56 protein-coding genes and 2 pseudogenes (2 of these 58 cut by a window edge) are annotated in these 54,738 nt (G+C 70.8%); 26 read left to right on the top strand and 32 right to left on the bottom strand.

The genetic code is table 11. The features are described 5' to 3' along the window. Positions 1 to 741 carry the 3' portion of a carbohydrate ABC transporter permease gene (locus ACH4TL_RS21665; RefSeq protein WP_398316350.1) on the top strand. It extends 162 nt beyond the left edge of the window, so 741 of the gene's 903 nt are visible here — the last part of the coding sequence; the start codon falls outside the window, past its left edge; its stop codon occupies positions 739 to 741. Continuing rightward, complete coding sequence (locus ACH4TL_RS21660; RefSeq protein ID WP_398316352.1) at positions 741 to 1,604, top strand: carbohydrate ABC transporter permease; 864 nt, start codon at positions 741 to 743, stop codon at positions 1,602 to 1,604. The genes ACH4TL_RS21665 and ACH4TL_RS21660 overlap by 1 nt, the downstream gene beginning before the upstream one ends. Positions 1,605 to 1,815: 211 nt before the next feature. On the opposite strand, the gene ACH4TL_RS21655 is transcribed toward ACH4TL_RS21660, so the two are convergent. The 3 genes from ACH4TL_RS21655 to ACH4TL_RS21645 form a co-directional block, all read right to left on the bottom strand. After that, on the bottom strand, positions 1,816 to 2,307 hold the full coding sequence (locus ACH4TL_RS21655) for a hypothetical protein (RefSeq protein ID WP_398316354.1): 492 nt from the start codon (positions 2,305 to 2,307) through the stop codon (positions 1,816 to 1,818). Between the two features lie 151 nt (positions 2,308 to 2,458). Further along, complete coding sequence (locus ACH4TL_RS21650; RefSeq protein ID WP_398316356.1) at positions 2,459 to 3,436, bottom strand: helix-turn-helix domain-containing protein; 978 nt, start codon at positions 3,434 to 3,436, stop codon at positions 2,459 to 2,461. A 185-nt stretch (positions 3,437 to 3,621) separates the two neighbouring features. Further along, a complete protein-coding gene (locus ACH4TL_RS21645; protein WP_398316792.1) occupies positions 3,622 to 3,813 on the bottom strand; it encodes a hypothetical protein in 192 nt (63 codons plus the stop codon). On the opposite strand from ACH4TL_RS21645, the pseudogene ACH4TL_RS21640 reads away from it, so the two are divergent. The 3 genes and pseudogenes from ACH4TL_RS21640 to ACH4TL_RS21630 all read left to right on the top strand — a co-directional run bounded on the left by ACH4TL_RS21640 (position 3,724) and on the right by ACH4TL_RS21630 (position 5,728). Then, positions 3,724 to 4,046 (top strand): annotated as a pseudogene (locus ACH4TL_RS21640) (hypothetical protein). The gene ACH4TL_RS21645 and the pseudogene ACH4TL_RS21640 overlap by 90 nt on opposite strands. 69 nt (positions 4,047 to 4,115) lie before the next feature. Further along, entirely contained in the window at positions 4,116 to 4,448 is a 333-nt protein-coding gene (locus ACH4TL_RS21635) for a hypothetical protein (protein WP_398316358.1), read from the top strand. Between the two features lie 126 nt (positions 4,449 to 4,574). After that, positions 4,575 to 5,728, top strand: a pseudogene (locus ACH4TL_RS21630) (MFS transporter). Here the strand turns inward: ACH4TL_RS21630 and ACH4TL_RS21625 are convergent. Further along, the gene (locus ACH4TL_RS21625; RefSeq protein WP_398316362.1) at positions 5,613 to 6,305 is read right to left on the bottom strand and encodes a FadR/GntR family transcriptional regulator; all 693 of its coding nucleotides are present in this window, start codon (positions 6,303 to 6,305) and stop codon (positions 5,613 to 5,615) included. The pseudogene ACH4TL_RS21630 and the gene ACH4TL_RS21625 sit on opposite strands and share 116 nt — an antisense overlap. 181 nt (positions 6,306 to 6,486) lie before the next feature. On the opposite strand from ACH4TL_RS21625, the gene ACH4TL_RS21620 reads away from it, so the two are divergent. Together ACH4TL_RS21620 and ACH4TL_RS21615 are read left to right on the top strand one after the other, a co-directional pair. Next, on the top strand, positions 6,487 to 7,638 hold the full coding sequence (locus ACH4TL_RS21620) for an aminotransferase class V-fold PLP-dependent enzyme (protein ID WP_398316364.1): 1,152 nt from the start codon (positions 6,487 to 6,489) through the stop codon (positions 7,636 to 7,638). Positions 7,639 to 7,664: 26 nt separating this feature from the next. After that, positions 7,665 to 9,161 (top strand): APC family permease, encoded by a 1,497-nt coding sequence (locus ACH4TL_RS21615; protein WP_398316366.1) that lies wholly within the window; start codon positions 7,665 to 7,667, stop codon positions 9,159 to 9,161. On the opposite strand, the gene ACH4TL_RS21610 is transcribed toward ACH4TL_RS21615, so the two are convergent. Both ACH4TL_RS21610 and ppdK read right to left on the bottom strand, forming a co-directional pair. Then, positions 9,142 to 10,215, bottom strand: coding sequence for an ArsR/SmtB family transcription factor (locus ACH4TL_RS21610; protein WP_398316368.1), 1,074 nt, complete (start codon positions 10,213 to 10,215; stop codon positions 9,142 to 9,144). The two genes, ACH4TL_RS21615 and ACH4TL_RS21610, sit on opposite strands and share 20 nt — an antisense overlap. A 406-nt stretch (positions 10,216 to 10,621) precedes the next feature. After that, complete coding sequence (ppdK, locus tag ACH4TL_RS21605; protein WP_398316370.1) at positions 10,622 to 13,348, bottom strand: pyruvate, phosphate dikinase; 2,727 nt, start codon at positions 13,346 to 13,348, stop codon at positions 10,622 to 10,624. A gap of 493 nt (positions 13,349 to 13,841) precedes the next feature. Between ppdK and ACH4TL_RS21600 the strand changes: the two genes are divergently transcribed. Further along, complete coding sequence (locus tag ACH4TL_RS21600; protein WP_398316372.1) at positions 13,842 to 15,167, top strand: MGH1-like glycoside hydrolase domain-containing protein; 1,326 nt, start codon at positions 13,842 to 13,844, stop codon at positions 15,165 to 15,167. Positions 15,168 to 15,185: 18 nt separating this feature from the next. On the opposite strand, the gene dusB is transcribed toward ACH4TL_RS21600, so the two are convergent. Then, positions 15,186 to 16,325, bottom strand: coding sequence for a tRNA dihydrouridine synthase DusB (dusB, locus tag ACH4TL_RS21595; protein WP_398316374.1), 1,140 nt, complete (start codon positions 16,323 to 16,325; stop codon positions 15,186 to 15,188). Between the two features lie 194 nt (positions 16,326 to 16,519). Between dusB and ACH4TL_RS21590 the strand changes: the two genes are divergently transcribed. Further along, complete coding sequence (locus tag ACH4TL_RS21590) at positions 16,520 to 18,019, top strand: MFS transporter (protein WP_398316376.1); 1,500 nt, start codon at positions 16,520 to 16,522, stop codon at positions 18,017 to 18,019. Here the strand turns inward: ACH4TL_RS21590 and ACH4TL_RS21585 are convergent. After that, entirely contained in the window at positions 17,986 to 18,924 is a 939-nt protein-coding gene (locus ACH4TL_RS21585; protein ID WP_398316378.1) for a helix-turn-helix transcriptional regulator, read from the bottom strand. The two genes, ACH4TL_RS21590 and ACH4TL_RS21585, sit on opposite strands and share 34 nt — an antisense overlap. A gap of 102 nt (positions 18,925 to 19,026) precedes the next feature. On the opposite strand from ACH4TL_RS21585, the gene ACH4TL_RS21580 reads away from it, so the two are divergent. The 3 genes from ACH4TL_RS21580 to ACH4TL_RS21570 all read left to right on the top strand — a co-directional run bounded on the left by ACH4TL_RS21580 (position 19,027) and on the right by ACH4TL_RS21570 (position 22,318). Continuing rightward, entirely contained in the window at positions 19,027 to 20,484 is a 1,458-nt protein-coding gene (locus ACH4TL_RS21580; RefSeq protein WP_398316380.1) for an MFS transporter, read from the top strand. 218 nt (positions 20,485 to 20,702) lie between these two features. Continuing rightward, complete coding sequence (locus ACH4TL_RS21575) at positions 20,703 to 21,722, top strand: aldo/keto reductase (RefSeq protein WP_398316382.1); 1,020 nt, start codon at positions 20,703 to 20,705, stop codon at positions 21,720 to 21,722. 8 nt (positions 21,723 to 21,730) lie between these two features. Next, a complete protein-coding gene (locus ACH4TL_RS21570; RefSeq protein ID WP_398316384.1) occupies positions 21,731 to 22,318 on the top strand; it encodes a TetR family transcriptional regulator in 588 nt (195 codons plus the stop codon). 39 nt (positions 22,319 to 22,357) lie between these two features. Here ACH4TL_RS21570 and ACH4TL_RS21565 read toward each other — a convergent pair whose 3' ends face one another. After that, a complete protein-coding gene (locus tag ACH4TL_RS21565) occupies positions 22,358 to 23,002 on the bottom strand; it encodes a response regulator (protein WP_398316386.1) in 645 nt (214 codons plus the stop codon). Continuing rightward, the gene (locus ACH4TL_RS21560) at positions 22,990 to 24,204 is read right to left on the bottom strand and encodes a sensor histidine kinase (RefSeq protein ID WP_398316388.1); all 1,215 of its coding nucleotides are present in this window, start codon (positions 24,202 to 24,204) and stop codon (positions 22,990 to 22,992) included. The genes ACH4TL_RS21565 and ACH4TL_RS21560 overlap by 13 nt, the downstream gene beginning before the upstream one ends. A 172-nt stretch (positions 24,205 to 24,376) precedes the next feature. On the opposite strand from ACH4TL_RS21560, the gene ACH4TL_RS21555 reads away from it, so the two are divergent. Beyond that, a complete protein-coding gene (locus ACH4TL_RS21555; RefSeq protein WP_398316390.1) occupies positions 24,377 to 24,877 on the top strand; it encodes a hypothetical protein in 501 nt (166 codons plus the stop codon). Here ACH4TL_RS21555 and ACH4TL_RS21550 read toward each other — a convergent pair. Together ACH4TL_RS21550 and ACH4TL_RS21545 are read right to left on the bottom strand one after the other, a co-directional pair. Then, positions 24,816 to 25,118, bottom strand: coding sequence for a hypothetical protein (locus tag ACH4TL_RS21550; RefSeq protein ID WP_398316392.1), 303 nt, complete (start codon positions 25,116 to 25,118; stop codon positions 24,816 to 24,818). The two genes, ACH4TL_RS21555 and ACH4TL_RS21550, sit on opposite strands and share 62 nt — an antisense overlap. 133 nt (positions 25,119 to 25,251) lie before the next feature. Next, on the bottom strand, positions 25,252 to 26,634 hold the full coding sequence (locus ACH4TL_RS21545; protein ID WP_398316394.1) for a glycine--tRNA ligase: 1,383 nt from the start codon (positions 26,632 to 26,634) through the stop codon (positions 25,252 to 25,254). Here ACH4TL_RS21545 and ACH4TL_RS21540 point away from each other — a divergent pair. From ACH4TL_RS21540 to ACH4TL_RS21520, 5 genes are all read left to right on the top strand, one after another. Next, positions 26,621 to 26,776 (top strand): hypothetical protein, encoded by a 156-nt coding sequence (locus ACH4TL_RS21540; protein ID WP_398316396.1) that lies wholly within the window; start codon positions 26,621 to 26,623, stop codon positions 26,774 to 26,776. The genes ACH4TL_RS21545 and ACH4TL_RS21540 overlap by 14 nt on opposite strands. An 11-nt stretch (positions 26,777 to 26,787) precedes the next feature. Next, the gene (locus tag ACH4TL_RS21535; RefSeq protein WP_398316398.1) at positions 26,788 to 27,753 is read left to right on the top strand and encodes a metal ABC transporter substrate-binding protein; all 966 of its coding nucleotides are present in this window, start codon (positions 26,788 to 26,790) and stop codon (positions 27,751 to 27,753) included. A 23-nt stretch (positions 27,754 to 27,776) separates the two neighbouring features. Then, positions 27,777 to 28,655 (top strand): metal ABC transporter ATP-binding protein, encoded by an 879-nt coding sequence (locus ACH4TL_RS21530; RefSeq protein WP_398316400.1) that lies wholly within the window; start codon positions 27,777 to 27,779, stop codon positions 28,653 to 28,655. Position 28,656: 1 nt separating this feature from the next. Next, complete coding sequence (locus tag ACH4TL_RS21525; protein ID WP_398316402.1) at positions 28,657 to 29,532, top strand: metal ABC transporter permease; 876 nt, start codon at positions 28,657 to 28,659, stop codon at positions 29,530 to 29,532. 109 nt (positions 29,533 to 29,641) lie between these two features. Further along, positions 29,642 to 30,073: a Fur family transcriptional regulator gene (locus ACH4TL_RS21520; RefSeq protein ID WP_398316404.1), complete on the top strand. Its 432-nt coding sequence runs from the start codon at positions 29,642 to 29,644 to the stop codon at positions 30,071 to 30,073. On the opposite strand, the gene ACH4TL_RS21515 is transcribed toward ACH4TL_RS21520, so the two are convergent. Genes ACH4TL_RS21515 through ACH4TL_RS21505 form a run of 3 tightly spaced genes read right to left on the bottom strand, consistent with a single transcriptional unit; the run spans position 30,070 to position 31,421 of the window. Beyond that, entirely contained in the window at positions 30,070 to 30,528 is a 459-nt protein-coding gene (locus tag ACH4TL_RS21515) for a VOC family protein (RefSeq protein ID WP_398316406.1), read from the bottom strand. The two genes, ACH4TL_RS21520 and ACH4TL_RS21515, sit on opposite strands and share 4 nt — an antisense overlap. Beyond that, positions 30,497 to 30,952 (bottom strand): helix-turn-helix transcriptional regulator, encoded by a 456-nt coding sequence (locus ACH4TL_RS21510; RefSeq protein WP_398316408.1) that lies wholly within the window; start codon positions 30,950 to 30,952, stop codon positions 30,497 to 30,499. The genes ACH4TL_RS21515 and ACH4TL_RS21510 overlap by 32 nt, the downstream gene beginning before the upstream one ends. A gap of 10 nt (positions 30,953 to 30,962) precedes the next feature. Further along, entirely contained in the window at positions 30,963 to 31,421 is a 459-nt protein-coding gene (locus ACH4TL_RS21505) for a hypothetical protein (RefSeq protein ID WP_398316410.1), read from the bottom strand. Between the two features lie 71 nt (positions 31,422 to 31,492). On the opposite strand from ACH4TL_RS21505, the gene ACH4TL_RS21500 reads away from it, so the two are divergent. Beyond that, the gene (locus ACH4TL_RS21500; RefSeq protein WP_398316412.1) at positions 31,493 to 32,170 is read left to right on the top strand and encodes a hypothetical protein; all 678 of its coding nucleotides are present in this window, start codon (positions 31,493 to 31,495) and stop codon (positions 32,168 to 32,170) included. Positions 32,171 to 32,206: 36 nt separating this feature from the next. On the opposite strand, the gene ACH4TL_RS21495 is transcribed toward ACH4TL_RS21500, so the two are convergent. Beyond that, positions 32,207 to 32,647, bottom strand: coding sequence for a DUF2000 family protein (locus tag ACH4TL_RS21495; RefSeq protein ID WP_398316414.1), 441 nt, complete (start codon positions 32,645 to 32,647; stop codon positions 32,207 to 32,209). A gap of 49 nt (positions 32,648 to 32,696) precedes the next feature. Between ACH4TL_RS21495 and ACH4TL_RS21490 the strand changes: the two genes are divergently transcribed. Then, positions 32,697 to 33,512 (top strand): AraC family transcriptional regulator, encoded by an 816-nt coding sequence (locus tag ACH4TL_RS21490; RefSeq protein ID WP_398316416.1) that lies wholly within the window; start codon positions 32,697 to 32,699, stop codon positions 33,510 to 33,512. 72 nt (positions 33,513 to 33,584) lie between these two features. On the opposite strand, the gene ACH4TL_RS21485 is transcribed toward ACH4TL_RS21490, so the two are convergent. From ACH4TL_RS21485 to ACH4TL_RS21435, 11 genes are all read right to left on the bottom strand, one after another. After that, positions 33,585 to 34,082 carry a hypothetical protein gene (locus ACH4TL_RS21485; RefSeq protein ID WP_398316417.1) on the bottom strand — a complete coding sequence of 166 codons (498 nt, stop codon included), beginning with the start codon at positions 34,080 to 34,082 and terminating at the stop codon, positions 33,585 to 33,587. A gap of 296 nt (positions 34,083 to 34,378) precedes the next feature. Beyond that, the gene (locus tag ACH4TL_RS21480) at positions 34,379 to 34,738 is read right to left on the bottom strand and encodes a hypothetical protein (RefSeq protein ID WP_398316419.1); all 360 of its coding nucleotides are present in this window, start codon (positions 34,736 to 34,738) and stop codon (positions 34,379 to 34,381) included. 472 nt (positions 34,739 to 35,210) lie between these two features. Beyond that, positions 35,211 to 36,593, bottom strand: coding sequence for a cytochrome P450 (locus tag ACH4TL_RS21475; RefSeq protein ID WP_398316421.1), 1,383 nt, complete (start codon positions 36,591 to 36,593; stop codon positions 35,211 to 35,213). A gap of 312 nt (positions 36,594 to 36,905) precedes the next feature. Further along, positions 36,906 to 37,451 carry a hypothetical protein gene (locus ACH4TL_RS21470; protein ID WP_398316423.1) on the bottom strand — a complete coding sequence of 182 codons (546 nt, stop codon included), beginning with the start codon at positions 37,449 to 37,451 and terminating at the stop codon, positions 36,906 to 36,908. A gap of 4 nt (positions 37,452 to 37,455) precedes the next feature. After that, positions 37,456 to 41,805: a DUF6531 domain-containing protein gene (locus ACH4TL_RS21465; RefSeq protein ID WP_398316425.1), complete on the bottom strand. Its 4,350-nt coding sequence runs from the start codon at positions 41,803 to 41,805 to the stop codon at positions 37,456 to 37,458. Then, positions 41,802 to 42,392, bottom strand: a complete 591-nt coding sequence (locus ACH4TL_RS21460; protein ID WP_398316427.1) for a hypothetical protein — start codon at positions 42,390 to 42,392, stop codon at positions 41,802 to 41,804. Before ACH4TL_RS21460 ends, ACH4TL_RS21465 begins: the two co-directional genes overlap by 4 nt. Continuing rightward, a complete protein-coding gene (locus ACH4TL_RS21455) occupies positions 42,379 to 42,729 on the bottom strand; it encodes an SseB family protein (protein ID WP_398316429.1) in 351 nt (116 codons plus the stop codon). Before ACH4TL_RS21455 ends, ACH4TL_RS21460 begins: the two co-directional genes overlap by 14 nt. A 127-nt stretch (positions 42,730 to 42,856) precedes the next feature. Beyond that, complete coding sequence (locus ACH4TL_RS21450; RefSeq protein ID WP_398316431.1) at positions 42,857 to 43,384, bottom strand: YcxB family protein; 528 nt, start codon at positions 43,382 to 43,384, stop codon at positions 42,857 to 42,859. Between the two features lie 18 nt (positions 43,385 to 43,402). Continuing rightward, a complete protein-coding gene (locus ACH4TL_RS21445; RefSeq protein ID WP_398316433.1) occupies positions 43,403 to 44,239 on the bottom strand; it encodes an isoprenyl transferase in 837 nt (278 codons plus the stop codon). 37 nt (positions 44,240 to 44,276) lie between these two features. Then, entirely contained in the window at positions 44,277 to 45,023 is a 747-nt protein-coding gene (gene recO / locus ACH4TL_RS21440) for a DNA repair protein RecO (protein ID WP_398316435.1), read from the bottom strand. Positions 45,024 to 45,078: 55 nt separating this feature from the next. Then, positions 45,079 to 46,542 carry an oxidoreductase gene (locus ACH4TL_RS21435; RefSeq protein ID WP_398316437.1) on the bottom strand — a complete coding sequence of 488 codons (1,464 nt, stop codon included), beginning with the start codon at positions 46,540 to 46,542 and terminating at the stop codon, positions 45,079 to 45,081. 49 nt (positions 46,543 to 46,591) lie between these two features. Between ACH4TL_RS21435 and ACH4TL_RS21430 the strand changes: the two genes are divergently transcribed. Further along, entirely contained in the window at positions 46,592 to 47,314 is a 723-nt protein-coding gene (locus ACH4TL_RS21430) for a Clp protease N-terminal domain-containing protein (RefSeq protein ID WP_398316439.1), read from the top strand. 17 nt (positions 47,315 to 47,331) lie between these two features. On the opposite strand, the gene ACH4TL_RS21425 is transcribed toward ACH4TL_RS21430, so the two are convergent. After that, the gene (locus ACH4TL_RS21425; protein WP_398316441.1) at positions 47,332 to 48,072 is read right to left on the bottom strand and encodes a class I SAM-dependent methyltransferase; all 741 of its coding nucleotides are present in this window, start codon (positions 48,070 to 48,072) and stop codon (positions 47,332 to 47,334) included. Positions 48,073 to 48,541: 469 nt separating this feature from the next. Here ACH4TL_RS21425 and ACH4TL_RS21420 point away from each other — a divergent pair, with 469 nt between their 5' ends. After that, positions 48,542 to 48,691, top strand: a complete 150-nt coding sequence (locus ACH4TL_RS21420) for a hypothetical protein (RefSeq protein ID WP_398316443.1) — start codon at positions 48,542 to 48,544, stop codon at positions 48,689 to 48,691. A gap of 11 nt (positions 48,692 to 48,702) precedes the next feature. On the opposite strand, the gene ACH4TL_RS21415 is transcribed toward ACH4TL_RS21420, so the two are convergent. Next, positions 48,703 to 50,010, bottom strand: a complete 1,308-nt coding sequence (locus tag ACH4TL_RS21415; RefSeq protein ID WP_398316445.1) for an amidohydrolase — start codon at positions 50,008 to 50,010, stop codon at positions 48,703 to 48,705. Positions 50,011 to 50,203: 193 nt separating this feature from the next. On the opposite strand from ACH4TL_RS21415, the gene ACH4TL_RS21410 reads away from it, so the two are divergent. After that, positions 50,204 to 51,487: a serine hydrolase domain-containing protein gene (locus ACH4TL_RS21410; RefSeq protein ID WP_398316447.1), complete on the top strand. Its 1,284-nt coding sequence runs from the start codon at positions 50,204 to 50,206 to the stop codon at positions 51,485 to 51,487. Here ACH4TL_RS21410 and ACH4TL_RS21405 read toward each other — a convergent pair. From ACH4TL_RS21405 to ACH4TL_RS21395, 3 genes are all read right to left on the bottom strand, one after another. Further along, positions 51,460 to 51,975: a GNAT family N-acetyltransferase gene (locus tag ACH4TL_RS21405; protein WP_398316449.1), complete on the bottom strand. Its 516-nt coding sequence runs from the start codon at positions 51,973 to 51,975 to the stop codon at positions 51,460 to 51,462. The genes ACH4TL_RS21410 and ACH4TL_RS21405 overlap by 28 nt on opposite strands. Before the next feature lie 71 nt (positions 51,976 to 52,046). Continuing rightward, positions 52,047 to 52,661, bottom strand: a complete 615-nt coding sequence (locus ACH4TL_RS21400; protein WP_398316451.1) for a Clp protease N-terminal domain-containing protein — start codon at positions 52,659 to 52,661, stop codon at positions 52,047 to 52,049. Then, a complete protein-coding gene (locus ACH4TL_RS21395) occupies positions 52,661 to 52,870 on the bottom strand; it encodes a helix-turn-helix domain-containing protein (RefSeq protein WP_030081114.1) in 210 nt (69 codons plus the stop codon). The genes ACH4TL_RS21400 and ACH4TL_RS21395 overlap by 1 nt, the downstream gene beginning before the upstream one ends. A gap of 102 nt (positions 52,871 to 52,972) precedes the next feature. Between ACH4TL_RS21395 and ACH4TL_RS21390 the strand changes: the two genes are divergently transcribed. From ACH4TL_RS21390 to ACH4TL_RS21380, 3 genes are all read left to right on the top strand, one after another. Further along, positions 52,973 to 53,650 (top strand): GNAT family N-acetyltransferase, encoded by a 678-nt coding sequence (locus ACH4TL_RS21390; protein WP_398316454.1) that lies wholly within the window; start codon positions 52,973 to 52,975, stop codon positions 53,648 to 53,650. A gap of 69 nt (positions 53,651 to 53,719) precedes the next feature. Next, a complete protein-coding gene (locus ACH4TL_RS21385; protein ID WP_358617843.1) occupies positions 53,720 to 53,911 on the top strand; it encodes a YegP family protein in 192 nt (63 codons plus the stop codon). An 80-nt stretch (positions 53,912 to 53,991) separates the two neighbouring features. Then, positions 53,992 to 54,738, top strand: the 5' portion of a protein-coding gene (locus ACH4TL_RS21380; RefSeq protein WP_398316456.1) for a hypothetical protein. It continues 360 nt past the right edge of the window; the window shows 747 of its 1,107 coding nt (coding positions 1-747); it begins with the start codon at positions 53,992 to 53,994; its stop codon lies beyond the right edge, outside the window.

Genomic DNA, 54,738 nt, shown 5'->3' with positions numbered 1-54,738 from the left:
AACTACGCGGCGATGCTGCGCGACGACGCGTTCACCGGCAGCCTGGTGACGTTCCTGGTCTTCACGGCGTTCATCGTCCCGGCGACGTACGTCCTCTCGCTCGCCCTCGCGCTGATGGTGAACCGGCTGCCCCGCGCGCAGGCGTTCTTCCGGTCGGTGTTCTTCCTGCCGGTCGCGTGCAGCTATGTGGTGGCGGCGCTGATCTGGAAGATGTCGATCTTCAACGGGGTGCGGTTCGGGCTGGCCAACACGGTGCTCGACTGGTTCGGCGCCGACCAGATCGCCTGGCTGTCGACCACGGACCCGCCCTGGTACTGGCTGGTGATCGTCACCGTGCGGCTCTGGCTCCAGGCGGGCTTCTACATGGTGCTGTTCCTGGCCGGGCTCCAGCGCGTCTCGCCGCGGCTGTACGAGGCGGCCGCCGTGGACGGGGCCCGGCCGGGGTGGCAGGTGTTCCGGCACATCACCTTTCCGCAGCTGCGGGCGACCTCGGTCGCGGTGGTGCTGCTGCTGGTGATCAACGCGTTCCAGGCGTTCGACGAGTTCTACAACCTGCTGGCCGACTCGCGCGGCTATCCGCCGTACGCCCGCCCGCCGCTGGTCTACCTCTACTACACGGCGCTCGGACAGGGGCAGAATCTGGGCCTCGGCAGCGCGGGCGCGGTGATCCTGGCGCTGATCATCGCAGTGGTGACGGTGATCCAGGCACGCTGGTTCGGCCTGTCCCGCAAGGAGGACTGATGCGCCCCCGCCACGACACGCGAGACGTACGGGACGCCCTGGTCGGCGTAGGACGCGCGGTGCGACTCGTCCTGCTGATCGCCCTCGCGCTGCTGTTCCTGATCCCGTTCTATCTCCTCGTCCGCAACGGCCTGTCCAGCGAGGCGGACATCACCTCGCCCGGCTGGACGTTCTTCCCCGAGGAGCTGCACTGGTCGAACGTCACCGAGCTGTTCGACGACCCCAATGTGCCGATGGCGCACGCGCTGCTCAACTCCTCCCTGATCGCCGTCCTCACCACCCTCGGCACCGTGCTGCTCGCGTCGCTGGCCGGGTACGGGCTGGCCCGCATCCCGTACCGCTACTCCGACGCCGTCTTCTACTGGATCCTGGGCACCCTGATGGTCCCGGCCGCGGTCACCTTCGTCCCCAGCTTCGTGCTGGTCAGCTCGCTGGGCTGGATCTCCACGCTGCGTGGTCTCGTCGTACCGACGCTGTTCAGCGCGGTCGCGGCGTTCATCTTCCGCCAGTACTTCCTGGGCTTCCCGAGGGAGCTGGAGGACGCGGCGCGGGTGGACGGGCTCGGCTACTGGCGTACGTACTGGCAGGTCGTGGTGCCGAACGCGCGGCCGGTCTTCGCCGCGGTCGGCACGATCGTCTTCATCGGCGCCTGGAACGCGTTCCTGTGGCCGCTGGTCATCGGCCAGGACCGGGAGGCGTGGACGGTCCAGGTCGCGCTGTCGACGTTCACCACCGCCCAGAGCGTCAATCTGCACGAGCTGTTCGTGGCGGCCGCGGTGTCGATCGTGCCGCTGCTGGTCGTCTTCCTCGTCCTCCAGCGCCACATCGTCGCGGGCGTGGAGCGCACCGGCATCGACGACTGATCAGGATGTCAAGCGGCGAACCCGGCAAGCCGGTCCGCGGTGCCGAACTCGCCCCTGGCATGGCGCCACCGCGAGCGCACTGAGCACACCCTGCACACCCCGGGCCCGCCCGGTGCGCCGAAGTGGGGACCGGATTGCCGGATGCCGCCCTTGCCTCGGCTGCCGAGGTCACGTCCGGCGGGAGTAGCAATGAAGCTTGGATAGCATCTGCTCAGCTGTGCAGGCGCTGATGGAGTAGAGCGCGCGCACGCAATTCGTCGCTGCCGAGGATGACGCCGCAAGGCGAAGTCGGCTGGAACCCCTCAGGCAGAGGCAACAGCGAATCGACGGTGATACCTGGCCGACTAGCGGTCGGCCGAGGCAACAGGACCCGGGTCATCGGGCTGTGGGAGCGCTGGCGGAAGAGCAGGTTGAAGCTGTGCCACCAGGCGACCGGCGTGATGCCCCATCGCGACGTGCGGCAAATCCTTGTTGATCTGCTATCACCGCGGATGTCCTGGCGTCGGCGTTCTGCGTCTTCCCACGCCTGACCCTGTTGTGCCTCTTTCACCAAGCGCCGGTATCCCCTGCGGCGCTTGCGCTTTCCCCTGGCTTCGATGGATTCCTGACGGCTGCGCGCGGAAGGGGTAATGGCTCGGTCGCTGCCGATCAACTTCCCCTGTCCGGGAAACGGCCTATGGGCGGCTATCGAAGTCTGGGGCATGCCTATCAGTTCCTTGCATTCCGAGGAAGCACAGGGAGCCTCGCTGGGCCTGATGACCTGGCCAAGCGATGTGTTGCCGAGCATCCCCAGAATGCCGAGGTGTGGCAGTTGCTGTCGTTAGTACGGAGTCCACACCTCTTTGGCAACGCGTCTACTTCCCGGGGCGGCAGGTTGCATCCCGGTACTCCTTGGGCGGCATGCCATATGCGGTGCGGAAGCTACGGGTGAAGTCGGCTGCACGCGGGAAACCCCACCGCGCGGCAACGACGCCGATGGGCGTGGCGCGCAGCGCCGCATCGGCGAGGTCACGTCGAGCGCGCTCCAAGCGCAGACGACGGATCCACGCCGCGACGGTCTCCTCTTCCTGCTCGAAGAGACGGTGAAGGTAGCTGAGGGAAATGTGGTGCGCTGCCGCGATCACGGACGGCGTCAGCTCCGCATCGTGCAGGTTTCGCTGAACATATGACCGAATCTGCAGGACCAGGGTCCGTCGGCGGGATTCGGGTGGAAGCGAGCTGTCGGTGTCCAGAACGTGAGCGAGAAGCGCGGACAGTAGGTCGGCAGCCACCATTCCCAGCCTGGGACCGTCGGCAGCTCGAAAGGAACCGGGATCGTCGGCTACGCGCGTCACGAACTGCGCGAGCAGAGCACCGACGCCCTCACGGCCGGACAGCTTGTGCAGGATCGCCCGATCAGCTTTGTCCCGGGGCAACGGTACCAACACCTTAGGCACCTCCAGGCCCACCACAGTGGTGATCTGTTCCTGGCTCGCCCGGACCTCAAAGGGCCGCGATGAGTCGCTGGAGTGAAAGTCGTACGGACCATACGTAGCTTCGCTGCCGTTCCGGATAGCTCCGCCGTGCCCATGCAGAATGAGTGAGAGGTGAAAGGTTTCGGGGTCGGACTGTCTGATCAGCTTCGGTGTCCGCCGAAAGACCAGCGGCTGGAAAGTCGCTGGCCAGACCGACACTTCGCCGAGCTCGATGAGTCGCTGCTGCGCCTGGTAGTCCGCCGCGAAGTCGCTGCTCAAGTCCATGGGGGCGTGGGTTCGACTCATCAGCTCACGCCAGTAATCGAAGCGATCCGCAACTGCCAGGTCCTCACTTCGGAACACTTGCTCGATTAGCATTCCCGTCCCCGCCTCCTCTCGAGTTTTCCAACAGCTTGCTCCTCACCGACCATCACCATCGAGCCCATTCGCGACGGTTCAGGGCGCATCGAAGCGCGCGGGGCGCGTGGCTCGTGCGCAACTGCGCGGGCTCGCGATCAGCATGGCCGGACGACCATGCTGCGTTTTTCGGTGCGAGCGCCAGATCAGCCGATGAGCGCTCCCGAGGAGCCATCGGCGAAGGGCCCGGGCCCGGCCAGGTCGACGGCTGCCTTCAGGAGCAGGCGGAGGGCTCCGTCGCTGCCGAGGTGCTGCGGGAGCGGTACGCCCGCAGGCTGCCCGCCCGGCTCGGCGACCTGGCCGGGCGGGCGCACGGCACGGTGCAACTGCCGCTGCACGTGGCTGGTCGGGGCTGACCCGGTTCGATCTCGACCGGCCACGGTCGCGGATGAGCACGTACCGCACCGTGCTGACCGAAGGACAGCACGACGACCTCATCACCCTGCTGGACCGGGACCTCCTGGTCGCCCAGTGGCCCGTGCTGCGCACGCTGATCAGCCGCGCCGTCCGAGACGTATGGGAAGCCGCGTTCGCCGAGCTGGCCGCCGCCCGCCCGGCAGCCGCAGCGTGAACCTCAGCGACCTTCACCGCCGGCTCCTGGCCGACGTCCACCCCGGACGGGGAAGACGGAACCGCGGGAGTGCACCGGCAGACCGACGCCGCCGAGTGGCACGACCCCGCCACCGGCTACCGCCGCCGCCAGATCACCAGTCCGCACTTCCCGGCAGAGGTCGCCGAGATCCATCTGCCCCCTGGGGCGCGCGTGCCGTATCCGGCCGCGGCCTTCGCTTTCATCCGTCAGATCGTCTGGGTCCTCGACGGCCATCTGACCTTCCACGACGGCGACAGCGTCCACGAACTCGACGCCGGAGACACCCTCGAACTCGGCCGGCCCACCGAGCGCGTCTTCGTCAACACCACCGACGCCGAGTGCCGCTACGCCGTCATCCTCACCCGCGGCACGACACCGTGACCCGCGCCCTCCCCCGCGGCGGCACGCTCCTCCTCGCCTGCATAGCCGGAATGGCGATCGCGAACAACTACGCCATACCAGCCGGCGCTCACCGCGGTCGCCGACGGCCTCGGCGTTCCGCTCTCCGTGGCCGGTCTCGTCCCGACCGCCGCGCTCGCGGGCTGCTTGACCGGGTTCGCCCTCCTGCTCCCCCTCACCGACCACATCGCCCCCAACCGCCTGGTCACCGCGCAGCTCATCGCCCTGGCCACCGCCCTCGCGCTCGCCGCGGCGGCACCCGGAGCGATCGCGCTCCTGACCGCCTACCTGCTCATCGGCGCAGCCGCCAGTGTCGCGGCCCAGGCCGGCAGCATCGCGGGCCGCCACGCCCCGCCCGGGCGCCGCGGAGCCGACGTCGCCACCGTGGCCGCCGGAATGTCGGCCGGCATCCTGCTCGGCCGCCTGGCCGGAGGAACCCTGGCCACCACCCTCGGGTGGCGGCGGATGCTCCTCGTCTTCGCCGCCCTCGCCCTGCTCGGCGCGGTCGCCGCCACGGCGATCCTGCCCCGGCAGCGGCCACAGCCCCACCTCGGCTACCGCGCCGCCCTCGCCGCGCTTCCCCGCTGCTGCGCCACCACCCACCGCTTCGCCGCGCGGTGACCACCGGCGGGCTGTGGTACTTCGCCTTCAACCTCATCTGGGTCGCCCTCGCCCTCGCCCTGGCCCGGCCGCCCCACTCCCTCGATCCGGCCGCCATCGGCCTGTACAGCCTGGCCGGACTCCTCGGCCTCGCCACGCTCCCGCTCACCGGGCGCGTCACCGACCGGTACACCCCGCACACCGCGATCACCGTCGGCATGCTGACCGCCGCGGCCGGAACCACCCTCCTGGCCACCGGCCTCGACACCCCGCCGGTCACCGCACTCGGGCTCGCCCTCTTCGACGCCGGTTGCTTCGCCGCCCAAGCCGCCAACCAGAGCCGGGTCATCGCCCTCGGCCCGCAACGCTCGGGCAGCCTCAGCAGCGTCTACCTGGTGCTGTACTTCACGATCGGCGCCATCGGCGCCGCCCTCGCGGCGCCCCTGCTCAACACCCTCGGCTGGCACGGCACCGCCCTCACCGCCCTGGCCGCGCTCCTCGTCGCCACCGCCCTCGGAAACAGCTTCCGCGCCGCGCTACGACGCGTTACACGGCCGCGTCCGGCCGGGGTCCGTAGCGCCGCAGCCAGACCTCGGTCTGCGACAGATGGGCGGTCGCGGCCGCGGCTGCGCCCGACGGGTCGCGTGCGGCAACGGCGTTGATCAGCGCCTCGTGACCGAGGTCGCTGGCCAGCCGGATGGTGTCGGCCTCGGGAGCGCCGTAGATGCTGTAGTGGCTGCCGCGTGCGCGCAGGATGTCGATGAGCGCGGCCAGCGCCTCGTTGCCACCCGCCGCGCAGAGCGTCGCGTGGAACTCCCGGTCCAGCGCGTGCCGTTCGGCCTCGTCGTCGGAGTCCGCCAGCCGCTTCTGCACCTCCCGCAGGCGGGCCACGACCTGCTCGTCGCCGCGGGCCGCGGCGAGTGCGGCGGCCTGGGCCTCCAGGGGGCGGCGCACGTCGAACAGCTCCAGCAGCCCGTCCAGCGGGAGGACGTCGACGGTCGCGGCGAACCCGGCCAGCATCTGCCCGGGGCGCAGCGCCGAGACGAAGGTGCCCGCGCCGTGACGGGACTCCAGCATGCCGAGGGCGGCGAGCGCGCGCACGGCCTCGCGGAGCGAGCCGCGGGAGACGCCGAGCCGGGCGCACAGCTCGGGCTCGGCGGGGAGCTGTGAGCCGGGGGCCAGCTCGCCGCGGGCGATCATGCCGCGCAGTCCGTCGGCCGCCGCGTTGGTCGCCGCCATCAGCCTCACTCTTCCCCTAGTCATCTGATGACTCGATGTCATCACGCGATGCCGTTACTGCCATTTTACGCGTGAGCCCTGTTCATTGCGGATTTCCGCCTCTACGGTTCTCCGCAGCGCAACCGAAGTCATCGGACAACTAGAGACCGATGATTGCGCCGAGGCTCGCTGGAAGGAGCTTATGTCTCGTATGACTGGGCTGTCGCACTGGACCCTGGACCCCTCGGTCCGCCACCTCAACCACGGGTCGTTCGGTGCCGTCCCGCGCGTCGTCCTCGCCCGGCAGCAGGCGCTGCGCGCGGAGATGGAGACCAATCCGGACGCCTGGTTCCGCGTGCTCCCGGAGCGGGTGGGCGAGGCGCGGGCCGCCCTGGCGCGCTGGCTGCGGGTTCCGGCGGAGGCCACCGCGCTGGTGCCGAACGCGAGCGCCGGGGTGAGCACCGTACTGGCCTGCCTCGCCCTGCCCCGCGACAGCGAGGTGCTGGTCACCGACCACGCGTACGGCGCGGTCGCGATGGGCGTGGCCCGGGCCGCCGCCCGGGCCGGAGCCCGGACGCGTACGCTCCACATCCCGCTCACCGCGACCGCCGACGAGATCGCGGCCGTCTTCGCCGCCGCGCTCACCCCGGCCACCTCCCTCGTCGTGGTCGACCAGATCACCTCGGCCACCGCCCGGCTCTTCCCCGTCGCCGAGATCACCCGGCTCGCCCACGCCGCCGGGGCGAAGGTCCTGGTGGACGGCGCGCACGCGCCCGGAATGCTGGCCGATCCGGTCGGCGCGTCGGGGGACGCCGACTTCTGGGTGGGCAATCTGCACAAGTGGTGCTGCGCCCCGCGCGGTACGGCGGCGCTGGTCGCGCGCGGTCCGGACGCCCAGGAGCTGTGGCCGCTCACCGACTCGTGGGGCGCGCCCCATCCGTTCCCGCGCCGCTTCGACGAGCAGGGCACTGTCGACCTCACCGCGTGGCTCGCGGCGCCGAGCGCGCTGGAGTTCATCGAGGAGACGTACGGCTGGGACACGGCCCGGGCCGGGATGACGAAGCTCGCCGAGGTGGCGCAGGGCCTCCTCGCGGACGCCCTGGGCGCGGACCTGTCCGAGGTGGCGGGCGCCCCGGCGCCCGCGATGCGGCTGGTCCCGCTGCCCGCCGGAGTGGCCGCCGACCACGAGGCGTCCCATGCGGTCCAGCGCCACATCGCGGCCGTGACCGGCTGCGAGACCGCCGTCACCTCGTGGGACAGCCGCGGCTTCCTGCGGCTGTCCGCCCACGTCTACAACACCGTCGCCGACTACGAGCACCTGGCCGAACGCCTCCCGGACTGTCTTACGGCCTAGGAGGTGAGCAGAAAGCGAGCACCGCCATGCGCACCAAATCCATCGAGGCGACCATCGAGGACGCCGCGGGCCCGGACACCCGGCTGGCCCGTGCCCTGGGACCGCTCCAGCTGACCCTCATGGGCATCGGCGTCACCATCGGCGCGGGCATCTTCGTCCTGACCGGCACCGCCGCCGCGAACTACGCCGGGCCCAGCATCGCGCTCTCGTACACCATCGGCGCGGTCGCCACGGCGCTGGTCGCGCTGTGCTACATGGAGTTCGCCAGCACCGTCCCGGTCGCGGGCAGCGCCTACACCTTCGCGTACGTCTCGCTGGGCGAGCTGGTGGCCTGGCTCATCGGCTGGGACCTCATCCTCGACATGACGATGGGCGCGGGCGCGGTGGCCAGCGGCTGGTCGCAGTACGTCAGCGACTTCCTGGCCACCTTCGGGATCCACCTCCCCGCGTCGCTCGCCGGTCCGGACGCCACGGTCAACGTGCCCGCGGTGCTCGTCATCCTGGTGCTCACCGCCGTGCTGGCCTCCGGCGTCCGCACCACCTCGCGCATCAACACGGTGATGACGGTGGTGAAGCTGGCGGCCATCCTCGTCTTCCTCGCCATCGGCGTGGCCCACATCGACCCCGCCAACTGGTCGCCGTTCATCCCCGAGGCCAAGCCGGTGGGCGGCGACGGCGACATGTGGCAGCAGCCGCTGCTGGGCTGGGCCGGGCTCGGGGCGGACGCCACGTTCGGCACCGCCGGGATCCTGACCGGCGGCGCGATCGTCTTCGGCGCGTACTCCGGCTTCGACATCATGGCCAGCAACGCCGAGGAGGCCAAGCGCCCGCAGCGCACCCTGCCGATCGCGCTGATGGCCACCGTCGGCGTGTGCGCCGTGCTGTACGTGGCGGTCGCGCTGACCGTGACCGGCATGCAGCACTACACCGGGCTGGACAACGCCGCGCCCATCACCGGCGCGCTCAAGGCGGCCGGGGCCGACTGGGCGGTGCGGATCGTGGGCATCGGCGCGATCTGCGGGCTGACCACGGTGGTGATGATCATGCTGCTGGGGCAGAGCCGGGTGTTCCTCGCGATGAGCCGCGACCGGCTGCTGCCCGCCTGGTTCTCCCATGTCCACCCGGTCACCCGCAGCCCGCGGCGGATCACCTGGACCCTGGGGCTGCTGGTGGCCTTCATGACCGCCGTGCTGCCCATCGGCGACCTCGCCGAACTGGGCAACATCGGCATGCTGACCTCCTTCATCGTCGTCTGCGCGGGCGTCGTCCATCTGCGCCGGTCCCGGCCCGAGCTGCGGCGCGGCTTCCGCACCCCGTGGGTGCCGGTCGTCCCGGCCGTCGCGGTGCTGCTGTGCCTGCTGCTGGTGGGCAGCCTGCCGCTCATCACCTGGGCACGGTTCCTCGGCTGGATGGCAGCCGGGCTGCTGATCTACCTCTGCTGGGGCCGCCGCCACAGCAAGGTGGCCACCGGCGAACTGGCCGCAGGGACGGAACCCGAGCGGGTCACCTCATCCACGCCGTAACGGGCCTCGCCGCCCCGGCCGACCGGCCGCCGTGCGCCCGGTCGGCGGGGGCGCCGCCGCGCAGCAGGGCGGCGCCCAGCGGGGTCAGGGTGTGCAGGACGGCACCGCCCTGGCGCAGCGTATGGACGAGCCCCGCCTCGCGCAGCACGCTCGCATGCTGGCTGGCCGAGGCGAGCGATACGCCGACCCGGCGGGCGAGTTCGCTCGTCGTACAGCCACCGCCGACCTCCAGCAGCACCGCCGAGCGGGTGTGGCCGACGAGCTTGCCGAGCGACTTGGTCTGCCCGGGCGCGGCGGGCGTCGTATCGGCCGGCCGGGGCCTGCTGTTCGGCTGCTGCGGAACACCGCTCCGGGCGTGTTCCACGGGGTAGACCAGGACCGGGGTCAGCTCCGGGTTGAGGTAGGTCACCGGGGTTCTCCGGCAGAAGAACGACGGCAGGAGCAACAGCCCCCGGCCGCGCAGCTCCAGATCCCGGTCGACGGGGTAGTCCACCTCCAGCACGGGCGCCCGCCAGCGCATGGTCGGCGGCAGCGAGGCCAGCAGCCCGTCCGCGCCCCCGTCCAGCAGCGCCCGCCCGCGCGCCGCCCGGTCCGCCTCGATACGGGCCTGTATGTGCGCCCAGTACGGCGCGACGGCGGCCTCGTGATACGAGCGCAACACCCCCACCAACCGGTCCAGCGGCCGCCGTTCGCCCTGCGCCAGCCCCCTTATCCACCCCGGCAGCGCCCGGGACGACGGCAGCCGGTCGACTTCCGCGTGCAGCCGCTCGGCGGGCGTCGCCCGCAGCGCGTCCATCGCTGCGTCACACCCGATTACCCCCTCGGCGGGCGTCAGGAAGTCGGGGAAATAGCCCCGCGACGGAATGAGCGGCGCCAGCAGCCGCCCTTCGCCGTTGAGCCGGTTGCGCGCCTCCGAGCGCCATTCCCCGTATACGGTCTCGGCGCGGTTCTCCCGCAGCCGGTGGAAACTTAGGACGGTCTCCCAGAGCGCATCCGGGCGGATGGCCATCCGCAGCCGGGCCAGATCGAGTTCACTGAAATGAACACGTAGCACCAGACCCTCACAAGTGACATGGTGACCGCCCCCGACCACCGTTGAGTATGCACGGTGGCACGGTCAGTGACCATGCCCTTTTGGCCAGATGTGAAAGGGGCAGCGCTACGAGGTGTCCAAGAGGAAAGCTGTTCTCCGGGAAAACCGGGCGCGCCGGGGAAACGCCACCGACGTCCGTCCGTAATTCAACAGGCGGTGCTCTGGGCCGTATTGCTCGTTCCCGTGGGGGGTGACGAGCGTGCGACGGCGACAGGGCACTTGTTGCCGCCCGATCCGATGCCGGGCGGCAACGGCTCCCGTGGGGGGAGTGAGAGGGGGCGGCACCTCCGCACAAGGTGCCGCCCCCTTTGAGGGCCGGGGTCGCTGCCGGATGAGGGTGGGTGTTCCCGGCGCGACTCCGGTGGCTCTACCGGCCGTTGGCCGCCGCGCGGCCCGACTCCAGGCGGGCCACGGGGATGCGGAACGGGGAGCAGGAGACGTAGTCCAGGCCCACCTCGTGGAAGAAGTGGACGGACTCCGGGTCACCGCCGTGCTCGCCGCAGACGCCCAGCTTGAGATCGGGGCGGGTGGCCCGTCCGGCCTGGGCGGCGGCTCGGACCAGGGAGCCGACGCCGTCCTTGTCGATCGTCTCGAAGGGGCTGACGCCGAAGATGCCCTTCTCCAGGTACGCGGTGAAGAAGCTCCCCTCGACGTCGTCACGGGAGAAGCCCCAGACGGTCTGGGTCAGGTCGTTGGTGCCGAAGGAGAAGAAGTCGGCGGACTCGGCGATCTGCGCGGCGGTCAGCGCGGCCCGGGGCAGCTCGATCATGGTGCCGAGGGAGAGCTTGAGGTCCACGCCGTGGGCCCGCTCGACCTCGGCGATGACCTGCTCGGCCTCCTCGCGGACGATCTCCAGCTCCTGGACGGTGCCGACGAGCGGAATCATGATCTCGGCGCGCGGGTCGCCCTTGGCCTCCCGGCGGGCGGCGGCGGCCTCGGCGATGGCGCGGACCTGCATGGCGAACAGGCCGGGGATGACGAGTCCGAGGCGTACGCCGCGCAGGCCGAGCATCGGGTTCTGCTCGTGCAGCCGGTGGACGGCCTGGAGGAGCCGCAGGTCGTTCTCGTTGTGGTCCTTGCGGGACTCGGCGAGCGCGACGCGCACCGACAGCTCGGTGATGTCGGGCAGGAACTCGTGCAGCGGCGGGTCGAGCAGCCGGACGGTGACGGGCAGCCCGTCCATCGCCTCGAACAGCTCGACGAAGTCCTTCTTCTGGAGGGGCAGCAGCTCGCCGAGGGCGGCGTCGCGCTCCTCGTCGCCGTGGGCGAGGATCAGCCGCTCGACCATCTCGCGGCGCTCGCCGAGGAACATGTGCTCGGTGCGGCACAGCCCGATGCCCTGGGCGCCGAAGCGGCGGGCGCGGGCGGCGTCCTCGGCGTTGTCCGCGTTGGCGCGCACCCGCAGGCGGCGGACCCGGTCCGCGTACGCCATGATCCGGTGCACGGCGCCGATCAGTTCGTCGGCGTCGTCGGCGCCCGCGTGCATCCGGCCCTCGAAGTACTCGACCACCGGGGACGGGACGACGGGGACCTCGCCCAGGTAGACCTTGCCGGAGGAGCCGTCGATCGAGACGACGTCGCCCTCCTCGATGACCAGGTCGTCCTTGCCTTCCGAGCTCGGCACGATCATGCGGCGGCGCTTGGTGTCGACCTCCAGGTCCTCGGCGCCGCACACACAGGTCTTGCCCATGCCGCGGGCGACGACGGCGGCGTGCGAGGTCTTGCCGCCGCGGGAGGTGAGGATGCCCTCGGCGGCGATCATGCCGTCCAGGTCGTCGGGGTTGGTCTCACGGCGGATGAGGATGACCTTCTCACCCGAGCGGGACCACTTGACGGCGGTGTACGAGTCGAAGACGGCCTTGCCGACGGCGGCGCCCGGGGAGGCGGCGATGCCGCGCCCGATCTTCCGTACGGCGTCGCTCGCCGCGGCCTCCTCGTCGAAACGCGGGAACATCAGCTGCGCGAGCTGCGCGCCGTTGACCCGGCGCAGCGCCTCGGCCTCGTCGATCAGCCCCTGGTCGACCAGCTGGGTGGCGATCCGGAAAGCGGCACCTGCGGTGCGCTTGCCGACCCGGGTCTGGAGCATCCACAGCTTGCCGCGCTCGATGGTGAACTCGATGTCGCACAGGTCCTTGTAGTGCGTTTCGAGCGTTTCCATGATCTGCATCAGCTCGTCGTACGAGCGCTTGTCGATCTGCTCCAGGTCCGCGAGCGGAACGGTGTTGCGGATGCCAGCGACGACGTCCTCGCCCTGGGCGTTCTGGAGGTAGTCGCCGTAGACGCCCTGGTGACCGCTGGCCGGGTCACGGGTGAAGGCGACGCCGGTGCCGGAGTCGGGGCCGAGGTTGCCGAAGACCATGGAGCAGATGTTGACCGCGGTGCCCAGGTCGTGCGGGATGCGCTCCTGGCGGCGGTAGAGCTTGGCGCGGTCGCCGTTCCAGGAGTCGAACACGGCGCGGACGGCGAGGTCCATCTGCTCGCGCGGCTCCTGCGGGAAGCTGCGGCCGGTCTCCTGAGAGACGATCGACTTGAACTCGGCGACCAGTTTCTTGAGGTCGGCCGCGTCGAGGTCGATGTCGACGATGACGCCCTTGGCCTGCTTGGCCGCGTCGATGGCCTCCTCGAAGAGGTCACCGTTCACACCCAGCACGGTCTTGCCGAACATCTGGATGAGGCGGCGGTAGGAGTCCCAGGCGAACCGGTCGTCGCCCGCCTGCGCGGCGAGCCCGGCGACGGACTCGTCGGAGAGGCCGATGTTGAGGACGGTGTCCATCATCCCGGGCATCGAGAACTTCGCGCCGGAGCGTACGGATACCAGGAGCGGGTCGTCGGCCTGGCCGAGCTTCTTTCCCATCTTCCCCTCGAGGGCTTCGAGGTGCGCACTCACCTCGTCGCGGAGGGCCACGGGCTCGGAACCGCTGTCGAGGTAGACCTTGCACGCCTCGGTGGTGATGGTGAACCCGGGTGGCACGGGGAGACCGAGATTGGTCATCTCGGCGAGGTTCGCCCCCTTCCCGCCGAGCAGGTCCTTGAGATCCTTGTTGCCCTCGGTGAAGTCGTAAACGAACTTCTGCTGATCTTGTGTTTCCGGCACGGGACTCGATCTCCTCGGCTCGGCTGCCCTGACGGCGGGGAGCGTACCCAGATCGAAGGCTCCTGAGTATGTCCACTCCACCGTCATTCGGCTGTAACCACCCGCCTGCCACGTGTTCGAAAGTGCGCCGCCGAAGGCAGTGACGCGAGCCACCCCTTCAAGAGTCGAACACATGCACACGCCACGCATATGGGCGGACCGGCATTCACTACTTTCCGTTATCGTTGGTTCGAGGGCTCGAACATCGAGAGCGTGGCACTGAGTGCCATTCATTGAGGAGGTGAGCACAGCGGACAACCACCGAACCACCCCCTCATCACCGCTCATCTGAGCGGAGACTTGATCAGAGTGGCGAGAATCACCCCCCTCCAGAGTGCCTCGTCTCACTCTTTGGACACAACGAGAAGGCTCTCGCTCAGATGAGCGATTCGCAGGTGAGCGGCGGTCGCGGGGCCGGTATCGTGCCGCCAGACGCCATGCGAAGGAGGGCTCCGTGACCAGCGCCCGGCGCGCGCTCGCGCAGGTGGTGCCCGGCGCGCGGCGCGTCCTCGACGAGAACTGGACCGGCTCCTCCACGGTCCCCTCCCGTGGCCTCTATCCGCACCAGTGGAGCTGGGATTCGGCGTTCATCGCGATCGGATCGCGTCATCTTTCGGTACGCCGCGCCCAGCGGGAGCTGGAAACCCTGCTCGCGGCCCAGTGGGACGACGGACGCATCCCCCACATCGTCTACAACCCGGCGGTGCCGCCCGGCGCCTACTTCCCGGGCTCCGACTTCTGGCTGCCCTCCACGGGCGGCAGCGGCGCCCCGCCCGGCGTCGCGACCTCCGGGATCGTCCAGCCACCCGTGCACGCGCTCGCCTGTCTGCTGGTGCACCGCACCGACCCGCACGCCTCCGTACGGTCCGGCTTCACGGCCCGCGCGTATCCCCGGCTCGCCGCCTGGCACCGCTATCTCACCGAGCGGCGCGATCTGGGCGGCGGCGGTCTGGTGTCCGTGGTCCACCCCTGGGAGCCGGGCATGGACAACAGCCCCTGCTGGGACGCCCCGCTGGCCCGCGTCGAACCCGCCCCGGCGGAGACGTTCCGCCGCGCCGACCTCGCCCACGGCGCGGCCGCCGACCGTCCGACGGACCTGGACTACGGGCGGTACGTACGGCTCGCGGCGGACTACCGGGACGGGGGCTACGAGGACCGCCCGGGCACGCTCGGTTTCGTGGTCGAGGACCCGGGCGTCAACGCGCTGCTCATCGCGTCCGAACACGCCCTGGCCGAGATCGCCCGGACCCTCGGCGCGGACCCCCGCCCCCACCGCGCCCGGGCCGCCCGCCTGACGGCCGCCCTGCTGGACCGGCTGTGGGACCCGGCGGCCGGGCTGTTCCTGTGCCGTGACGTACGCGGCGGGGGCCTGATCCCCGAGCGGAGCGCGGCGGGCCTGCTGCCGCTGCTCGTCCCGGAGCTGCCCCGCGCCACGGTCGACGCGCTGCTCCGTACGGCCGCGGGCGAGCACTTCGGCCTGGGCACCGCGGTACGTCTGGTGCCCAGCTACGACCTGCTCGGCCACGCCTTCGACCCGTCCCGCTACTGGCGCGGCCCCGCCTGGTTCAACGTCAACTGGCTCCTGGAGCGCGGGCTGCGGCTGCACGGCGCCGTACCCGAGGCGGACGCGCTGCGGGCCGCCGCGCTGGAGGCGGCGGCCGGCTCCGGGTTCGCCGAGTACGTCGACCCGTACACGGAGGAGGCGCGCGGTACGCGGGACTTCAGCTGGACGGCGGCGCTGGCGCTGGACCTGGCGGTGGCGGCGGATCAGGACGTCTGATCGTCGCTGTCGGGTGATTCAGCCGCCCGAAGTGTCCAGCTCCGCGTCCGCCGTGACGCCCGCGCAGTCGTACGGGTCCTCCAGCCAGCCGTCCGGGAGGACCACCCGGTTACGGCCCGAGGTGCGGCCGCGGGGGCCGTCGGCGCCGGGGGGCCACTCCTGGTCAAGGTCCAGCCCGGCCAGCAGGTCGTCCAGCTCGGCCAGGGACGAGGTGATCGCGAGCCGCTTGCGCATCTCGGAGCCGACCGAGAAGCCCTTGGTGTACCAGGCGACGTGCTTACGGAAGTCGATCACGCCGCGCTCCTCGTCCTCCAGCCACTCGGCGAGCAGCTCGGCGTGACGGCGCATCACGGCGGCGACCTCCTTCAGCGTGGGCCGCGCGGGACCGGCACCGCCGCCCGGCTCGAACGCCGCCACCAGGTCGCCGAAGAGCCACGGCCGCCCCAGGCAGCCGCGCCCGACGACCACGCCGTCGCAGCCGGTCCTGGCCATCATGCGCACCGCGTCCTCGGCGGACCAGATGTCGCCGTTGCCCAGCACCGGGATCTCCGGGACGGTCTCCTTCAGCCGCGCGATGGCGTCCCAGTCGGCCGTGCCGCCGTAGTGCTGGGCCGCCGTGCGGCCGTGCAGCGCGATAGCGGTCACGCCCTCCTCGACGGCGATCCGGCCCGCGTCGAGATAGGTGATGTGGTCGTCGTCGATGCCCTTGCGCATCTTCATGGTCACCGGCAGCTCACCGGCGCCCGTCACGGCCTCGCGCAGGATCGCGCGCAGCAGGTGCCGCTTGTACGGGAGCGCCGAGCCGCCTCCCTTGCGGGTCACCTTGGGCACCGGGCAGCCGAAGTTGAGGTCGATGTGGTCGGCCAGGTCCTCGTCCACGATCATCCGTACGGCCTTGCCGACGGTCACCGGGTCGACCCCGTACAGCTGGATGGAGCGCGGCTTCTCGGTGCCGTCGAAGTGGATCAGCCGCATGGTCTTGGCGTCCCGCTCGACCAGCGCCCGAGTCGTGATCATCTCGCTGACGAACAGCCCCTTGCCGCCGCTGAACTCCCGGCACAGGGTGCGGAACGGCGCGTTGGTGATCCCGGCCATCGGTGCGAGCACCACCGGCGGCTGGACCGTATGCGGGCCGATCTTCAGCTGTGTCTGGGTCATGGGGTGAGCTTCCTCGCGGTGCGGGTAGGTGGGTCGTATGGGTGGCCGTGCCGGGACGTCGCACGAAACGTACAGATGGCACGGGTGGTACGGATCGTCGTACGGACCGGACCTCTCATTCTCCCGCACCCGCGCAGGGGATCGGGCGGGCGGTTCATACCGCTGTCCCCACGACATCGTTGTAGCGTTCAACCATGTCTGAGCTCAGCCCCCGGCGGCGCATGTTCGTGCTGGCGATCTGCTGCATGAGCCTGTTGCTCGTCAGCCTCGACAACACCGTGCTGAACGTCGCCCTGCCCTCCATGCGGAGCGATCTGAACGCCTCGGTCTCCGGAATGCAGTGGACGATCGACGCGTACACGCTCGTCCTCGCCGCGCTGCTCATGCTCGCCGGTTCGACGGCCGACCGGGTGGGGCGCAAGCGCATCTTCCAGACCGGGCTGGTGATCTTCACCCTCGGCTCGGCGCTGTGCAGCCTCGCCCCCAACCTGGGGGCGCTGGTCGGCTTCCGCATGGTGCAGGCCATCGGCGGTTCGATGCTCAACCCGGTGGCCATGTCGATCATCACCAACACCTTCACCGAGCCCCGGGAGCGGGCCCGGGCGATCGGGGTGTGGGGCGGGGTCGTCGGCATCAGCATGGCGGCCGGGCCGATCGTCGGCGGGGTGCTGGTGGAGTCGATCGGCTGGCGCTCGATCTTCTGGATAAACCTTCCGGTCGGGCTCGCGGCGATGGCGCTGACCGCCCGCTTCGTACCGGAGTCGCGGGCCCCGAAGCCCCGCAGGCCCGACCCCGTCGGCCAGCTGCTGGTCATCGCCGTCCTCGGCTCCCTGACGTACGCGATCATCGAGGCGCCCGGGTACGGCTGGGGCTCGCCGCTGATCAGCGTCTGCACGGCGGTCGCCGTCGTCGCGCTGATCGCGCTGATCCGCTACGAGCGGCAGCGTGCCGAACCGTTGATCGATGTGCGCTTCTTCCACAGCGCCCCCTTCAGCGGGGCGACGGTCATCGCGGTCAGCGCGTTCGCGGCGCTCGGCGGCTTCCTCTTCATGAACACGCTCTACCTCCAGGACGTCCGCGGGCTCTCCGCCCTCCAGGCCGGACTGTGGATGCTGCCGATGGCGTCCATGTGCTTCATCTGCGCACCGCTGTCCGGGCGGCTGGTGGGCCACGGCGGGCCCCGGCTGCCGCTGCTGCTGGCCGGGGTGACGATAGGAGCCAGCGGGGTGCTGTTCGCCGTCTTCGACGCCGAGTCCACCGATGCGCTGATGCTGACCGGCTATCTGCTGTTCGGCATCGGCTTCGGACTGGTCAACGCGCCCATCACCAATACGGCCGTCTCCGGGATGCCCCGTTCGCAGGCCGGGGTCGCCTCGGCCGTCGCCTCCACCAGCCGTCAGGTCGGCCAGTCGCTCGGAGTCGCGGTGATCGGCGCCGTACTGGCCGCGGGCGCGGCGGCCGGGGTGTCCGGTGCGGCGGCGGGCCACCAGGCATCGGCCGCGGCCACCGCCGCGTTCGTGGACGCCGCCCGCCCCGCCTGGTGGATCATCGCCGGATGCGGTGCCGTCATCCTGCTGCTCGGCGCCCTGACCACCGGCCGCTGGGCGCTGGCCACCACCCGGCACGCCGCCGCGCTGTTCGAGGACGGCGGGCCGACGGGTCAGACCTCGGCCAGTTCGAGCGCCAGGGCGTGAAGCTCGGCCAGGCGCTCATGGCTCTCCGCGTCCACCGGGGTGTACGTGAGCAGCTTGGGCCCCTGGTTGGGTCCGGTCCACAGACTGGTCGAGGACAGCCGCAGCACGCCCACCTCCGACTGCCGGAAGACCTTGATCTTGTCGCCGGGCCGCAGCACCTCATGGCGCGCCCAGATCTCCCGGAACTCAGGTGAGGCCTCCTCCAGCCGCCTCAGCAGCGCCTTCCAGGCGGGCTCGGCGACGTGTTCGGCCATCGCGGCGCGGAACTTGGCGGCCATCAGCCGGATCGTCTCGTCCCGCTCGACCAGGCTCGCGCGCCAGTCGTCGTTGGTGAAGGCCAGCCACAGGCAGTTGCGGTCCTCCGGCGGCAGCGCGTCCAGATCACACATCAGCAGCCGGTAGGAGCGGTTGTAGGCGAGCAGGTCGAACCGGGCGTTCTGCACGCACGCCGGGAACGGCTCCAGCTGCTCCAGCATCACCTGAAGCGACTGCGGCACCCCGGAGCACTCGCTCCCGGGGGTCGGATCGACCGCCCCGGCGAGCGCGAAGAGATGCTCGCGCTCGCTGCGGTCCAGCAGCAGCGCGCGGGCGATGGCATCGAGGACCTGCGCCGAGACATGGATGTCCCGGGCCTGCTCCAGCCACGTGTACCAGGTCACGCCCACCGTGGAGAGCTGGGCGACCTCCTCGCGGCGCAGCCCCGGGGTCCTGCGCCGGCGGCCGCGGGGCAGCCCTACCTGCTCGGGGGTGATCCGCTCCCGGCGGCTGCGCAGAAAGGCCGCCAGCTCGGTCCGCCGGATGGCGGCCCCGCCGCCGTCCGGCCTGCCGCCGTCGCCTCTGCCGCCGTCGCCTCTGCCGCCGTCGGCCCTGGCGGTGGCCGTGGCACCCTGCACCGTGATGGTCATGGCTCCAGGGTGCCGCATGGGCTCAGCCGGTTGCCAGGTACTTCTTGTACCAGGATAAAGACACTCTGGTACCTGGTTGAGTGCGGCGCGATCGTCGTAAGCGTGACCGAAACCGAGATTCCTACCAGAACCGCCATCCCGGCCGCCCGCGCCCGGGACACCGCCGCGACACCGACCAGTGGGACGCTGAGCGGCCCGGGGCTGTTCACCCTGCTGCTCGGGGCGGCCCTTCCCCTGATCGACTTCTTCATCGTCAACGTGGCCCTGCCCACCATGGAACGCGATCTGCACACGGGACCCGCCGTCCTGGAGCTGATCGTCGCGGGCTATGGCGTCGCCTACGCGGTGCTGCTGGTCCTCGGCGGACGGCTGGGCGACTCCTTCGGACGCCGTCGGCTCTTCCTCGCCGGAATGGCGGCCTTCGGGCTGGCCTCGCTGGCGTGCGGGCTCGCGCCGGACGCGTGGAGCCTGGTCGTGGCGCGCGTCGCGCAGGGCGCCGCGGCGGCGCTGATGCTGCCGCAGGTGCTGGCCACCATCCACTCCTCCACCAGCGGCCCGCGCCGCGCCCGCGCGCTCAGCATGTACGGCGCGACGGCCGGTCTCTCCATGGTGGCGGGGCAGATCCTGGGCGGTGTGCTGGTGGCCGCGGACATCGCGGGCACCGGCTGGCGCGCGGTCTTCCTGGTCAACGTCCCGGTCGCGCTGATCGGCCTGGTGCTGGCCCTGCGTACGGTGCCCGGGACCCGCGCGGAGCGGCCCGCGCCGGTGGACGTGCCGGGCACGGTGCTGCTGGCCGTCTCGCTGATCACGCTGATGGTGCCGCTGACCGAGGGGCGGGCGGCGGGCTGGCCGCTGTGGACCTGGCTGCTACTGGGCGCGTTCCCCTTCGCCGCGACGGCGTTCTACGTGATCGAGCGCCGCGCCGACCGGGCCGGGGCGGTTCCGCTGCTGCCGCCGAGCCTGTTCGCGCTGCGCGGGCTGCGGCGCGGGCTGCCGATGGTGGTGCCGTTCTCGATCGGCTTCGGCGGCTTCATGTTCGTCATCGCGGTCGCGCTGCAACAGGGCCTGCGGTACGGGCCGGTCGCGGCCGGACTGGCGCTGGCGCCGATGGCCGCCGCCTTCTTCGTGGCCTCGCTCATGGGACCGCGCCTGGTCGGCAGGTACGGCAGCCGCGTGGTGACCGCGGGCGGACTGCTCCAGGCGGTGGGCCTCGGGCTGCTGATGCTGGCCGTGACGCGCGACTGGCCGGACCTGTCCCTGGCCGGGCTGCTGCCGGGGGTCGCGCTGGCCGGTTTCGGGCAGGGGCTCCAGCTGCCGGTGCTGATCCGGATCGTGCTGGCCGACGTGCCGAACGAGCGGGCCGGGGTGGGCAGCGGCGTGATGGTCACGACCCAGCAGTCCTCGCTGGCGCTGGGCGTCGCCACGCTCGGCACGCTGTTCCTGGCGCTGGTGCCGTCGATGGGTATGGGCGACGCGCTGATGATCACGCTCGCCGCACAGCTCGCGGCGGTGGCGCTGACGGTGCTGCTGAGCCTGCGGCTGCCGCGCGTGGTGGTGTGAGCGGGCGTGTGGGGGTGACGGACAGCGGATGACAGGCGGGCGATCACGAGTAGGCGGTGACGGCTGAGCGATGACAGCCGGGCGATGACGAGTAGGCGATGACAGGCGGGAGATAGCAGATACCAGATGACAAATATTGAAATCTGTCATCACATCTGCCACGCTTGTCAGCGCAACGCACCGTATGGAACCCCCGAGTCCCCGCAAGGAGCACCCCCATGCAGATGCGCCAACTCGGCACCACCGGCCCCCAGGTCTCCGCACTCGGCCTCGGCTGCATGGGCATGTCCGCCCTGTACGGACCCACCGACCGCGCCGAGTCCCTGGCCACCGTCCACGCCGCGCTCGACGCCGGGGTCACCCTGCTGGACACCGGCGACTTCTACGCCATGGGCCATAACGAACTGCTCATCAACGAGGCCCTGCGCACCGCCCCCGCGGCCCACCGCGAAAAGGCGCTGCTCAGCGTGAAGTTCGGCGCCCTGCGTGGCCCCGACGGCAACTGGTCCGGCTACGACGGCCGCCCGGCCGCCGTCAAGAACTTCGCCGCCTACTCGCTCCAGCGCCTCGGCGCCGACCACATCGACGTCTACCGCATCGCCCGCGTCGACCCCGACGTCCCGATCGAGGAGACCGTGGGCGCCATCGCCGAACTGGTCGAGGCCGGTTACGTACGGCACATCGGGCTCTCGGAGGCGGGCGCGGAGACCGTGCGCCGGGCCGCCGCCGTCGCCCCCATCTCCGATCTCCAGATCGAGTACTCCCTGATCTCCCGCGGCATCGAGGAGGAGATCCTGCCGGTCTGCCGTGAGCTGGGCGTCGGCATCACCGCCTACGGCGTGCTCTCCCGCGGGCTGATCAGCGGCCACTGGAGCCGGGACCGCAAGCTCGCCGACACCGACTTCCGCAGCTTCAGCCCGCGTTTCGGCGGCGACAACATCGACCACAACCTCGGCCTGGTCGAGGCCCTGCGCAAGGTCGCCGACGACAAGGGCATCAGCGTCGCGCAGACCGCCATCGCCTGGGTGCTCGCCCAGGGCCCGAAGCACGCCACGGCCATCGTGCCGCTGATCGGTTCCCGTACACGTGCCCAGCTGACGGAGGCGCTCGGCTCGCTGGACGCTACGCTCGACGCCGACGACCTGGCCGCGATCGAGGAGGCCGTTCCGGCCGACGCCGCAGCGGGCGACCGCTATCCGCAGGCCAGGATGCGCGACCTCGACAGCGAGAAGAAGTAAGGGACCCGATGCCGCCGCCCGAGACACCGCTGACCCCCGACCGCGTCCTCGAAGCCACCGAGGACGTGCTGCGCCGCTACGGCCCGGCCAAGGCCACGGTCGTGGACGTCGCCCGCGCGCTCGGGGTCAGCCACGGCAGTGTCTACCGCCACTTCCGTACCAAGGCGGCCCTGCGTGAGGCGGTCACCGAGCGGTGGCTCGACCAGGCGCACGACGAACTGTTCGCCATCGCCCGCGCCAAGGGCCCGGCGGCCGACCGGCTGCGCGAGTGGCTGTCGACCCTCTTCGCCGCCAAGCGGGCCAAGGCGGGCGACGATCCGGAGCTGTTCGCCACCTATCTGTCCCTCGCCGCGGAGAACAGCGGCACCGTGGCCCGGCACATCGAGACGATGATCGGTCACCTCACGAGGATCGTCGAAGGCGGCATCGCGAGCGGCGAGTTCAGGAGGTCCGACGCCCGCAATACGGCCCGGGCCCTGTGGGCCGCGACGGCCCACTTCCACGACCCGGTGTACGCGGAGGAGTGGTCGGCCCCGGACGTGGAGCTGGCCTTCGCCGACCTCTTCGGGCTGCTGCTGAACGGCCTGCGGGCCTGAGGCACGGTTGAGCCCCCGGCCAGGGGCTCAGCCGGGGGCTCAGCTCACGCCTAGGAAACGCAGCACCGCCAGCACCCGGCGGTGGTCCGCGTCGGCGACCGGCAGGTCCAGCTTCACGAAGATGCTGTTGATGTGCTTCGCCACCGCGGACTCGCTGATCACCAGCGCCGCGGCGATCCCCGCGTTCGACCGCCCGCCCGCCATCAGCTCCAGCACGTCCCGCTCCCGCCGCGTCAGCCGGTCCAGCGGATCGCTGTGGCGGCGCACCAGGAGCTGGGAGACGACCTGCGGGTCCAGCGCGGTGCCCCCGCCCGCCACCCGCCGCAGCGCGTCGACGAACTCCTCCACGTCCGCGACGCGTTGCTTCAGCAGATAGCCGATGCCGCTCGTGTGCGCGGTGAGCAGGTCGGCCGCGTACCGTTCCTCCACGTACTGCGAGAGCAGCAGCACCGCCGTGTCCGGCCACTGCCGCCGGATCAGCAGGGCGGCCCGTACGCCCTCGTCCGTGAAGCCCGGCGGCATCCGCACGTCCACCACGGCGATGTCCGGACGGTGCTCCTCCACCGCCGTCAGCAGGCCCTCCGCGTCCGCCGCCTCCGCCGTCACCTCGAAGCCCGCCATCTGGAGCACTTTGACGAGGCCGATCCGCAGCAGGACCGAGTCCTCGGCGATCACAGCACGCACGGCAGCTCCACGGTGATGACGGTCGGGCCCCCGCGGGGGCTGCTGATCTCGAACCTGCCGTCCACCGAGCCCGCGCGTTTGGCGAGCCCGGTGAGACCGGTGCCCCGGGCGGCGTCGGCCCCGCCCTCCCCGTCGTCGGCGATGACGACCCGGAGCGTGTCCCCGGTGCGGACCACCGTGACGTCGGCCCGCCGCGCCCGGGCGTGCTTGGCGACGTTGGCCAGCGCCTCGGACACGACGAAGTACGCGACGGCCTCGACGGTCGGGGCGGCCCGTTCCGGCACATGGACGTGCAACCGTACCGGCAGCGGTGCGCGCGCCGCGATGCCGGAGAGGGCGGCGTCCAGGCCGAGTTCGTCGAGGACGGCCGGGTGCAGCCCGCGCACCAGGCTGCTCAGCTCCTCGATGGCCTCCTTGGCCTCCCGGTGCGCCTCGTCGATCACCTGCCGGGCCTCGTCCGGCAGATCGGTCAGGGTGGCCTTGGCCAGGCCCAGGTTGACCGCCATGGAGACCAGCCGCTGCTGGGCGCCGTCGTGGAGATCGCGTTCGATGCGGCGGCGCTCGGCGTCGGCCGCGTCGACCGCGCCCGCACGGCTCTCGGTCAGGTCCTCGACCCGGCGCTTCAGCTCCCTGGCCGGTACGGGGCCCAGCAGCGCGGTCGCGGCGCGCGCGTCGAGCCGTACGAGGGCGCCGACGAGCGCGTAGGCGAGGAACAGCAGGATCAGGCCGCCGGCCGTGACGTAGGCGGCCTGGGTCGAGTATCCGACGTGTTCGAGCCGCCAGGACAGCGGGACGCCCCACACCCAGATGTACACGGTGGCGGCCGGCAGACCGACGAGGGCCATCACGACGGCCAGCACCCCGCCCCATGCGACCGCCGGTCCGGCCAGCAGGTGGTACCAGAGTTGCCGCGGGGCACTCTGGGGCCCGGCGATGTCGATGTCGAGAAGCGCCTTGAAGCGCCACCGCTGGACGCGCGTCAGCACGGGCGTGGCCACGGCCGGGATCATGAGCGGGAGGGTGAGGGCGAGCGTGATCTCGCCCAGGGTCGTGGTGTCCTGGTAGATCAGCCACGGCATGCTCATGGGTATCGCCCAGGCCACGAACTGCACCGCCGCGCCCGCGACGCCGAAACCGAGGTCGCGCCGCAGCCGGTGAAGCGTCCGCTCGAACGCGGGCCGCAGCGCGGTGGGGAGTCTCATGCGGCGACTCTAGAGCGGCCCGGTGCGGCCGCGCGCTGGAGCGCGGACCCGGAAACGGGGTGCAACTAATGCCACCCCACATCGGCAACTGCCATGAACGACACGGACGGTGGCGCCGACAAGGCTGGTGGGCAGGCCCGATCCCCGGGCCGTCCGGAAGGAGACCCACCCCATGACCGCCCTGTACGCCCCCGCCCGGTCCGCCCGGAGCACACCGCGCACCCGTCCGGCGTGGCTCACCCGGGTACGCCCCGAGCCGGTGCTGCTCGCCTCCGGGGTGGCGCTGGTGCCCTGGCTGTACGTACTGGCGCGGACGCTCCCCTCCACCGCCCGGGTCGCCCACTGGAACGTGGCCTGGGTGGGCCTGGACGCGCTCGAAGCGCTCGGGCTGCTGTCCACCGCCGCCCTGCGGATGCGCGGGGACGACCGCCACCGGCTGACCGCGGCCGCCACCGGCACGCTGCTGCTGGTGGACGCGTGGTTCGACACAGTGACGGCCGCCTCGGGCGGGGAGCTGGCCTGCGCCGTCGCGATGGCGCTGGGCGCTGAGCTGCCGCTGGCCGCGCTGTGCGCGGCGCTCGCGCTCCGGGGCGGCCCCGGGAAGCGGCGGGTCAGCCCTGGGAGGCGGCCCACCACAGCATCACCGCGGCCACCGCGAAGCACGCGAACATGATCAGCAGGGCCTGGCGGCGGGCGGCGGCGTCGGCCGTCATACGAGGGGAGCCGAGGGCGCCATGGGCCTGGGCGAGGTGGTCGAGGCCCTTGTGGCGGGCGCCGCCGTAAGTGATCTGTTCCTGCCAGTCGCAGTGCCGACAGCCGAGGAGGCGTCGCTGCCCCCGGCCGTAGCCGTAATCCACCTCGAAGACGGTGCCGTCCTCGCCGGTGGCCGTGATGTGATGCGTCACGCCTCGCATGGTTGGTGAACCCCCGTTCCTGCCGAACCCCTGCCGAACCGAACCTGCCAAGCCGACGGGCTCCGGCGCCGCGGCATTCTATCCGCGGTGCCGGAGCCCGTCCTCGTGCTGTGCGCCCTGCCGTAGGCGCTGGTCAGCAGCCGATCAGTCGGCCGCCCAGGTACGACTGGATCTGGTCGAGGGAGACCCGCTCCTGCTTCATCGTGTCGCGCTCGCGCACGGTCACGGCGTTGTCGTCGAGGGTGTCGAAGTCGACGGTGACGCAGAAGGGCGTGCCGATCTCGTCCTGACGGCGGTAGCGGCGGCCGATGGCGCCCGCGTCGTCGAACTCGATGTTCCAGTGCTTGCGCAGGTCCGCCGCGAGCCCCTTGGCCTTCGGGGAGAGCTCAGGGTTGCGGGACAGCGGCAGCACCGCGACCTTGACCGGGGCGAGCCGCGGGTCGAGCCGCATCACGGTGCGCTTCTCCAGCTTGCCCTTGGCGTTGGGCGCCTCGTCCTCGATGTACGCGTCGAGCATGAAGGCCAGCATGGCGCGGCCGACGCCCGCCGCCGGCTCGATGACGTACGGGGTCCAGCGCTCGCCGGCCTCCTGGTCGAAGTACGACAGGTCCTGGCCGGACGCCGCGGAGTGCGCCTTGAGGTCGTAGTCGGTGCGGTTGGCCACGCCCTCCAGCTCACCCCACTCGGAGCCGCCGAAGTTGAAGCGGTACTCGATGTCGGCGGTGCGCTTCGAGTAGTGGGAGAGCTTCTCCTTCGGGTGCTCGTACCAGCGGATGCTGGACTCCTGGATGCCGAGGTCGCGGTACCAGTTGTAGCGCTGCTCCATCCAGTACTCGTGCCACTTCTCGTCCTCGCCCGGCTTGACGAAGAACTCCATCTCCATCTGCTCGAACTCGCGGGTGCGGAAGATGAAGTTGCCCGGCGTGATCTCGTTCCGGAAGGACTTGCCGACCTGCGCGATGCCGAACGGCGGCTTGCGGCGCGAGGTCTGCTGCACGGCGAGGAAGTTGGTGAAGATGCCCTGGGCGGTCTCGGGGCGCAGGTACGCGACCGAGCCGGAGTCCTGGGTCGGGCCGAGGTGGGTGGAGAGCAGCCCGGAGAACTGCTTGGGCTCGGTGAAGCTGCCCTTGTTGCCGCAGTGCGGACAGTTGAGGTCGGCCATGCCGTTCTCGGGGAGCTTGCCGTGCTTGGCCTCGTAGGCCTCCTCCAGGTGGTCCGCGCGGAACCGCTTGTGGCAGGAGGTGCACTCGGTCAGCGGGTCGGTGAAGGTGGCGACGTGGCCGGACGCCTCCCAGACCTCGCGGGCGAGGATCACGGACGAGTCGAGTCCGACGACGTCGTCACGCGAGGTGACCATGGAACGCCACCACTGGCGCTTGATGTTCTCCTTCAGCTCCACGCCGAGCGGTCCGTAGTCCCAGGCGGCGCGCTGGCCGCCGTAGATCTCGCTGCACGGATAGACGAAGCCACGGCGCTTGCTCAGGCTGACGATGGTGTCGATCTTGTCGGCGGCCACGGTGCTCTCTTCATTGATGACGACATTGGAGGACGCGAAGCGAATGCTTCAGGTTACCGGCGGCGGCACCCCCCGGATCAAATCGATGCCGGAAGTGATCAAGAACAAGACCCTTGTTGACAACCGTTTCCATCTTTGTTGAAAATGAGAGTCATGAACATACGCCGCCCCTCCCCCGCGGCAGCCCTTGTCGGGGCCGCCGCGATGGGCTTGACCACCCTCACAGCCTGCTCCACCAACACCGGAGACGGAAGGACGGACGGCAAGCTCGATGTGGTGGCGTCGTTCTATCCCATGCAGTTCCTCGCCCAGCGCATCGGGGGGCACCACATCAATGTCTCCACCCTGACCAAGCCCGGCGTCGAACCGCACGACCTGGAGATCAGCCCCCGGCAGACGGCCCAGCTCAGCAAGGCCGGGCTGGTCGTCTACCTCAAGGGGCTCCAACCCGCCGTCGACCGGGCCATCGGCCAGGCCGAGCCCAAGCACGTCGCCGACGCCGCCTCGTACACCTCCCTGGAGGACCACGGGACGGAGGTGGAGGGCCACGAGCATGGGGACGGGCACGAGGCCCATGAGGCGCACGAGGGCGACGCCGCCGCCGATCCGCACATCTGGCTCGACCCGGTGCGCTACGCCCGGGTCGCCGAGGGCGTCGGCAAGGCCCTGGAGAAGGCGGACCCGGACCACGCCGCCGCCTACAAGAAGAACACCGCGGCCCTGGTGAAGCAGCTCGGCGCCCTCAACGACGACTTCAAGGCCGGCCTGAAGGACCGTACGACGGACACCTTCATCACCACCCACGCCGCGTTCGGCTATCTCTCCGAGCGCTACGGGCTGCGCCAGGAGGCCATCTCCGGGGTCGACCCGGAATCCGAGCCGAGCCCGGCGCGGATGCGGAGCCTCCACACGATCGCCAAGAAGGACAAGGTCGACACCGTCTTCTTCGAGACGCTGGTGAGCGACAAGACGGCGAAGACCCTGGCGGGCGATCTCCATCTGAAGACGGACGTCCTCGACCCCCTTGAGGGGATCAGCGACAAGTCCAAGGGCCGCGACTACCTCGAGGTCATGCGGTCGAACCTGACGGCCCTGCGTAAGGCGCTGGGCGCGGGATGACGCGCGATACGACGGAGGAATCCATGGCCACCAGCAAGGAACCCGACGGCGACGGCGGCGTACGGCCCGGCGCGTGCCCCGCGGCAGCGACCGGACGCGGGACGGCAGCGGCCGAACGCGGAGCGGCGGCCGCCGACGCCGACCCGGTCATATCGCTGCGCGGCGCCACCGCCTCGCTCGGCGGCCGCCCCATCCTGCGCGGCATCGACCTGACCGTCGGCCGCGGCGAGGTCGTCGCGCTGCTCGGCGCGAACGGCTCGGGCAAGTCGACCGCCGTACGCGCCGTCGTCGGCCAGGTGCCGCTGTCCGGCGGCGAGCTGGCGCTGTTCGGCACCCCCGGCCGCCGCTTCCGCGACTGGGCCCGCGTGGGCTACGTACCGCAGCGCACGACCGCGGCCAGCGGCGTCCCCGCGACCGTCCGCGAGGTCGTCTCGGCCGGGCGGCTGGCCCGCCGCCGGTTCGGACCGCCGCGCAAGGCCGACCGGGCGGCCGTACGCCGCGCCCTGGAGCTGGTCGGCATGGCCGACCGCAGCCGCGACCCGGTCGGCGCGCTCTCCGGCGGCCAGCACCAGCGGGTGCTGATCGCCCGCGCGCTGGCCGGTGAACCCGAACTGCTGATCATGGACGAGCCCATGGCCGGGGTCGACCTGGCCAGCCAGGAGATCCTCGCCGGGACGCTGCGCGAACAGGTCGCCGCGGGGACCACCGTCCTCCTCGTCCTCCATGAGCTGGGCCCGCTGGAGCCGCTGATCGACCGCGCGGTGGTGCTCCGCGACGGCTGCGTCGTCCACGACGGCCCGCCGCCCGAGGCCGTCGGCCAGCACGCGCTGCCCGGCCACGATCACGTCCACCCCCATGCGGCGCCCGACGCCGAACCGATCCGGACAGGGTTGCTGACCTGACATGCTGGAAGTCCTCGACTACGCCTTTATGCAGCGGGCCCTGCTCGCCGCCGTCCTCGTCGGCATCACCGCCCCCGCCGTCGGCATCTACCTCGTCCAGCGCCGTCAGGCGATCATGGGCGACGGCATCGGCCACGTCGCGCTCACCGGGGTCGCGCTCGGCTTCCTGACCGGCACCAACCCGGTCTGGACCGCCGTCCTCGTCTCCGCCCTCGGCGCCGTCCTGATGGAGCTGATCCGCTGGTACGGCAAGACCCGCGGCGACCTCGCGCTCGCGATGCTCTTCTACGGCGGCATGGCGGGCGGCGTCCTGCTGATCAACCTCTCGCCGACCGGCTCCAACGCCAACCTCACCACGTACCTCTTCGGCTCGATCACCACCGTGTCGCAGCAGGACGTCGTCGTGATCAGCCTGCTCGCCGCCTTCGTCGTGCTGATCACCCTCGGGCTGCGGCGGCAGCTGTTCGCGGTCTGCCAGGACGAGGAGTTCGCCCGGGTCACCGGACTGCCGGTCCGTACGCTCAACCTGCTGCTGGCCGTCACCGCGGCCGTCACGGTCACCGTCGCGATGCGGGTCGTGGGTCTGCTGCTGGTCAGCGCGCTCATGGTGGTCCCGGTCGCCGCCGCCCAGCAGGCCACCCGCGGCTTCGCGATGACGCTGGCGCTGGCGGTCGCGATCGGCGTCGTCGTCACCCTGTCCGGCACTGTCTTCTCCTTCTACAAGAACGTGCCTCCCGGCGCGAGCATCGTCGTCCTCGCCATCGGCGTCTTCGCCGTGATCACCGCGCTCGCCGCGCCCCTGGCCAGACGGCGCGCCCATCGCCCGTCGGCGGCGGCCGAGGGGCAGTGCACCCTGAAGGACGATGTGCTGGTGTAGCGCGGGGTCAGCACGGAGTCATCCACAGCTAGTCCGTAGCGGAGCCGTTAGCTGGCACAATGGCCAAGCAGACGGACGCTGATGGGCAAGCGAGGATGAGGAGGCAACTGTGGCGACCGCGGGACCCCCAGTACGCGGCCGGTCCACCCGGCAGCGCGCCGCGGTGGCGGCGGCGCTCGACGAGGTGGACGAGTTCCGCAGTGCGCAGGAGCTTCACGACATGCTCAAGCACCGGGGCGACTCGGTCGGCCTGACCACCGTCTACCGCACCCTCCAGTCCCTCGCCGACGCCGGCGAGGTCGACGTCCTCCGCACCACCGAGGGCGAGGCCGTCTACCGCCGCTGCAACAGCGAGGAGCACCACCACCACCTGGTCTGCCGCTCCTGCGGCAAGGCGGTCGAGGTCGAGGGCCCGGCGGTCGAGAAGTGGGCCGACGCGATCGCCGCCGAGCACGGCTTCGTGGACGTCGCCCACACCATCGAGATCTTCGGCACCTGCGGCGACTGCGCCGCCCCGGCGGCGTCCGGCAGCCAGAGCTAGCGTCTCGGCTGGGTGAAGCGCAGCAGATTCCCGGCCGGATCGCGGAAGGCGCAGTCGCGGACGCCGTACGGCTGGTCGATCGGCTCCTGCAACACCTCGCCGCCCGCCGCCCTGATGTGCTCGAACGTCGCGTCGACGTCCTCGGACGCGAAGAGGACCCCACGCAGCATGCCCTTGGCGAGGAGCTCCGCCATGGCCTGCTTGTCGGCGGGTGAGGCGTCGGGGTTGGCCAGCGGCGGTTCCAGGACGATGTTGACGTCCGGCTGCGAGGGCGAGCCCACGGTCACCCAGCGCATTCCCTCGAATCCGACGTCGTTGCGGACCTCCAGGCCCAGGATGTCGCGGTAGAAGGCGAGTGCCTTGTCGTGGTCGTCGACGGCTATGAAGCAGGTCGAAAGCGTGATGTTGTTCATGTCTGTCACGCTACGACTGGATGGCGGCCTCCGCTTCTCCATTCCTGACCGGGTTCCTGACCGAGTCCCCGACCGGGTTCCTGACCGGTCGGGTGAAGACCATGGCGACACATGCCGGGATGCCCGCGACCTGCGCATGATCGCGCGCCCGGTACGCGCTCGGGCTCTCCCCCACCAGCTCCGTGAACCGGGAGCTGAACGACCCCAGCGACGTACACCCGACCGCGAAGCAGACCTCCGTCACCGACAGATCCCCCTTCCGCAGCAACGCCTTGGCCCGCTCGATCCTGCGTGTCATCAGGTAGCTGTACGGCGTCTGCCCGAAGGCATCCCGGAAGCTCCGCGCGAAGTGCCCCGTCGACATCAGCGCCCCGCGCGCCAGCGCGGGCACGTCCAGCGGCTGCGCGTAGTCCCGGTCCATCCGGTCCCGCGCCCGCCGCAATCGCACCAAGTCCTCCAGGTTCATTCCCTCAGCATCACACGCCGCCCCAGACGGCTTCCAGATCCCGGCAGTGCACGATGATCACCGCATCGGTCAGGGCGATCTCATGGCTGCATCCGGCGTCATGCGGAAGGATCTCGTCGAGCAGGACGGTGTCCGTCTCCATCCAGTCGATGGCATGCGCGTAGTCGATCGAGAAGTGCCGTACGCCGGTGTAACGAATCCGCAGCCCGGAGTCGTGCTTCCACTTGCCCGGCACGAAGGTGAGCGTCAGCCCGCCGTCCTTCCGGCCGGGAATGCCGACCCCGGCCAGCCCCAGATCCTTCACACACCTGGCGCCGCTTCCGAAGCGGTAGTGCTCCTCGTCGGAGGCGAACGCCCACGCCCCGGACGGCAGAGCCTCCCGCAACCGCGGCAGCTCCGCGAGGTAGGCGGTCGGATCGACCCGGAACCCATGCAGCTCCGGGTCCCACTCGGCCTTCGCGAATTCCATGATCCCCAGGCTAAGCGGCTGTCGCCACGTCCGCGCTTCGATCCGGGGCCCGTGGGGCAGGATCGACCCTCGTGAAGAAAAAGCACATAGGCCAGCTGGTCCTCCTCGGCGCCCTGGTGGCCTCCGTCTCCGTTCTGGCAACCCTCCTGATCTCCCGTTCCCCCGAGGAGACGTCCGTCGGGAAGGCCGCGTCGCGAGGGCCGGCCGCCAACGTGCCCACCCTGAAGGACGGAAAGATCCTGCCCGCCGACGAGTGGCCGGACGCCTGCTCCTTGGTGACCCAAGAGGACATCGCGGCGATCCTTCCGGACGCCGAAGACATCCGGCAGGCCGACCGCCCGGTCTCCGCGCTCTCGATCAAGGACTTCCGCACGGACTCCTCATGGAAGGAGAGCAACCGGGCCCCGTCCGGCGAGTGCGACTACGTCATGCGGCTGCCGGGCGAGACGTACAGCGCCACGCAGGCCTGGATCCGCATCGACGCCGTGGCCGATCCCAAGCTGATAGCGGACTACTTCGAGCGTGGCGCGCCGGGAACCAATCCCGGCGGGAGTACGGGTGGGGCGGACAAGTGCGTCATGGCCTTCGCTCTCGACCAGAACTGGACGTGCCGCAAGGGCCCGCTCATGTTCACGGTCGGCGGGCAGACCACCGCGACGTTCGAAGGCAAGCAGGACCCGGCGCCCTTCGACTGGCGCGACAAGGTGACCCCCGAACTCGTCCGCACCGTCGCCGCGAAGGTCAGGTAGCGCGAGGCAGGCCGGCCGGCCGCACGGTCGGCCTGCTCAGTGGTGCATCCGCGCGCCCTTGAGGACCTTGTCCACCGCGTTGCGCGGCCCGTAGACCGCCAGCCCGACCAGGTCCAGCTGGTCGGTGCCCACGGCCCGTACGGCAGCCCGGTTGTCCCGGTCGTTGCCCGTGCTGAACAGATCCGACGTGAACAACGCCCTCGGCAGCGCGCGGGACAGCGCACGGCTGTGCGCCGTCGTCAGCGTCTCCTTCGCCCCCTCGAAGACCAGCACCGGCTGGCGGAACATCGGCAGGTACGCCGTGCCGTCGGCGTCCGCGTACGGCTCGCCGATCACCTCGGGTGCCGTTGCGCCGAGCCCGCTGACGAGGAACGCGGTCACATTCAGCCGCTGCCAGGTCTCCAGGTCGTCGCGCAGCAGTACGGCGATCTTCGTATCGAACCGTACGGGGGCGCTCTCATCATTCGTCGTGCTCATGCTTCGAGACTGGCGGCTGCGCCCCTTGCGCGTCTTGTACGTTCTTTGCATGGCGCCCCGGTCCCCACAGGAGATCTCTGCTTGGCGCCCGTCGGTCCCGGGCGTGAGCGAGGTCTTCCACGCCCATTTCACCGAGCACGCGTACCCCATGCACGTCCACGATGCCTGGACTTTGCTGATCGTCGACGACGGCGCCGTCCGCTACGACCTGGACCGCCATGAGCGCGGCACCCCGAACGACACCGTCAGCCTGCTGCCGCCGCAGGTCCCGCACAACGGCTCGCCCGCCACCGCGCACGGCTTCCGCAAGCGCGTGATCTACCTCGACATGACGCAACTGGACGCCAGCCTCATCGGCCCGGCCGTCGACGGCCCGGACCTCACCGACCCCCTTCTGCGCCGACGCATCGGCCAGCTGCACGCCGCCCTCGCCAGCCCGGGGGACGAACTCGAGGCGGAGAGCCGCCTGGCCCTCATCAGCCAGCGCCTGCGCGAGCACCTGCGCCCGAGGCTGACCGCCCCCTGGGCGGCGCCCCACCCCGGCATCGCCCAGAACCTCCGGGACCTCCTCGACGAACGCTTCGTCGAAGCCCCCACCCTGGAGGAGGCCGCCCGCCTCCTCCACGCCCACCCCGCCCACCTCGTACGCGCCTTCAGTACCGCGTACGGCATCGCCCCGCACCAGTACGTGACCTCCCGCCGCATCGACCTGGCCCGCCGCCTCCTCCTCGACGGCCAGCCCCCGGGCGAGGTGGCCACCGCGGTGGGCCTCTACGACCAGTCGCACCTCACGCGCCACTTCAAGCGGATCGTGGGCATCGCCCCGGGCCGATATGCCCGGACGGGGGGCCATCAGCTGTCTTGAGGACTCTCGTAGTAGTTCCGATTCCCGGCGTTCGCGACCCGTCGGCGTCGAAGATCTTCCGAAGTCAACTCCCTACCTCTTCAAGCTGAACCCGACGCTCCAGACATCCCCTCTGCCCGGCCAATGATCACGCTCAGCCCGATCGTCGACCACGAACACGGAGACGTTGGTCTCCCGCGCCCGGTATTCGAGGTAGCCGCCCTGCCGTACGCGATCGAACTCGGGCACCCCCGACGTCCTGGACAACTCGTCCCGCAGCTCGGCCCATGAGCAGCACGCGGGAAAGTCGACGCCCATCTCCCGGCGCCACTCCTCCGCCATGCCCTCGCCGTCAGCCGCCAGCCGGTGCGTCTCGATGGTCCCGCCGGTCATGACCCACTTCCCGGACCCACCAGAGAAATACAGCTCTACGAATCCGTAGTCCCTGCGCAGCATTCCATGGTCTTCGTCGACCACTTCGATGAAGACAGCCTTCACCGCCTGACCAACCTCCTCAATTGAGGCTCCGGGGCCGATGCCATGAAGCCGACCAGTGGTGATGAGGTCCGCCAAGAAGGAAATGCCGTCCACGTACTAAGTCCTCCAGATGATCAAAGGTACGGTCGCCGAGTGAAGTCCATGCGGTTGAACGAGTGCCCGTTGCGCGGGGACGGCGGACGTCCTGAGTACCTGGCCGGCCGACGTCTTGAGCACGTGATCGCCGCCTGGCATCTGCACGGCGCCGGGACTCGCTCAGGCCCGCTGGATGTGTGGCTGATCGACAGCGCAGAGGTATCCACCCACATCACGACCGGCTCGGACTGGTGCCTGATCGCGGAGAGCTCGGCCCCTTACGAGGGGTATTCCATCAGGCCTCAGGCTGACTTTTAAGCTTCGTCGACTGCCGACGTCGCCAGAGACGTGCGGAGTCTGCTCAGCCAGCGGTGGCAGAGGTCGGGTGTGACGGCTTCGAACAGCTCAGGCGTTGAGACCTCGAACAGGAACTGCGTCAGCGGGTCCTCGTGCCCCTCTTCAAGCTCCACATCTTCGCGAAAGTGCACGGTGTGCGCCCAGAGAGAGAGCTCGCCGGGCTCGGCCAAGCCCTGCACGACCTTGTCCAACACGGCCACTACGGTGACGCGGTCGAGGACGCCGACCGTTGACGTGTCTTCGTCCCGGGCCGCGGCGACATCGACTACCGAAATCGATTCCACTGGCTCATATTTCACAGCGCCTCCTGCGAACATCGCGTCCTGCCGCGTCCAGACCCTTCGGGTCCCTCGTCATCAACTCAACACAGGTGGGAGGTGGCTTCGCGCATGCGCGAGAGGCCGTCCTCACTGCATTCGAGAACGATCTGGAATCTGGCCCTCTCAAAGATTCCATCCGAAGTAATCCGGAAGCCTGAACCCATCCCAAAAACTCTGAAACACTCCGTCGAGCGTCCCCATACGAGTTCCGTCCATCCATGCCGTGAACGTTGACCCCGGTAGAGGAAGCAAGCTTCGTGCCGGAACACGGGAATCCGGCCCCACGAGGTGAAGCCAGGGCTTAACTTGAACCCACGAGCTCTGATCCATCGCCGTTTCGGACTCTCCACAACGATATAGGTTTGGTAGTGCGTCGGCATGTAATAGACGGACCCGTCGCTACCCCAGACCATTCTCTCACCGCCGCGGCCCTACAACGAGTAAAGCGTGCGCCGGTGCGGGCCGGGCGCTACCCCCGGCGCAGGCTCGCCAGAAACCGCCAGAGCGCGGAGCGCGGCCGTTCCGGCCGGGCGGCGGGGGTGGTGGCTTCGGCGGCGGGGTCGGGGGCCTCGGCGGGGGCGGGGAGGGCCAGAGCGGGAAGCGCCGGGGGTCGGGCGCGCATCCGGAAGCGGACCGGGAAGGACTTCAGGCCGCGTACGTACGTGGACGAGCGCCACGGCAACTGGTCGGCGGGCAGACCCAGTTCGAAGTCGCACCGCTCGAACAGCTTGCCCACCGCCGTGGTCACGATCATGTCCGCGAGTTCCCGCCCCGGGCACTGGTGCGGGCCCGTGCCCCAGGCCAGATGGGCGCGGGAGCTGACCGATCGCTCGTAACTGCTGGTCGTCGTGAACAGCGGGTCGCCGTGCGCGGCGGCGATCGAGGGGAGGACCATGTCGCCCGCGGCGAGCCGGAAGTCCCCCAGGTCGGTGTCGACCGCCGGGTAGCGGGCGGTGAGGTTGACCCACGGGGGCGAGGCGATGTGGACGCGGTTGACCAGCTCCTCGGTGGGGCCCGCCATGAGACCGGCCTGCGCTCCCGACTCGCCGTCCAGCACCTCCAGCACGCTGTTGGTGATGGCGTTGCTGACCAGCTCGGCGGTGATGACGAGGATCGCGTACAGCTCGAGACCGATCTGCTCCACCGTCAGCGGAGGGTCGACGGCGAGCAGCCGGGTGGTCAGGTCGTCGCCCGGGTGCTCCCGCTTGTACGCGGCCAGTTCGGTGGTCGCCGCCACCAGCCGCCCGACGGCCGCACCGGCGTCCGGGCCGCCGTCGACCATGCGCCAGGAGTCCATGAAGACGTCGTCGCCCTGGTCGACCGGGAAGCCGAACAGCCGGTTGACGACCATCAGCGGGAGCGGGCGCGCGAACTGGGCGCCCAGGTCCACCCATCCGCCGTCGCTGCCGTCAGCGAAGAAGGTGATCAGCTCGTCGGCGTGCCGGGAGATGGCCTTCGACAGTTCCCAGGACTGCGGCGCCCGGGTGTCCTGGAAGGGGCCGAGGGCCTCGTCCACGGCAGCGCGCCTGGCCTTGCGCTCCTGGTCGTCGGTCAGCAGCAGGTGGCTGACCTGATAGGCGGGCAGATGCGGCCAGTCGGACGGTACGCCGCCGTCGCGCAGCAGCCTCCAGTGGCTGACGTCCTTCTTCCACGTGGTCTCGTCCCGCAGGACCTCCCACACCTCGCGGTAGCCGAGAACCAGCCACACTGGGACCCCGTAGAGGTCGACGGGCGCCACCGGCCCGTACCGTCCCCGCAGCCGCGCGTAGACCGACCCGGGCCGGGTCTCGAAGTCCCGGGTCATGAGCGGCTCAACGGCCAGGGAGGCCAGCTCGGACGGGGGGAATTCCATGTTCGATGTCCTTAGTGCGACAACAATGCCCATTCCGGACAGGCCTTGAGGTCCGTGGGGGTGGGGGAAAAGCCACAGGGCATCCTGTCGCGCAACACGGAGCGAAAACGGCCCGCTACGGTGCAGCCACACTATCGACCGAAAGCGGCTGCTGAACAGCGCGGTGGCCAGGCAGGAGGAGGGCACCTTTACGTCGGCTGCATCGCAAAGGTGTCGACGTGACCCGCTGTACCACCGAGCGGTTGGTGGCCGAGCTCTGCATCGAGTGCGTCATCCGCGGTCAACGGCGCCGCACGACCGTCCCGATTTCGTTCACAGCCTGCGGCTTCCGGCCCGGTTCTTCGCGATGTTTCGTGTCTTCTTCGTGTTGCCTGACTCGGCGATCAGTGCGAGTACCGCCGGCGACGTCGACTCCTCGGCGAGGACGCGCTGCATCCAGTCCGTGACCTGCGCCAACTCGGCCGGTGTCGGCACGTGACCGTCCTCGATGGACAGGTAGAACAGCCAGTCGTGGATGCGGCGGCGAATGAACTCGCGGTTCCCCTCCGCCTTGAACTGGTCGATGACTGGCAGTAGTTCGGCCGACCACTGCCGGAACTCGGCAGGACCGGTCACCTTCATCGCGATCCTGTCCACGAGGGCGACCACGGCCGTCTTGGACACCATCTCGATGGGGTCCCGCAGAATCGTGGCCACAATCTCGCGGTCTCGGTCGCGGCTCCGCGAGGAAGCGATTACCGAGACGACGCGTTGGTACGCGGACGATCGGACGTGCTCGTCCGCGACGGCATCGTCGACGTCCACGTCGACGATGCCGGCCCCCGCAAGCAACTCGGCCACATCGGAATGCAATGTCATCGCTTCATCCTTTTTTGCAGGGCTGGTTCTTGGCGGCCTCGCGCCGCTCTCGTTCAGCCTGCTCCTCCGCCTGATTTCGCCTGCCGAGCTTCCTGACAGCCTTCCTGATCTCCGTCTTGTAATGTTCCACCGCTTGTCGCTGGGTGCGCGTGAGCTCTGGTTGACCGTCGAGGGGGTGACCGTTCGGCCCGATCCTGACCTCGCGGCCCCCGCCACCAGTCACATGAGCGTGCGCCGGCTTGTCGACGTCGTACTCGTGCACGACGATGTGCACGCCGTTCTTGCTGACGTCGAGGAGGGACAGTCCGAGAGGGTCGAGCCACCTGAATGGGTTGGGAACGTAACTGTGCGGCGCGTAGCCACCGGCGAGACCGATCGGATCCGAGGTGAGGTAGCGGGCGGTTTCGGGATCGTAGTAGCGGAAGTGGTTGTAGTTCAGGCCGGTTTCAGGGTCGGCGTATTGGCCGGGGAAGCGCAGGGGGCAGTCGACGCTCCCCTCACCGACGGGTGGGGTGGGGAGGGGGGTGCCCCAGAGGGTGGTGCGGTGTTGCCAGGCCAAACGACCGTCGGGGGTGAGGAGTTCGGTGGGGGTGCCGACAGTGTCGGTGATGATGGCGTAGTGGCGGGTGGTGCCCGGTTCGCGGTGAGTTTGGGTCAGAGGGCAGTGGGTGTCGGGGCTGTAGTTCCAGGTGGTGGTGGCACCGTCATGGGTGGCTTGCTCGGCGAGGCGGGTGCCGTCCCAGGTGAAGGTCAGGGGTGTTCCGTCCGGGCTGCTTTTCGTGAGGCGGCGCCCCAGGGGGTCGTAGGTGTACGTCCACTCCTCGCCGAGCGGAGTGGTGGTCTTGGTGAGCTGGTCTTGGGCGTTCCAGGTGTAGGTCCAAGTGTGAGTTTGACCGCTCGGGAGTTTGCGGGCTTTGCGGATGAGGCGGCCCGCGGCGTCGTGTTCGTAGGTGGTGCGGCCCGCATGGCGGATGAGGGTGCCGCTGTATGCCCGGTCACCGCCTGAGTCATGTCCTGGGGCTGTGGCGTGGGTTTGGTTGCCCGCTGTGTCGTAGGCGTAGGTCTCGGACCATCCGTGAGCCCGTACGCCGGTGACGCGACCTGTCGGTCCGAGGGCGAAGTGTCGTGTGCCGGTGGCCAGTTCGCGAATCTCGGTGACGTTGCCGTCAGGACGGTAGGCGTAGGTGCGGTGTTGGAGAAGGTCATCCGGGGCGGAAGAGAGCGACTGGGCCGCCAGACGATCCGTTGAATCCCACGCCTGGGTGAGGGTGGCAGCTCCCATGGCCCGCTGAGTTTCGCGGCCCGCCGCGTCGTAGGTGAAGGTGAGGGTGTTGTCGGCGGTGGTGAGTGTTGCCGGGCGGCCTGTGGGATCGTAGGTCCAAGTGGAGATCAGACCGGAGGGCGTAGAACGGTGGGTCTGTTGGCCTGCCGCGTCGTAGCCGTAGGTCGTGGTGCGGCCGTTCACGGTCTCCGCGACCAGACGTCCCAAGCGGTCGCGTTCCAGTACCAGTTCGGCGTCCGCGTTTGTGGCGTGGATGAGGGCGCCGTGGGCGTCGTAGGCGTAGGTCGTCTCTTCACCGCTGGTCTCGTCCCGCTGGGTGGTGGGCTGTCCCGCTGGGTCGAGGGTATAGCGGAGAGTTTGGCCGAGTGGGTTGGTGTGGGCGGTGAGGCGGCCGGCGGCGTCGTGTTCGTAGGTGCGGGTCGCGCCGTTGAAGTCGGTCTCGGCGGTGAGGCGGCCCGCCGCGTCGTAGGTGTAGTCCCAGGTCAGGCCCTGGGGGTTGGTGACCCGGGTCAGACGCAGCTCGGTGTCGTACGCGAAGGCGTAACTCGCGCCGTCGGGGTCGGTGCGGGTGGCGGGGAGGTCGAAGTGTGTGTGGGTGTGGGTGGTGGTGTGGCCCGCGGCGTCGGTGTGGGTGACGAGGTTGCCCTCGGTGTCCCACTGCCACTCCTCCCGGGTGCCGTCGGGGGCCTCGCGCCAGGCGGGCTTGCCTTCGATGGTCCATCCGTGGCGGGTCGTATGCCCCAGGGGATCGGTGACGGCCGTGATGCGGCCGTGCGGGCCGCGGCGGACCTCGGTGGTCTGCCCCAGCGGGTCGGTGACCGCGACCGGTAGGCCCGCCGCGTTCGGGGTGACCTCAGTGGTGTGGCCCAGGGCGTCGGTGATGGCGGTGAGGTGGCCGCGCGCGTTGTAGGCGTAGTGGGTGGTGGCGCCGGTGGGGTCGGTGGTGGCGGTGCGGGCGCCGCGCTCGTCGTAGGTGTGGCGCCAGGTCGAGCCGTCCGGCTCGCGGATCTCCAGCGGCAGGCCCCAGGCGTCGTGGACGGCTTCGGCCACGGTGCCGTCGGGACGTTCGACGGCGATGAGCCGGTCCTCGTCGTCGTAGCGGTAGCGGGTGGTGTGACCCAACGGGTCGGTGACGGCGACGGGGTGGCGGTTGCCGGGATCCCATTCGGTGCGGGTGGTGTTGCCCAGCGGGTCCGTTTCCGCGATCACCTTGTACGCCTCGTTGCAGACGTAGGTGGTGGTGTTGCCCTGGGAATCGGTGTAGCGGGTGGTGCGGGCGGCGGTGTCGTAGTGGAGACGGCCCGACATGAAGCCGTCGGGGCCGATGCAGCGCAGGATGCGGCCGCGGTGGTCGTAGACGTAGGCGAAGCAGGTGCCGTTGCGGTCGATCCAGGAGGTGACGCGGTGCTCGTCGTCGTACTGGTACCGCAGCGGCAGACCAGTGGAGTTGATGACCTCGGTCATGTCTCCGGCCTGGTTGTAGCCGAAGGAGACCAGCGTCGTGCTCTGCTCATGCTCCTGGCCGTGCAGCAGCCGCAGAGAGGTGATCCGCAGGAGCTTCGGATCGGTGTCGACGGCGATGCGGTAGCCGCCGGAGTGGGTGACCTGCGTCGGCGCGCCGTGTTCGTCGTAGGCGATGTCGATGCGGTCGCCGGTCCCGGTGCGGTCGGTGATCGCGGTCAGGGCCAGTTCCCGGCCGCCCGTCGGGAGGGGGGCGAAGTGCAGGGTGCGGTTGTGTTCTTGGGCGGTGACGGTGAACGTGCCGTCCGGTTTGCCGTCCCAGCACAGCGGCCAGCGCGGCCCGTGGGTGGGCAGCACGGGGACGTCGGGCTGCGGCACCGGGTAGGTGAGGAGCATGCCGTCGTCGGTGACGAAGACGACGCCCTTGTCGTCCAGCTCGAGCCGCTGGTCAAGGGTGCCGGCCCAGGTACGGCCGAACCAGCCGCCGCACGGATGGCCCGAGACGTAGTGCCGCTTCAGCACCAGGGGCAGCGCGCCGGGGAGGGTGATGTCGGTGGCGGACATGACCATCTCGCCCGTCGCGACATCGACCGGATCGCCGTCACACTTCTTCTCGCCGTCCGAGACACAGCTCTTTTTCGGGTCGTGGTCGGCGTGCTCGCGTGCGCTGCCGTCACGGCGCAGTCCGCGTTCGCGGCTGAGGAGGCGCTGGGCGGCGTTCTTGGCCGCGCCGGCGCCGCGGCGTGCGGCTCCGGCGCCGCCGCTGGCCAGGGCCAGGAGGATTTCGGGGGTGAGCTGGCCGGCGGCGCGGGCGGGGTTCTTCTGCCATTCGTCCCAGTTGACGGCGGCCTTGGCGAACTCCTTGGGGTGCGCGGCGGCATAGGCGACGCCGTCGACCGTGCCCGCGAGCTGCAGGCCGACGCCGTCGGGCCCGTCGTGGACCATGTCGTCGAAGCCCTCGTACCAGCCGCCCACGGTGTCGCCCGCGCCGCCGAGGAAATCCTTGAACCTCTGCATGCCGCTGGGGCCCGGAGGCTTGTCCGGGGCCTTCCTGGCGGCCTTGTCGATTTTGTGCTTGGCCGCGTCGATGACGGGCTGAAGCTCACCCTCCAGCTTGTCCAGCCGGCCGTAGCACTTCTCCAGCGCGGCCAGCCCCGGGTCATCGTCCGGCGGACGCTCGGGCAGCGTCTCGTGCTTGCGGTCCACCGCCGCGTTGTAGTCGGTGACCTTCGTCCAATGACTCTTGGACTTCGCCCGCGCGTCATCGGCGTCGTCGATGATCGGTTTGACCCGCTTCTGGACAGACCGCAGCTTCTCCGCGTAGTCGTCCAGCGCGTTCGCGGCGGCTTTGAAATAGGTCTGCGCCGACTCCAGTTCGCGGGGCAGTTTCCGGGTCGTCTGCTGGAACTCTTCCGAAGCCGCACCGGTCCAGTCCATGAGCGACAGGACGTCGAGCTGGTCGTATCCGTCCTTGAACGCCCCCGCGTACGCGCGGAGTTTGACCGCCAGATCCTCAATGTCCGAGGGTTTTCCGGGAATGACGTCGGACGGTTTCGCATGGGGCGGTATGCGCTCGGTCGCCCCGCCCTCGACCGCATCACGCTGCGTCACGCGATCGTCCCCTTCGACCCGCCGTCATCCACCCATCCCCCGTTGTAGAGCTTGCGGGGATTCTTGGGCGGCTCGTACGTCCCGCCCGTGCCCCCACTGTCGTTACCGCCGCCGCTGCCGCCATCGTCGAGCCACGGTTCCTGGTAGATCTCCGGCGGCGGATCGAATTTCGGCCGCGAGCCTTCCTCCCAGGCCTTCATACCGGCCTCGCCGAAGGGAAGTTTCGCGATGTTGTCCTCGGTGGGCGCGAAATCCTTGATGCGCAGCAGATCCGCCAGCATGTACGCGGCGATCACCTGGCGCAGCGTCGCCACCACCGTGTCCGTGTGCTCGGCGACCCGGCCCATGCCGAAGCCCCAGGACGAGAGCATCTTCTCGGTCGAGTCGTAGATGTCGAAGTCGGCCGAGTTCTGAATGTGTTCGGCCAGCTTCTCCCAGTCGCCCTTGATCTTCCGCGCGGCGACCACGGACTCCTCCAACGGAGTCAGCACCTTCCGCACCGAGGCGATCTGGATCTTGTAGCCGTCGCCCGGCTTCGGACCGTCGGCCCCACCGGAACTCGCCGCCCCGCCGTCATGCTCCGCCATCGCGTTCCCCCTGGTCGTCCGCGGCCTTCAGCGCTTCGGTATCGAGCACGAACGTCCTGGGGCCCAGCGGGTCCACCAGCGCGCGCACGCCCTCGGGCAACAGCTCGGCCAGGTCCGCCACCGTCGTCGACGCCCATCCGCATGGGCCGGCGAACAGCGCGAGCCTTTCCCATGAGGTGAACACCGGCACCATCGGGCCCTCATCGGTCTCGGAGACCAGAAAGCCCGGCTCTTCCGGCCGCTGGAAGTACAGACGCCACTGCCGCATCGCCGCCAGCCGCTCCGCAGGGGACATCGACGCGGCCGCTTCCGCACGGACCAGATCGCGCAACGACACTCGTCTTCCCCCCGTTTCACCGGCGTCACCGCCAGATCGTCACCAGCGCGTATCGTCGCACAGAGGTTCCATGGTCCGTCCGAGGCTGTGGACGCCGGTGTGCCCCGGACGGTTCAGGCGAGGCGGTTCAGGCGAGCCGGGTCAGGCGCTGGTCGAAAACGCTCCGGAGCCGGTCGACCTCGTACGGGCCTCCGATGACGCCCCGCTTCGGCAGGACCGCGAGGCCCGTAGCTCCCCTGTCCGCGCTCAGCAGCACGAACAAGCCCTGGGTCTCCAGGTAGCGCGGGTACATCTGCCAGCCCAGGGCCGTGGTGCTGTGCGCCGTCGCGATCTCGATTCCGGTCTCACCGACGACGGCCCGGAACTCCCCCTGCGCGTCGAGCAGCTTCCCGAAGCGCTTGGCCGTGATCACCGGTGCCCGATAGGAGCCGTAGATCAGCACCACCCCGGCCACGACCAGCATCCATGGCATTCTCCCGCCACCGCCGGCGGCGACCGCGGTCGCCAGCCCGAGCGCCAGGATCACCGCCCCGCAGACCAACAGCACCCGTGTCGAGCGGCCATCGGTGCTGTGCCGCGCCCTGGCCCGCAGGGCCTCCGTCATGTCGTCCACGGTGGTCCGGTAGACCAGTTCCACCGCGCGCTGCTCCCCCACGTGTCCCCCGTCGTCGTCTTAGGCGGGCTGCGGCCCGTCCTTCGTCAGCTGGTCCTCGTTCGGGATCGCGCCGCCGAAGCGGCGGTCGCGGGAGGCGTACTCCAGGCAGGCGCGCCACAGGTCGCGGCGGTCGAAGTCCGGCCACAGCACGTCCTGGTACACCATCTCGGCGTACGCGCTCTGCCAGATCAGGTAGTTCGACGTGCGCTGCTCCCCCGACGGGCGCAGGAAGAGGTCCACGTCCGGCATGTCGGGGTAGTAGAGGTACTTCGCGAAGGTCTTCTCGTTCACCTTCGACGGGTCCAGCTTGCCCGAGCGGACGTCCGCCGCCAGCGCCTGCGCCGCGTCCGCGATCTCGGCGCGGCCGCCGTAGTTCATGCAGAAGTACAGGGTCATGGCGTCGTTGTCCTTGGTCTGCTCCTGCGCGACCTGGAGCTCCTGGGCCACCGACTTCCACAGCTTCGGCATCCGGCCCGCCCAGCGGATGCGGATGCCCAGCTCGTCCATCTCGTCGCGGCGGCGGCGGATGACGTCACGGTTGAAGTTCATCAGGAAGCGCACCTCGTCGGGCGAGCGCTTCCAGTTCTCGGTGGAGAAGGCGTAGAGGGAGAGGTTCTTGACGCCGATCTCCAGGCAGCCCTTGAGCACGTCCAGGACGACGCCCTCGCCGACCTTGTGCCCCTCCGTACGCGGCAGCCCGCGCTCCTTGGCCCAGCGGCCGTTCCCGTCCATCACGCAGGCCACGTGGTTCGGCACCAGCTCGCCGGGGATCTTCGGCGGGCGGGCGCCGGACGGGTGCGGGTCCGGGGCCCGGTAGTCGCGCCGCTGTCGGCCCAGAATCCCGCGTCGTGCCATGACTTTCGCGTCTCCTCGTCTGCGATGTGCTGTGTTCTTACTTCTCTACGTACCGGAGCGACCTCAGGCCCCGCTCCAGGTGCCAGTGCAAGTACGCCGCGACGAGCCCGCTGCCCTCACGGGCATGGCGCAGCTCACATGCGTCCGCCGTCTCCCAGTCTCCGGTCAGCAGCGCACCCAGCAGCGTCAGCGACTCCGCAGAGGGTACGACGCTTCCCGGCACCCGGCACTCTCCGCAGATGACCCCGCCCGCGCCGACCGAGAAGAACCGGTTCGGACCGGGCATCCCGCACTTCGCGCAGTCGTCGAAGCTGGGCGCGTAGCCGTTCACGGCGAGTGAGCGGAGCAGGAACGCGTCCAGGATGAGATGCGGCTCGTGCTCCCCGGAGGACAGCGTACGCAGCCCTCCGACGAGCAGCAGATACTGCTGCACGGCGGGCTCGCCCTCGTGGTCGGTGAACCGCTCCGCCGTCTCCAGCATCGCCGTCCCGGCGGTGTAGCGGGCGTAGTCGGTGACGATTCCGCCGCCGTACGGGGCGATCGTCTCACTCTGTGTGCACAGCGGCAGCCCGCGGCCGATCAGTTCACCGCCGCGGGCGAAGAACTGCACGTCGACGTGGGAGAACGGTTCGAGGCGCGCGCCGAACTTCGACTTCGTACGGCGCACCCCGCGGGCCACGGCGCGGACGCGGCCGTGGTTGCGGGTGAGCAGGGTGATGATCCGGTCCGCCTCGCCCAGCTTCTGGGTGCGCAGCACGATGCCGTCGTCGCGGAACAGACTCATGCGCCTCATTGTCCCTCAAGGGGACAGGTGGTCGAACCGCCCCGCGTCCGCATCGTCAGGTGCGGTTCAGCACCCGTGTGACGCCCGCGACGACCGCCGTCGTCAGCAGCCAGCCCGCCGCGATCAGCGCGTAGGCGAGCCACTGGACGGGGTCGGACGGCCAGTACCAGGCGTTGCGCTGGCCCAGGCCGCCGATGGGGATCAGCAGGTCGAGGGTGTAGACGAGCGGGCTGAACGGGGCGCCCTCCCCCGGTTTGACCGGCTTCGGCTGGGCGGCGCGGAAGGCCGCCGTGCCGAGCAGAGTGAGGGCGGTGAGCCAGAGTCCGGCGAGCCAGGGGCGGTAGCCGTAGCCGACGGTCGCGTCGAGGAGGCGCCCCCAGGCCCGGCCGAGGGGTCGGAGGGTCGTACGGCGGTGGCGCTGCCCGGCCAGCAGGACGGCGCGGGCGTCGTCGTCGTGGCCGATGGCCTGGTACGTGGCGGCGAGCTGCTGGTACGGCTGGGGGCGGTAGCCGTCGGGGTCGCGGGTGACGAGGTCCAGGCAGCGGGCGGCGGGCAGGTGCGGCTCCAGCGCGCGATAGGTGAGGCCGTCGAGGTGGAGGGCGGGGGCGGACGGGCCGGTCGGGAGGTGCAGCACGTCGAGGCGGCCGTGGCGCAGATCGACGGCGCCCTCGGACCGTGCGGTCCGCAGGTCGAGCTCCCCGGCCTGGAGGTGCCGGGCGTCCACCGCGTACCCGGCGGGGTGCCGGATCGTGGCGCCCCGGAGGCTGACGGCCCGGCCTGCGGTGGCGCTCGTCAGCACGACTGCGCCCTCGGCGTGGAAGCCCTCGCCGCAGTCGATGCGGGAGCCGACCTGGATGCTCTCGGCGCACAGGGCGTCGCCGCCGGGGTGGTGGAGGTACGCGCCCTCCAGCCGCAGCGCCTCCCCCACCCGCGCCTCCCGCAGCCGTATCTCGCCCTCGGCGCGGAACCCCTCCCGGCCGACGATGCCGCTGGCGACCTCCAGCCGCGAGCCGTCGAGGGCCACCCCGCCGGGGTGGGACAGGTGCGCGCCCTGGAGGAGCAGGCTGCCGTCGATACGGGCGTTCGCCAGGTTGACCATGCCCCGGATACGGGCCCGCATCAGGTCCAGGTTGCCCGCGACCGTCGCGGTGTTGATCGCGAGCCCGGGCAGATACGAGCCGCCGAAGCCGGTGACGCGCAGCGTGGCCCCGTACATCTGGGGCGGCTCCTCGAACCAGCACTTCTCCAGCCGCAGCACGCAGCACGCCTCCGCGAAGACCAGCTTCAGCCGCCCCGTCACCCGGGCGCCGACGAGGTGGACGACCGGGGTCTCGCCGGGCCGGGTGTCGGCGCCGCCGAGGAGCAGGGCGCGGATGACCTCCGCCCGTACGGTGCGCTCGGGGCCCCAGCCGGGGCCGTCCGTCTCGGGCTCCTCCGCCGTCGCGGCGTCCCGGACATCGACCTTGGCGCCGGTCGCGAACGCTTCGCGGAGTCGCCGCTCCGGCTCGGTGAGCACCATGAGGCAAGTACGCCTTGACAGTTGGGAATTGTCAAGGCGTACTTGCCTCATGACGCTTCCAGACCTGGACGACCTCATCGCGGAAGTCGACCGGACCTGCGACACCGCACACCGCCCCGGCGGCCAGGAGCAGCCCGACTGGCTCGCCCTGCTGACCGCGGCGGCCGGGGTGTCCGGGCAACTACAGGCGCTGGCCGACGACTTGGTCGAGGACTACGTCGAGCACTGCCGCATGCACGGCTGCTCGTGGACCGACATCGGGACGGCGCTCGGCGTGACCCGGCAGGCGGTACAGCAGCGCTTCCACGCGCCCCACAAGCGCTACGCACCCGAGAACATGACCGACGGCCTGCGCCTGGCGATGACGCACGTGAAGCGGGCCGCGGTGCAGCACCGCAACAACTACATCGGGACCGAGCACCTGCTGTGGGGGCTGACCGCCGAGGAGAACAGCGCCACCCGGCTGCTGTCCTCGGCAGGGGTCTCCCCCGCCGAGGTGCACCGGCGGGTCGGCGCCCGGCTGAGCATGGGCGCGTCACAGGCGGCCGAACGGATCGCCTGGACCCCGTACTCCCGCAAGGCCATGGCCATCGCCGAGGAGCGGGCGGAGGAGGCGGGGTCGGCGCGCATCGACTGCGACCATCTGCTGCTGGGCCTCGCCCGGATCGGCCGCGGGGTGGCCGCGGCGGTGCTCGGCGAGGCGGGCGCCGACACGGCGGCCCTGGGCGCGGACGGGGTGGCGACGCGGGGGCTTCCGGCGTCGGACGCGTAACGGCTTCGGCGGCGCCGTCACCGGTCCGCCGCGGCCGCCGCGGACTCCCGGCTCGCCCCCGGGGATCGTTCCACGGGGCGCTGGAGCTGCCAGACGTCGGCCGGGGGCAGGTTGGCCCAGACCGTGCTGCGGTCGGTGGCGTAGTGGCGCTGGTAATCGGCCAGCACCTCTTCGGCGGCCCGCTGCCGCCGCGCCTGGGCCCGGGAGGCCAGCGCCATCAGGGTGCGGGCCTGGCGGCTGCCCCGGTACGCGAAGTAGGCCAGGACGCCGCCCGGGCGCAGCAGCTCCAGATACCGGCCCATGATCGTTTCCACCTGGTGGGGGGCGAAGTTGGCGAAGGGCAGACCGGAGATGATCGCGTCGTAGCGGCGGCCCGTGTCCAGCTCCTCGACGTACGCGTGGTGCACCCGGGCCTGGCCCGGCTCTCCTGCCAGGCGCGGATGGGTGTGGACGAGCTGACGCAGCCGGTCGGTGAAGCGGGGGTTGGCCTCCACGATGTCCAGGCGGCTGCCCGCCGGGAGCTGGTGGATGAGGGAGCGGGTGACCGAGCCGGTACCGGCACCGGCCTCCAGGACGTCCAGCCGCCGGCCCGCCTGGGAGCGCACCGGTTCGGTCAGCGCGTGGGCGAGCGCCCTGCCGCTGGGGGCGAGGGCCCCGGTGGTGCGGATGTCCCTGGCTGCCTCGAGGAGGAACATCCAGCCCCCGGCAGCGCTCTGCGGAAGGACACGATCGTGCGAGGTGGTGGTGGAGTCGTCCATGGCACGACGCTACAAACCGGCCAGGTTTTGGCCATTGGTTCGACGTGTGACGGTGCCCACCCCCGGCAGCGGGCGTGTCGGCACGGAAGGCCGTCCCAGGGTATCCGGACGGCCGACTTCCGCTCTCTCCGGGGCGAGTTGGCGGGAAAACCCGAGGGGCGCGCACGCGGGCACACCCGGGCACCGCGCCGGTGGTCCTCCTCACACTGCGCCCCGGCCACGACGGTCCATCGACCCACCGTGTCCGCTACCCCACGGTACGCACGGCCGTCCCGGTGCCGAGTGGGATGTCACGGCCCCGTGCCGGCCCGGGCCTCGTCCGGTCACAACCGGTGCCGGGGCGGGACTTGAGGGCGGTGGAGCGGGGCGGGTTGCGCACACTGGATGCCACGGAACCGAGAACGGGGAGGGCGCCATGGCGGCTGGTTGCCGTGACTGTGGGACGTGTACGCGATCGTGGCTGGGGCGGGTGCTGCAGAACGCGGCCGTGGGGCTGATGCACCTGTGCACGATCGGCATCAGCTATCTGATCAAGAGGGGCTTCCGGCGGCACTGTCCGCAGTGCAAGCACCTGCTGTCCCGGCACGCACGCCGGGCGGACGGCTCGTTCCGGGACTAGGGAGCAGTCCGTCAAGCGGCCCGGGTCCGCTCCGCGATCCAGCCCGCCATCGCCCGTACGCCGAGGCCGATGGCGCGCTCGTCCGGGGCGAAGTCGGGGTAGTGCGGATAGGCGGTGGTGACGGGTGATCCGGGGGCGCGGACGCCGAGGAAGGTGTACGTACCGGGGACGCGGTCCAGGTAGAGGGCGAAATCCTCGCCGCTGAACGGCGGGAACGCGGCGTGGAGCTCGACCACCGCGCCCCGGCCGGCCGAGCGGCGCAGATGGCGGGCGAGCCTGCGGCCGTCGGGCTCCGGGCAGACCATGGCGGGGAACGGCTCGGCGGGAAAGCTCACCCCGGCCCCCGCGGAGGACGCCGCCAGCCGGTGGATGTCCGCGCGGACCTCCGGGTACCGCCCCTCCGGCCAGCAGCGGTAGGCCACGTTCACCGTGTCCTGCTCTGCGGTGGCCCGGACGGCCACGAACCGGGCCAGCGGCCCGCCCGGTACCTGGGCGTCGGCGATCAGCCGCCCCAGATCGGCCGGGGTCCGCGGCAGGGCCACCGTCGCCAGCGCGGCGATCTCGGCCGCCAATCGCTTCGCGATCTCGGGCGCGTCCGGCCCCGGGAGCGTCACCACGGCCTTGTCCTGGCCCGGCAGTCCGTAGCCCGGCGTCACCGCGAACCGGCCGACGGGGAACGGACCGCAGTGCAGCGCGTGGATCTCCTCGACGCCGGTGCGGTCCAGCACACCCGCGTCGATCAGCGCGCGGGCCCCGGACAGCGTCTCCTCTGCGGGCTGGAAGAGGAACACCACCCTTCCGCGCAGCCGCCGCCGCAGGCGCGCCAGGACCCGCGCGACACCGAGGGCCACCACGGTGTGGATATCGTGCCCGCAGAGGTGGGCCACCGCCGGGCCGCCCCCGACGATGTCCTTGGGCGGCACCGCGTCCATGTCCGCCCGGTACGCCACGGTCCGGCCCGGACGTACGCCCCGCAGGACACCGACCACGCCGTGGCCGCCCACCCCCGTGGTCACGCTCAGCCCGGCCGCCCGCAGCTCCCGGGCCACCACACCGGCGGTGCGCCGCTCCTGCCCCGGCGCCTCGGGGTGCCGGTGGATGTCCCGCCGCAGCGCGATCAGCCCGCGCTCCAGGCGCGCCGCCTCGGCGTCCACCGCCCCCTGCGCCGCCGGCGGCTGCCAGCCGCCCGCGGCGGCCGCCCGTCCCGCGGTTCCCCACGCCACTCCCGCACCGGTCGCCGCGGCGGCGGTCAGCAGCGTGCGGCGGGCGAGAGGGCGCTCCGGGTGCGGAGTCGCCGTTCTTCCTTCGCGATCGGTCATGACGACACGATCGCCGCACGCGGGCGCCGCGGCCCATCCGGCGAGCCCCCGCTCAGGGGGTGGGGCCAGCCCGCCTCAGGGACGCGTCAGGGGTGGGCCGGGGATCGCCCGGAGGACGCGGAGGTGCGGCTTCGGAAGAGTCGTGCCCGGCCGGAACGACCGGCCGATCATGAACCCCGTGGAGCGTCCCGACGTGAATTCGTCCTTACGCCGCACCTCACGCCGTACCTCGTGGAGAGCCCTCACCACCGCCACCGCGCTGCTGGCGGCCGTAGCGGCCGGGGCCGCCGCCCCGGCCACGGCCACAGCGGCGCCCGCGGCCACCCACCAGGCGCCTGTGCCGCCGCTGGACGGAAAGGCGCTCCAACAGGCCCTGGACGAGTTGCCGAAGCACGAGGTCAGTGGGGCGTTCGCCCGGGTCTCCGGCCGTGCCGGGCAATGGGTGGGGACGTCCGGGGTCGGGGATCTGGCGACCGGGGAGCCCGTGCCGTCGAACGGATCGTTCCGGATCGGCAGCGCCTCCAAGGTGTTCGCCTCGGCCGTGGTGCTCCAGCTGGCCGCCGAGCACCGGCTGAGCGTGGACGACTACGTACAGGACTATCTGCCCGACCTGCTGCCCGACGCGTTCGACAAGGTGACCATCGGCCAGCTGCTGAACCACACCAGCGGGCTTCCGGCGAAGGGCGGCGAGGAGTTCTGGGGCGACGGGACGAGCCGGTGGTTCGTGGACCACCGCTTCGAGAGCTGGTCCGCCGAGCACATCGTCAAGACGCTCGTCGGCGAGAACGACCCGATGTACGCGCCCGGAACCGCCCAGACCTACAACGGGGTCAACACCTTCGTCGCCGGACTGATCGTCGAGAAGGTCACCGGGCGTTCGTTCGCCGAGGAGGTACGGTCCCGGATCACCGGGCCGCTCGGGCTGCGCCACACCTACGTCCCCGAGATCGACGACGCGCGGCTGCCCGGGCCGCACTCCCATGGCTATCTCACGGTCACCGGGCCGGACGGCGGCAGCCGCCGGGCCGATGTCACCGAGCAGGCGGCCTGGCCGTGGGCGGAGGGCGGCATGATCTCCACCGCCGCGGATCTGGACCGCTTCATGACCGCGCTCTTCCGCGGCCGCCTGCTGCCGCCCGCCCAGCAGAAGCTGCTGTTCACCGTCCCGGACGTGCCCAACGTCGAGAACAAGAACTGCGCGCGGAACCCCGACCCGAAGGAGGACAGGGCCTGCTACAGCATGGGGTTGATGCGGGTCAGGCAGGACGGCCGGGAGATCTGGGGCAAGACCGGCTCCCGTCCCGGCTACACCAGCGGCATGTTCGCCACCCGCGACCTCGGCCGCCGCCTGGTCTACTCGGTCAACCCCACGACCCTGGACGGCGCCGAGAGCCCGTACGTCACCCGGCTGGTCCTGGCCGCCTTCCTGCCCAGCGATCAGACGCGGCCTCAGACGCGGTCGAACGGCTCGGCGTAGGCGAACGGCCCCTTGAGGGTGGGCTGGTACGCGGTCAGGGGGCGGACCTGGAAGTAGTCGCCCCAGGCCGGGTCCGGGGCGGAGATGCCGTACGCGGCCGCCGGGCGGAAGCCGAAGCGGCCGTAGTACGCGGGGCTGCCCAGGAGAGCGACCAGGGACTCGCCGAACGCGTCCGCCGCGCCCAGGATCGCGTGCATCAGCGCCAGGCCCACGCCCCGGTGCTGATGGGCGGGGTGGACGCTGAGGGGGCCGAGTCCGAGGGCGAGATCCGGGCCGACGTGGCCGCGGGTGCACACCACATGGCCGATCACCTCACCGCGGTCGCCGGCCGCGACGAACGACAGGGCCGGTAACCAGGCGTCGCAGGTGCGGAGTTCATCGAGGAGGGTGACCTCGACCGGGACCGCGGCCTCCGATTTACCGAACGCCGCCGCCGTGACGTCGCGGATACCGGCGATGTCGGAGCGCGTTTCTCGTCGGATCAGCATCGGCACAGGATGCGTCGCGGATCGAGGCCCGGGCAACCCCATTTGTGCGGTACGGAGCTTCCCAGGGCATCTCAGCGCGCCCGGGCGCGGGCGTCGAGGGCGCGTTCGGCCCGGATGTACGTCACGTCGTGATCGGCGAGGACGGTCGCGGCGACCCCGGGGCGGGCGAGGAGGGCGAGCAGAAGGTGTTCGTCGCCGATGTGCTTGTCGCCGCGGCCGACCGCGATCCGCAGCGACCGTTCGAGCACCGACCTGGCCTCGGGGTCGAAACGGCCGCGGGAGCGGCGGCGGCGCGGGGCGGCGGCCAGGGCGCCGACGCCGTGCTCCGCCTCCACCCGGGAGACGATCGTGTCCACATCGATCCCGAGCCCCGCCAGCGCCTCCGCGTCCGCCGCCGAGATGCCGCCGCGGCGGCGGACCTCGGCCAGGGCGCGTTCGATCGAGGCGCGCCGCGCGGTGGCGCCCAGGGTGGCCAGGACATCGGCGGCGGGGCTGTCCGTACGGGCCCGGTCCGCGCGCTCCGTACGGCCCCGGTCCGCACGGTCCGTACGGTCGGTGCGCTCCGTACGCTCCAGGAGCGCGAGCAGCAGCTCGGGCTCGCCGACCGTGGCGCCGCCCGTCGCGTCCGCCTGCCGGACGGCTCCACGGACGACCTCACGGGCACTGGTGGTGAACCTCTCGAACATCAACGCCTCCCATGCTTCTTGTGAACCGCCTGGCGGCTGACGCCCAGTTCGGCCGCGATCTCCTGCCACGACCAGCCCTTGGCGCGGGCGCTGCGCACCTGTACGGCCTCCAGCTGCTCCAGCAGCCGTCGCAGCGCTGCGACGGCGCGCAGCCCGATGCGGGGGTCCCGGTCACCGGCGCGCTCGGCGAGATCCGTTGCTTCGGTCATGCTGTCAATTTAAGTTGACGCGCACGCAAGCGTCAACCTTGATTGACACCCGTCGCCGTAATTGGTTCGACGCCGCCTCGGCGGCTCCGGCAACCTCTCGTCATGGACCCCCAGCACTGGCCCCTCTACGGGCTCCGCCTCCGCACCCCGCGCCTTGAGCTGCGGCTTCCCGACATCGCCCGCACCGACGAACTGGCCGCGGTCGCCGCGGGCGGGGTGCACGACCCGGCGGAGATGCCGTTCAGCGTGGCCTGGTCCGACGCGGCCCCCGAGGAACGCGGACGCGCGACGTTCCAGCACGTGCTGCGCACGATCGCCGACTGGCGGCCGGAGAACTGGACGCTGAGCCTCGCCGTGCTGCACGAGGGCACGGTGATCGGGCGGCAGGACCTGCTCGCGGCCGACTTCGCGGTGACCCGGGAGGCGAGGACCGGCTCCTGGCTGGGCACCGCCCACCAGGGGCAGGGCTTCGGCACCGAGATGCGGGCCGCGGCGGCGCATCTGGCGTTCGCCGGACTGGGGGCGCGCAGCGTGACGTCCGGCGCGTTCATGGAGAACGGGCGCTCGCTGGGCGTCTCGCGCCGCCTCGGCTACCGCCCCGACGGCCTGGAGACGGTCTCCGTACGGGGCGAGGCCCGGACGCTCCAGCGGCTGCGGCTGGACCGCGCGGCCTGGGAGGAGCGGCGGACCGTCCCCGTCGAGGTGCGGGGTCTTGAGCCGTGCCGGGAGATGTTCGGCGCGGCCGCGGAGCCCGCGCCCGGGACCGCCGAGCGCCCCTGATGCGAGGGCGTAGGGGGCGTTCTACGGTGGTTCGAGGGGGACCGCGAAGACCCGTGGAGGTGGCATCACATGGCGGGCAAGTTCGAGATCTACGAGGACAAGCGCGGCAAGCACCGCTTCCGCCTGAAAGCGGGCAACGGCGAGATCATCGCGGTCGGCGAGTCGTACGACTCCAAGTCCGCGGCCCAGAAAGGCGTCGAGTCGGTCAAGAAGAACGCGCCCACGGCCGAGATCAAGGAGATCCCGACCGACAAGTCGTAGGGCCCGCGGGGCGGGGCCCGGCGCGGTAGCCGCGCCGTACGGCTGACGGCGTCCGTACGGCGCTCGCTACGCTCCCGTCCGTGATCACGCCCCCGATATCCCAGGCCCTCACCGCCGCCCGCGCCCGGCTCCGCCGTGTCCGCGCCGTAGCCGGGCGCGCCTGGTCGCATCCCCGGCTGAGGTGGCCCAAGCGCGTCGTGGCGGCCCTCGTGGGCTGCCTGGTGCTGTCCCTGCTCGCCACCGGGATCGCGCTGCGGCTGAATTACGCGGGCGATCCGGAACCCGGCACCCGCACCCGGGGCCGGGACGCGGTGTGGCTCGGGCACGCCTGGGTGGACGGCCGCAACGGCGACGCCGAACTCGCCACCCTGGCCCGGCGGATACGCGGCACCGGCATCCGCGACCTGTACGTCCACGCGGGCCCGCTGGAGCACGACGGCACCCTGTCCGCGAAGCGCTACCCGCGCGCCGGGTGGCTGCTGAAGGCCGTCCACCGCGAGCTGCCCGGCGTACGGGTACAGGCGTGGCTCGGCGACGTCCTGGCCACCGAGGGCCCGACCGGGCTCCGGCTCACCGACCCGCGCAGCCGCGCCCGGGTGGTGCACTCCGCCCGCCAGGTGCTGGACGCGGGCTTCGACGGCGTCCACTTCGACCTGGAGCCGCTGCACTCCGGCGACCGCGACTACCTCACCCTCCTCGACGATCTGCACGCCCTCACCCGCGCCCGCCGCGCCCCGCTCTCGGTCGCCGCCCACCAGATCGATCCGCTGCCCGCGCTGCACTCGGTGGCGGGCTTCCTCTTCGACCACCCCAAGTGGTGGTCCCAG

It is taken from the genome of Streptomyces sp. NPDC021115, assembly GCF_044333065.1.
In the GTDB taxonomy this organism is placed as follows: Bacteria; Actinomycetota; Actinomycetes; order Streptomycetales; family Streptomycetaceae; genus Streptomyces.
The sequence above is the reverse complement of the archived record's forward strand: the minus strand, read 5'-3'. Positions and strand labels throughout refer to the sequence as shown.

Bases quoted from the DNA above. Each gene is read 5' to 3' on its own strand.
- ACH4TL_RS21625 (WP_398316362.1), bottom strand. From the start codon at position 6,305: ATGGCGGCGACCAACGCGGCGGCCGACGGACTGCGCGGCATGATCGCC.
- ACH4TL_RS21405 (WP_398316449.1), bottom strand. From the start codon at position 51,975: ATGCTGATCCGACGAGAAACGCGCTCCGACATCGCCGGTATCCGCGAC.
- ACH4TL_RS21535 (WP_398316398.1), top strand. From the start codon at position 26,788: ATGAACATACGCCGCCCCTCCCCCGCGGCAGCCCTTGTCGGGGCCGCC.
- ACH4TL_RS21400 (WP_398316451.1), bottom strand. From the start codon at position 52,661: ATGTTCGAGAGGTTCACCACCAGTGCCCGTGAGGTCGTCCGTGGAGCC.
- ACH4TL_RS21660 (WP_398316352.1), top strand. From the start codon at position 741: ATGCGCCCCCGCCACGACACGCGAGACGTACGGGACGCCCTGGTCGGC.
- ACH4TL_RS21585 (WP_398316378.1), bottom strand. From the start codon at position 18,924: ATGACCATCACGGTGCAGGGTGCCACGGCCACCGCCAGGGCCGACGGC.
- ACH4TL_RS21655 (WP_398316354.1), bottom strand. From the start codon at position 2,307: ATGCCCCAGACTTCGATAGCCGCCCATAGGCCGTTTCCCGGACAGGGG.
- ACH4TL_RS21560 (WP_398316388.1), bottom strand. From the start codon at position 24,204: ATGAGACTCCCCACCGCGCTGCGGCCCGCGTTCGAGCGGACGCTTCAC.
- ACH4TL_RS21435 (WP_398316437.1), bottom strand. From the start codon at position 46,542: ATGGTGCTCACCGAGCCGGAGCGGCGACTCCGCGAAGCGTTCGCGACC.
- ACH4TL_RS21470 (WP_398316423.1), bottom strand. From the start codon at position 37,451: ATGACATTGCATTCCGATGTGGCCGAGTTGCTTGCGGGGGCCGGCATC.
- ACH4TL_RS21620 (WP_398316364.1), top strand. From the start codon at position 6,487: ATGTCTCGTATGACTGGGCTGTCGCACTGGACCCTGGACCCCTCGGTC.
- ACH4TL_RS21550 (WP_398316392.1), bottom strand. From the start codon at position 25,118: ATGCGAGGCGTGACGCATCACATCACGGCCACCGGCGAGGACGGCACC.
- ACH4TL_RS21415 (WP_398316445.1), bottom strand. From the start codon at position 50,010: ATGACCGATCGCGAAGGAAGAACGGCGACTCCGCACCCGGAGCGCCCT.
- ACH4TL_RS21510 (WP_398316408.1), bottom strand. From the start codon at position 30,952: ATGAACCTGGAGGACTTGGTGCGATTGCGGCGGGCGCGGGACCGGATG.
- ACH4TL_RS21575 (WP_398316382.1), top strand. From the start codon at position 20,703: ATGCAGATGCGCCAACTCGGCACCACCGGCCCCCAGGTCTCCGCACTC.
- ACH4TL_RS21515 (WP_398316406.1), bottom strand. From the start codon at position 30,528: ATGGAGAAGCGGAGGCCGCCATCCAGTCGTAGCGTGACAGACATGAAC.
- ACH4TL_RS21570 (WP_398316384.1), top strand. From the start codon at position 21,731: ATGCCGCCGCCCGAGACACCGCTGACCCCCGACCGCGTCCTCGAAGCC.
- ACH4TL_RS21525 (WP_398316402.1), top strand. From the start codon at position 28,657: ATGCTGGAAGTCCTCGACTACGCCTTTATGCAGCGGGCCCTGCTCGCC.
- ACH4TL_RS21430 (WP_398316439.1), top strand. From the start codon at position 46,592: ATGACGCTTCCAGACCTGGACGACCTCATCGCGGAAGTCGACCGGACC.
- ACH4TL_RS21505 (WP_398316410.1), bottom strand. From the start codon at position 31,421: ATGGAATTCGCGAAGGCCGAGTGGGACCCGGAGCTGCATGGGTTCCGG.
- ACH4TL_RS21490 (WP_398316416.1), top strand. From the start codon at position 32,697: ATGGCGCCCCGGTCCCCACAGGAGATCTCTGCTTGGCGCCCGTCGGTC.
- ACH4TL_RS21480 (WP_398316419.1), bottom strand. From the start codon at position 34,738: ATGTTCGCAGGAGGCGCTGTGAAATATGAGCCAGTGGAATCGATTTCG.
- ACH4TL_RS21390 (WP_398316454.1), top strand. From the start codon at position 52,973: ATGGACCCCCAGCACTGGCCCCTCTACGGGCTCCGCCTCCGCACCCCG.
- ACH4TL_RS21475 (WP_398316421.1), bottom strand. From the start codon at position 36,593: ATGGAATTCCCCCCGTCCGAGCTGGCCTCCCTGGCCGTTGAGCCGCTC.
- dusB (WP_398316374.1), bottom strand. From the start codon at position 16,325: ATGACCCAGACACAGCTGAAGATCGGCCCGCATACGGTCCAGCCGCCG.
- ACH4TL_RS21385 (WP_358617843.1), top strand. From the start codon at position 53,720: ATGGCGGGCAAGTTCGAGATCTACGAGGACAAGCGCGGCAAGCACCGC.
- recO (WP_398316435.1), bottom strand. From the start codon at position 45,023: ATGAGTCTGTTCCGCGACGACGGCATCGTGCTGCGCACCCAGAAGCTG.
- ACH4TL_RS21615 (WP_398316366.1), top strand. From the start codon at position 7,665: ATGCGCACCAAATCCATCGAGGCGACCATCGAGGACGCCGCGGGCCCG.
- ACH4TL_RS21395 (WP_030081114.1), bottom strand. From the start codon at position 52,870: ATGACCGAAGCAACGGATCTCGCCGAGCGCGCCGGTGACCGGGACCCC.
- ACH4TL_RS21590 (WP_398316376.1), top strand. From the start codon at position 16,520: ATGTCTGAGCTCAGCCCCCGGCGGCGCATGTTCGTGCTGGCGATCTGC.
- ACH4TL_RS21445 (WP_398316433.1), bottom strand. From the start codon at position 44,239: ATGGCACGACGCGGGATTCTGGGCCGACAGCGGCGCGACTACCGGGCC.
- ACH4TL_RS21495 (WP_398316414.1), bottom strand. From the start codon at position 32,647: ATGAGCACGACGAATGATGAGAGCGCCCCCGTACGGTTCGATACGAAG.
- ACH4TL_RS21460 (WP_398316427.1), bottom strand. From the start codon at position 42,392: ATGGCGGAGCATGACGGCGGGGCGGCGAGTTCCGGTGGGGCCGACGGT.
- ACH4TL_RS21555 (WP_398316390.1), top strand. From the start codon at position 24,377: ATGACCGCCCTGTACGCCCCCGCCCGGTCCGCCCGGAGCACACCGCGC.
- ACH4TL_RS21425 (WP_398316441.1), bottom strand. From the start codon at position 48,072: ATGGACGACTCCACCACCACCTCGCACGATCGTGTCCTTCCGCAGAGC.
- ACH4TL_RS21650 (WP_398316356.1), bottom strand. From the start codon at position 3,436: ATGCTAATCGAGCAAGTGTTCCGAAGTGAGGACCTGGCAGTTGCGGAT.
- ACH4TL_RS21530 (WP_398316400.1), top strand. From the start codon at position 27,777: ATGGCCACCAGCAAGGAACCCGACGGCGACGGCGGCGTACGGCCCGGC.